We start from the raw sequence: 57,671 nt of genomic DNA on the forward strand, positions 1-57,671 counted from the left end.
CCGCGTACAGCCGGTCGTAGCCTTCGGCGAAGCGCTCGCCGCGGTAGTCGGCTTCCTGCAATTCGTGCTGCTGGATCATCGTGCCCATCGCGCCGTCCATGATCAGGATGCGTTCGTCCAGGCCGCGCAGCAGCGTGCGCGCGCGTTCGGGGTTGAGCCAGGGCAGGGTTTCCATCGGCAGGGCCTCGTTATTTCTTCGCCGGCTTGCGCGCCGGTTCGGCGGCGGGTTTGCGCGCCATCAGGGCGATGACTTCGAAATGCGGCGGGCGGCGTTCGCGGGTCACGGTTTCGCAGCTGACGATGTCGAAGCCGGCCTTGGCGGCGAACTTCTGCAGGTCCTTCTCGGCGAAACCCAGGTTGACGTGGCCGAAGGCCTCGACCGCGCCGCGGTGTTCGTGGCTGGCCAGGCTGGTCAGCAGCAGGCGGCCGCCGGGGCGCAGCACGCGCGCGGCTTCGGCGACGGCCTGGGCCGGGTGTTCGGCATAGGTCAGCGCATGCATCAGCACCACCAGGTCGAAGGTGTCGGCCTCGAACGGCAGCGCGTGCATGTCGCCTTCGCGCACCTCGACGTTGCGCAGCTTGCGCAGGCGTTCGGAGGCGGCGGCGACGACCTTGGTGCTGGCGTCGAGGCAGACGTAGCGGTTGGAGTGCGGCGCCAGCAGTTCGGCCAGCACGCCGTCGCCGGAGGCTATGTCGAGCACGTCGCCGGGTTGCAGCAGGGGCAGGGCCGAGCGTGCCAGGGCTTCCCAGGTGCGGCCCGGCGAGTAGTGGCGTTCCATGTCGCCGGCGACCGAGTCGGCCCAGTTCTGGTCGGAGGCGCGCATCGCCAGCACCGCGGCCACGCGCTCGGCGTCCTGGCGCAGCAAGGGGTCGTCGCTGCCGGTGCTGAGGGTCTGCCACAGCGCGCGCTGGGCCTGGTCGAGGGCGCCATCGTCGAAGCGGTAATAGGCCGACACGCCGGCGCGGCGGTCGCGCACCAGCCCGGCTTCCTTGAGCTTGGACAAATGGGTCGACACGCGCGGCTGGGCCAGGCGGGTGATCGCCGACAGCTCGGCCACGGTCAGCTCCTCGCCCTCGAGCAGAGCGAGCAGACGCACACGGGTGGCGTCGGCGAACACCTTCAAGCGGGACGACCAGCCTTCGAGATCCATAGGGCAACCTTGGGAATAGGGAATCGGGAATGGGGAATCGAAGGTGGGCAACGGGACAGTCACTAGGACGATTCCCGATTCTCCATTCTCGTGTTCTATCAACGTATCGCGATATAGAGATAAGTGTGTTCCCGGAGGGGCTTGCAGGTCAAGTCGGGGCCGGCCCGGCCGTGGCCGCGCAGACGCCTCGCGGCGCAAACCCTGGCGCAGGGGCGGGGCAGGCGCATGGGTGGGGTTATTCGGCGCGCGCGGCTACAATTCGCATTCGCGGCCATCGACCGGCCGCGGACCAGGACGCAGAACCATCGCGCCGGTCGGGGATCGACGACGGCGCCGCCTACGGGCTGCCGCGCGCCCCGGCCGCAGTGCTCAAACCAGCAGAGGTGCCGACGTGGATTTTGGCTTTACCGAAGAGCAGTTGATGATCCAGGACGTGGCGCGACGTATCGCCCAGGAAAAGATTGCTCCCAGCGCCGAGCACCACGACCAGACCGGCGAGTTCCCGCTCGAGAACATCCGCACCCTCGGCGAGAACGGCCTGATGGGCATCGAAGTGCCGGCCGAGTACGGCGGCGCGGGCATGGACCCGATCTCCTACGTGCTGGCCATGGTCGAGATCGCCGCCGGCGACGCCGCCCATTCGACCATCGTGTCGGTCAATAATTCGCTGTTCTGCAACGGCATTCTCAAGTTCGGCACCGAGGCGCAGAAGCAGCTCTACGTGCGCGCGATCGCCGAGGGCCGCGAGATCGGCGCCTTCGCCCTGACCGAGCCGCAGTCGGGCTCGGACGCCACGGCGATGCGCTGCAAGGCGGTCAAGCAGGCCGACGGCAGCTTCGTCATCAACGGCAAGAAGAGCTGGATCACCTCCGGCCCGGTCGCCAAGTACATCGTGCTGTTCGCGATGACCGACCCGGACAAGGGCGCGCGCGGCATCACCGCGTTCATGATCGATACCTCCAAGCCGGGTTTCCACCGCGGCAAGACCGAGCCCAAGCTCGGCATCCGCGCCTCGGCCACCTGCGAGATCGAGTTCGAGGACTACGTCGCCGCGCCGGACGACGTGCTCGGCGAAGAAGGCCACGGTTTCAAGATCGCCATGGGCGTGCTCGACGCCGGCCGCATCGGCATCGCCAGCCAGGCCATCGGCATCGCCCGCGCCGCCTACGAGGCCACCCTGACCTACGTGCGCGAGCGCAAGGCCTTCGGCCAGCCGATCGGCGCCTTCCAGATGACCCAGGCCAAGATCGCCGACATGAAGTGCAAGCTCGACGCGGCCCTGCTGCTGACCTTGCGCGCGGCCTGGAAGAAGGCCGAGACCGACAAGCACGGCGGCCGCTTCAGCAACGAGGCCGCCATCGCCAAGCTCACCGCATCGGAAGCGGCGATGTGGATCGCCCACCAGGCCGTGCAGATCCACGGCGGCATGGGCTATTCCAAGGAAATGCCGTTGGAGCGTTATTTCCGCGACGCCAAGATCACCGAGATCTACGAAGGCACCAGCGAGATCCAGCGCCTGGTCATCGCCCGCAACGAAACCGGTCTGCGCTGAAGCGACAGACGATGAAACGTTTCGGCTCGTCACGGCCCACCGCCTGTCCTGAGGACGGCGGCATGGGCTCGCGCGCTTCGAACGGCCTCGCCGTGCACGGTCCGCGCCCGATGGCGCGTGGCCGCGTGGGCGCGTCGCTCGATTACGGCGCCGCGTCCATTGCCGCCCTGCAAGCCTCGAACCGCAAGCACTAACCACTTCTCTTGGCCCGCGCGAAAGCGTGGGCCTCATTCCATCCGGACCTCAGAGTTCCCATGAGCAACAAACCCAAAGCCGCGTCCAAGCAGGAACCCGCCAAACCAGCCTCGGCCAAGAAAGCGGGCAAGCCCGCCGCCAAGACCGTCGCCGCGAAGCCTGCCGCAAGCAAGCCTGCTACGACCCAGCCCGCGGCCGCGAAGAGCGCCACGGCCAAATCGGTCACCGCCAAGCCCGCCGCCAAGAGCGTTGCGCAGGTCGAGGCGCAGAGCGCCAGCGTCTCGCTTGAGCCGATCGTCGCCGCGATGCGCAAGCGCCTGCCGAAGGCGCGCCACGCGGAGGCCGAGGCGTTCGCCAAGGCGTTCTACAAGCGCATGAGCCTGGACGAGCTGCCGCAGCACCAGGCCGACGGCTGGGCCGCGCTGGCGACCGATTTCCTCGACTACGCACGCGACCGCAAGCCGGGTTCGGCGCTGGTGCGCCTGTTCAACCCGACCCTGAAGACGCACGGCTGGGAATCGGCGCATACGGTGCTGCAGATCGCCAACGACGACATGCCGTTCCTGGTCGATTCGGTGACCATGGCGCTGGCCGACCAGGGCATCGGCGTGCACGTGCTCGGCCATCCGGTGGTGACCTTCCTGCGCGACAAGGCCGGCAAGCTGGTCTCGGTCGGGCAGGGCGTGCCCGAGTCGTTGATGCACCTGGAAATCGACCGCCTGACCAATGAGTCGATGGTCTCGGCCAAGAAGGCGCTGGAAACCGTGCTTGCCGACGTGCGCGCGATCGTCCGCGACTGGTCGCAGATGCGCGACAAGATGAACGAGGTCGCCGACGGCATGATCGGCGAGCGCATGCCGGTCAACGAAGACGGCAAGCGCGAGGCGCAGGCCTTCCTGCACTGGGCCGCCGAGAATCACTTCACCTTCCTAGGCTACCGCGAGTACGAGGTGATCAAGCACGACGGCCAGGACGTGCTCAGCGCGATCAAGGGCAGCGGCCTGGGCCTGCTGCGCGGCAAGGACGCCGGCAAGCCGCGTCCGCTGACCTCGCTGGCCGCGCACTACATCCCGCAGTCGGGTTCGGTCGATGCGCTGATCCTGACCAAGACCAATGCGCGCTCGACCGTGCATCGTCCGGGCTACATGGACTACATCGGCGTGCTGAGCTTCGACGACAAGGGTCGTCCGGTCGCCGAGAAGCGCTTCCTCGGCCTGTACACCTCTAGCGCCTACAACCGCCGTCCCTGGGACATCCCGCTGGTGCGCCAGCGCCATGCCTATGTGATGGAGCAGTCGGGCCTGGCCCCGGACAGCCACAGCGGCAAGGCCCTGCGCCACGTCCTGGAAACCCTGCCGCGCGACGAGCTGTTCCAGTCGAGCGAAGAGGAACTGTTCAAGACCACCTCGGGCATCCTCGGCCTGCAGGAGCGCGTGCGCAGCAAGATGTTCCTGCGCCGCGACCGCTACGGCCGCTTCTTCTCGGGCCTGGTCTACATCCCGCGCGACCGCTTCAACACCGACGTGCGCCTGCGCGTGGAGGCGATGCTCAAGCGCCGCCTGCACGGCGAATACATCGACACCACCGTGCACATCGGCGAATCGCCGCTGGCGCAGATGCACGTGATCGTGCGGCCGAAGTCGGGCGAAGCGATTCAGATCGACCACGTCGCGATCGAGGCCGAACTGACCGAGATCGTGCGCAACCGCCAGGACGAACTGCGCGACGCGCTGGTCCAGCGCCACGGCGAGCAGCAGGGCCTGGCCCTGGCCAACCGCTACGGCCGCGCCTTGCCGGCGGGCTATATCGAGGAAGTCTCGGCCGGCGTCGCCGCCCAGGACATCGCCCACCTGGCCGCGCTGACCGGTCCGGACGATCTGCGCCTGAGCCTGTGCCGCACGCGCCAGGGCGAGGGCGGCCTGCGCTTCAAGTTCTACCGCCAGCTCGACGACATTCCGCTGTCGGACGCGCTGCCGATGATGGAGAACATGGGCCTGCGGGTGATCTCCGAGCACCCCTACCGCCTGCGCGTCGACGAGCAGCCGGTCTACATCCAGGACTTCGAGGTCGAGACCGCCAACAACGACATCGACATCGACAGCCTCGACGAGAACTTCGAGGACGCGTTCGCGCAGATCTGGCGCGGCAACGCCGAGAACGACGGCTTCAACCGCCTGATCCTCACCGCCAACCTGTCCTGGCGCCAGGTCGCGATGCTGCGCGCCTACTGCAAGTACCTGCTGCAGGTCGGCGTGCCGTTCTCGCAGAGCTACGTCGAGGAAACCTTCTCGCGTTATCCGCTGCTCGCGCGCCTGCTGGTGGAATTGTTCGAGGCCCGCTTCGACCCCTGCACCGGCAAGGAGAGCAAGGCCGAGATCAAGGCCGGCCAGGACCTGCTGGTCCAGCAGTTGCACGCCCTGTCGGGCGGCGACGCCGCGGTCATGGCCGCGGTCAAGCCGGTCATCGATGCGCGCAACGGCAAGCGCGACGAGCAGGCCAAGGCCACGGTCGATGCGATCAAGGCGCTGCTCGACCGCGTCTCCAGCCTCGACGAAGACCGCATCCTGCGCAGCTTCATCGGCGTGATCAACGCGACCCTGCGCACCAGCTACTACCAGCGCGCCGCCGACGGCGCCGATCGCGGCTACGTCAGCTACAAGTTCGATTCGGCGCAGGTGCCGGACCTGCCCAAGCCGCGCCCGTACCGCGAAATTTTCGTCTACGGCCCGCGCGTGGAAGGCGTGCACCTGCGCTTCGGCCCGGTCGCCCGCGGCGGCCTGCGCTGGTCGGACCGTCGCGAAGACTTCCGCACCGAGGTGCTGGGCCTGGTCAAGGCGCAGATGGTCAAGAACACCGTGATCGTGCCGGTCGGCTCGAAGGGCGGCTTCTTCGCCAAGCGTCCGCCGGCCGGCGGCGACCGCGACGCCGTGCTCGCCGAAGGCATCGCCTGCTACAAGATGTTCATCAACGGCCTGCTCGACATCACCGACAACATCGTCGACGGCAAGATCGTCGCGCCGCGCGACGTGGTGCGTCACGACCAGGACGATCCCTACCTGGTGGTCGCCGCCGACAAGGGCACCGCGACCTTCTCCGACATCGCCAACGGCATCGCCGCCGAGCACAAGTTCTGGCTCGACGACGCCTTCGCCTCGGGCGGTTCGGTCGGTTACGACCACAAGGGCATGGGCATCACCGCCAAGGGCGCGTGGGAGTCGGTCAAGCGCCACTTCCGCGCGATGGGCCGCGACAGCCAGACCCAGGACTTCACCGCGGTCGGCATCGGCGATATGTCCGGCGACGTGTTCGGCAACGGCATGCTGCTGTCCGAGCACATCCGCCTGATCGCCGCGTTCGACCACCGCCACATCTTCCTCGACCCGAACCCGGACGCGGCGAAGACGTTCAAGGAACGCGAGCGCATGTTCAAGCTGCCGCGCTCGAGCTGGGACGACTACGACAAGAAGCTGATCAGCAAGGGCGGCGGCGTGTACCCGCGTTCGGCCAAGTCGATCCCGCTGTCGCCGGAGATCAAGGCCGCACTCGGCATCGATGCCGGCATCGCCGCGATGAGCCCGGTCGAGCTGATGAGTGCGATCCTGAAGTCGCCGGTCGATCTGCTGTGGAACGGCGGCATCGGCACCTACGTCAAGTTCAGCGGCGAGACCAACAGCGACGTCGGCGACCGCGCCAACAACGGTCTGCGCGTCGACGGCCGCGACCTGCGCTGCAAGGTGGTGGGCGAGGGCGGCAATCTCGGCCTGACCCAGCTCGGCCGCATCGAGGCGGCTCAGCACGGCGTGCTGCTCAACACCGACTTCATCGACAACTCGGCCGGCGTGGACACCTCGGATCACGAGGTCAACATCAAGATCCTGCTCAACGGCCAGGTGCAGGCGAAGAAGCTGAGCCTGCCGGACCGCAACAAGCTGCTCGCCTCGATGACCGACGAGGTCGCCGAGCTGGTGCTCAACGACAACTACCGCCAGAACCAGGCGATCAGCCTGATGGAGCGGATGAGCCAGACCCGCCTGGGCTCGAAGCAGCACTTCATCCGCACCCTCGAAGCGCAGGGCCTGCTCGATCGCCAGATCGAGTTCCTGCCGTCGGACGCCGAGATCTCCGAGCGCAAGGCGCGCGGCCAGGGCCTGACCCGTCCGGAACTGTCGGTGCTGCTGTCGTACTCCAAGCTGGTCGCATTCCAGCAGATGCTCGACTCGGACGTGCCGGAAGACCCGTACCTGTCGAAGGAACTGGTGCGTTACTTCCCGCAGCCGCTGCAGACCAAGTACGCCAAGGCGATGGAGAACCACCGCCTGAAGCGCGAAATCATCGCCACCGCGGTGACCAACTCGACCATCAACCGGATGGGCGCGACCTTCCTGCTGCGCATGCAGGAAGACAGCGGCCGCACCCCGGGCGAGGTCGCCAAGGCCTTCACCATCACCCGCGAGACCCTCGACGCGCGCGATTTGTGGGCGCAGATCGACGCGCTCGACGGCAAGGTGGCCGAGTCGACCCAGATCGACGCCTTGCAGGTGATCTGGAACCTGCAGCGCTCGTTCACGCGTTGGCTGCTGTCGCGTCCGGGTACGATCCCCGACATCACCACCGCGGTCGAGCGCTACCACGACGGCTTCAAGAACATCCGCGCCGGCCACGGCATCCTCGGCGACGGCCAGCGTCCGGCGCACGATGCCGCGTTCGCCGACTGGAAGGCCAAGGGCGTGCCGGAAGCGCTGGCCGCCCAGCTGGCGGCGCTGCCGTACCTGGAACCGAGCTGCGACATCATCGAACTGGCGCGCGAGCGCAAGCTCAAGCCGGTCGAGGTGGCCAAGGTCCACTTCCGCCTCGGCGAAGCGCTGCGCCTGCCGTGGTTGCAGGAACAGATCGACGCACTGACCGTCGATGGCCGCTGGCATGCGGTCGCGCGCGGCGTGCTGCGCGAAGAGCTGGGCGCGCAGCAGCGCATCCTGGTCGGCCAGGTGCTGTCGATGCCGGGCGCCAACGCCGACGCCAAGATCGCCCATTGGCTCGGCCGCGACGACGTCTCGCTGCGTTTCACCCTGGCCATGCTCAACGAGCTGGCCGCGCAGAAGTCGCTGGACTATCCGACCGCGTCGGTCGCGGTGCAGCGCCTGTCGCAGTTGGCTGCGCGCGGCTGATCGAGGGCCGACGCCCATAGCCTGCCGTTGTTCTGAGCCCCTCTCCCGTTGACGGGAGAGGGGTTGGGGTGAGGGCGCACGAGCCGGGCATCGACAGCAGCATCCAAACAAGAGGCCCTCATCCGCCCTTCGGGCACCTTCTCCCGTAAACGGGAGAAGGGAATGCGGTTGCCGTTCTGGTAGCGTCCATCCCCAAAATCCGGCGACACGCAACAGAATTCCGCCACGCCCTCCGGGTTATGCTGACGGCATCCTTCCGGAGCCGCCGATGACCGCGACGCAACGCATCGCCTTCCTCGCCAGTCACACCGACGAGGCCCAGCGGGCGCTCGCCGATCTCGTCGCACGCCATGGCCAGCACGAGCCGGATGCGGCCGATGTCCTGGTCGCGCTCGGCGGCGACGGCTTCATGCTGCAGACCCTGCATCGCCATGGCGGCCTCGGCAAACCGGTGTACGGGATGAAGCTCGGCACCGTCGGTTTCCTGATGAACCAGCACAACGGCGAGGACCTGTTCGCACGCCTGGAGGCGGCCGAGCCGGCGGTGCTGCGTCCGCTGGAAATGGTCGCCCAGACCGAGTCGGGCGCGACCTTCGGTTCGCTGGCCTATAACGAGGTGTCGTTGCTGCGTCAGACCCGCCAGGCCGCGCACATCCGCATCGATCTCAACGGCCAGACCCGGCTCGACGAATTGATCTGCGACGGCGTGCTGGTCGCGACCGCGGCCGGCAGCACCGCCTATAACTTCTCCGCCCACGGCCCGATCCTGCCCTTGGGCTCGGCGGTGATCGCCCTGACCCCGATCGCGGCGTTCCGGCCGCGGCGCTGGCGCGGCGCCTTGCTCAAGGCCGACACCGAGATCCGCTTCCGCGTCCTCGACCCCTACAAGCGTCCGGTCAGCGCCACCGCCGATTCGCACGAGGTGCGCGACGTAGTCGAGGTGATGATCCGCGAGTCGCGCGACCGCACCGTCACTTTGCTGTTCGATCCCGAGCACAACCTCGAAGAGCGCATGCTGATCGAGCAGTTCACCAGCGGCTGAGCGGGCTCAGCCCAGCCGCAGCAGAACCTCGCGCAGGCGCGGATCGGCCAGGTCGGGCAGGGCCGCCGCTTGCGCCGCTGCGAACCACTGCAGGCCTTGATGCTCGTCGCCTCGCGCCTCGGGTTCGCCGTCCCAGGCTTCGACGCGGTAGATGCGCAGTACCAGGCCGTCGCAGGCGAATTCGGCGACCACGCTGGCTGCCGCCGCGGCGTGCTGGTCGGGCCTAGCGAGCACGGGCGGGCCGATGCCGGCTTCCTCCTTCAGCTCCCGCCACAGGGCTTGTTCGGGCGTCTCGCCGGCCTCGACGTGACCGCCGAGCATGTCCCAGCAATTCGGCGCCAACCGCTTGTGCGCGGCGCGCAGGCCCAACAGCACGCGGCCTTGGCGCCACAGCAAGGCGCCGACCAGATCGATGCCGTGTTCGCCTGCGCTCATCGTTTGCGGCGCTCCTTCTTGCTGCGCGCTCCTCCGGTAGGCGAACGATAGTCGACCCTGCTCGAAACCGCTTTAAGTTACAGATAAATAACTCTAAATATCAATTATTTAAATGGCATAATTAACGTCAATTGCCACTAACGGTTTTGCTGCGCATCCGGCGTGCGACTTCGCTGGCCGCGGCGATGAGCAAGGTCAGGGCGATCGTCGACAGCAACTGCAGACGCGGGCCTTCGATCGACAGCGCCAGCACGAACACCAGGCCGAGGATCGCCAGGCCGGCCCAGGTCACGTAAGGGAAGGCCCACATCTTGAACGGCAGCACCGTGCCGGCGCGGTCGGCGCGGCGGCGCAGGATCAGCTGCGAGACCAGCGACAGCGCCCACACCAGCAAACAGGTCGAGCCGACCACGTTCAACAGCGCCGGCAGCACCTTGTCGGGATACAGCAGCTCCAGCGCGGTGGCGACGAAGCCGAAGGCCACGCTGGCCAGCACCGCGACGGTCGGCACGCGGCTGCGGCTGAGGTGGGCGAGCGCGCGCGGCGCTTCGCCGCGTTCGGCCAGCGAATAAATCATGCGCGAGGCGCCGTAGAGATTGGCGTTGAGCGCCGACAGCAAAGCGACCACCGCGACCAGGGTGATCGCGGTCGCCGCGCCGGGGATGCGCGCGACTTCCAGCACCGCGGCGAACGGCGAATTCAACGACTCGCTGGTCCACGGCACCACCGCGATGATCACCGCGAGCGAGCCGATGTAGAACACCAGGATGCGCCAGGCCACGGTGCGGATGGCGTGGGTGATGCTGCGCTCAGGGTCCTGGGTTTCGGCCGCGGCGACCGCGACGATCTCGGTGCCGCCGAAGGCGAATACCACCACCAGCAAGGCCGCGCCGACGCCGGCCCAACCCTTCGGTGCGAAGCCGCCGTGGTCGAAGAAGTTCGACAGCCCCGGCGAGGGCACGTTGGGCAACAGGCCGCAGACCAGCAGTATCCCGATGGCGATGAACGCCAGGATCGCGGCGACCTTGAGGATCGCGAACCAGAACTCGAACTCACCGAAGTTGCGTACGCCGAGCAGGTTGACGCCGGTGAACACCGACATGAACACCAGCGACATCAAGGCCACCGGCAATTGCGGCCAGACCGTGGCGAGCAGGCCGGCGGCGCCGACCGATTCGGCCGCGATCACGATCACCAACTGCGCCCACCACAACCAGCCGAGGGTGGCGCCGGCGGTCGGCCCCATGGCGTCGGCGGCATACACCGAAAACGCGCCGCTGGTCGGCCGCGCCGCGGCCATTTCGCCGAGCGCGCGCATCACGATGATGACCAGCGCACCGGCGATCAGATACGACAGCAACACCGCCGGCCCGGCGCTGCGGATGCCGACCCCCGAACCGAGGAACAGGCCGGCGCCGATCGCGCTGCCCAGGCCCATCATCACCAACTGGCGCGACTTCAAGGCATGGCCGAGCTGGGACGCGGCGGCGCCGTTCATGAGCGTGGCGGTGCGGGCAGGGACTTCGGTTGGGGACATGTCGGGCGTCCGGACGATGAGGCGGTGCGGAACGATACCTTGTCGCCGCGGTCGGCAACGAGGCCTGCGGCGATTCCGGCCCTAAACCGCAGGAATCGGCCGGCCGGCGCCGCTGTCGCGCGGCTAGTCCGAGCGCACGGCTGAGCCTTCCGCCGTCCCCGGCGCGCCCTGGGGCGAACCCGCAGCGCCCGCCACGGCGAGGCTCACCACCATCGCCCCGGCCTCCTCGTCGAGGCGCAGGTCGACCCGGTAGCGTTCGCACAGGCGCTGCACGATCGCCAGGCCCAGGCCGAGGCCGGCGCTGCCTTCGCGTTTGCGGAAGGGCTCGTGCAGGCGTTCGCGCAGTTCGGCCGGGATCGGATGGCCGCGGTTGGCGATGCGCAAGCGTCCGCCGGCGATGCCGATGTCGACCGTGCCGGATTCGGTGTGGGCGAAGGCATTGCCGATCAGATTCGACAACAGGATATGCAGCACCGGCTGCGGCAGATCGATGCGCGTCTCGCCGTGCACGTCGACCTCGACCTCGACCGGCTTGCCGTCGAGCCAGACCGCTTGTTCGATCACCACTTGTTCCAACACCGGCAACAGCGCGATCGGCGCATTTGGCAACACCGACGGCGCCTCGCGCGCCAGGGTCAGCAGGGTCGTTACCGTCTGTTCGAGTTGCCAGGCCGATTGGCGCAGGTGCAGCAGATGCTCGCGGCCGGCCGCGGACAGGGCAGGCTCGGCCAGCAGGCGTTCGCCGGCGCTGCGGATCACCGCCAGCGGCGTGCGCAGTTCGTGGCTGGCATCGCGGGTGAAGGCCTGTTCACGCTCGATGAAGGCCTGGGTGCGTTCGGTCATCGCATCCAGGCCGCGTGCGAGCACGCCGACCTCGTCGTCGGGAAAACCCGCGGCGATGCGTTGCGGCCAGCGGTTCGGCGCCATGCTGTCGACCAGCGCGGCCAGGCGCGACAGCGGTGCGGTGCTGCGCCGCGCCAGCCAGGCGCCGAGCGCCAAGGCCAGGCCGACCACGGCCAACGCCGACCAGCCCAGCCATTGCAGGATGCGGTCGCGCATCGGCCGCACCACCAGTTGCCGGCTGACCTCGGCGACCAGCCAGGCGCCTTGCGCCGGCGCCGGCGGCTGCAGCGCCTTGACGTGGTAATGGCGGCCGTCGCGGCCGGCGAATTCCGAACGCCAGGGCTCGGACTCGCGCGCGGCGAGCAGATCGGCGGGGAAATGTTGCGTGTCCGGGTAGACGCGCATGAAGGCTTGTTGCGGCTCGGCCCAAGCGCCGTCGAGCGCGTGCCGGCGCAACTGCGCCTCGGCTTCCTGTTCGAGCATCGACTCGAAGAAGGCGTCTTCGGTCGCGTACATGAAGGCCACCGCATACAACCCGAACAAGGCCGCGACCGACAGGGCGAAGCCGGCGAAAGCGAGCATCAGGCGATTGCGCAGGCGCCGCTTCGGTCGTTTCGGCGTGGCGCTCACGGCGTCGCGTCCTCGTCGCTTTCGAGCTTGAAGCCGACGCCGTGCACGGTGCGCAGCATCGGCCGCGCGAACGGCTTGTCCAGCGCCTGCCGCAACAGATACAGGTGCGAACGCAGCGGATCCGATTGCGGCGGCACATCGCCCCACAGGCGCTGGATCAGCTCGCTGCGGGTCAGGGTGCGCGGCCAGGCTTCGGCGAGGATGGTCAGGATCCGCAAGGGGGTGTGCTGCAGTTCCAGGGCGCGCCCTTGGCGCCGCACTTCGCCGCTGCGGCGGTCGATGCTCAAGCTGCCGATGCGCAGGTCGTGCGGCTCGCCCGCGCGATGCCGGCGCGACAGGGCCAGACAGCGCGCGAGCAATTCTTCGCCGGCGAAGGGCTTGACCAGATAGTCGTCGGCGCCGGCCTCGAAACCGCGCAATTTGTCGTCGAGGCCGTCGCGTGCGGTCAGCATCAGGATCGGCACGTGGCGGTCGGCGCGTGCGCGCAGTTCCGCGCACACGCGCAAGCCGTCGAGGCCGGGCAGGGTCAGGTCGAGCACCAACACGTCGGGCGGATCGCTCAGGGCCAACTGCAGGCCGGTGCGGCCGTCGGCGGCGAAATCGACGGCGTGGCCGTGCGATTCGAACATCGCCGCCATGGCCGCGCGCAGGGCCAGGTGGTCTTCGATCACGAGGATGCGCAAGCGGTCGTGCATCAGCGCTCAGCCGTCGATCCGTTCGAGAAGGCGCTTAGCATCGGCCATGTCCGGGTGGCTGACCAGCACCTCGCCGACCATGGCCCGTGCCTGGGCTTCGTCACCGAGCCGCCAATGCGCTTCGGCCATGCCCAGGCGCAATTGCGGTTCGGGCATGTACGGCGCCGCCAACTGCATGATCGCCAGGGCGGCGCGGGTGCGGGCCGGCTCGGGATGCGCCTGCAACTGGTAATAACCGATCAACCCGATCAACTGCACGTGGTAGGCGTCCGGCTCGTCGGCGAGCGCTTTGTGCGCGGCCTCGCGCTCGCCGGCGAGCAAACGCTCGACCAGGGCCAGGCTGCGTTCGTCGCGCCAGGGCGTGCGCGCGACCGGCGTGCGCCCGAGCGCGGCGACGATGGCTTCGGCGACGGCCGGAGTGGAGTAGGGGTTCTGCCCGGTGATCAAGCGGCCGTCGACAGCCAGCCCCGGCATCATCAAGGGCGCTTCCTGCCAGCGTGCGCCGCGTTCGCGCAGGGCGTCTTCGAGCTGGAAGCGGAACTGCCTGGCCCAGCGCTTGCCGAAGATCGCTTCTTCCTCGTTGCTGAAACCGGTCAAGGCGCGGCCGGCGACCAGATAGGAACCATCGTCGAGACGCACGTCGACCAAGGCGGCCGGGCCGTGGCAGACCGCGGCGACCACGCCGCCGCGTTCGTACACCTCGGCGAGCAGTTTCTTCAGTGCCGGGTCGTCGGGCAGATCGAACATCGCGCCCTTGCCGCCGACCACGTAGACCGCGGCGTAGTCCTCGGCGCGTGCGGCCGAGGTGGCCAGGGTCGTGTTCAACTGGTTCAGGCCGTGGCCTTCTTCGAGCAGGCGTGCATTGAAGGCGAGCTTCGGGTCGTACTTGTCGGCCTCGGCGGCGCCGCCGCGCGGGCTGGCGACGTCCACCGCCAGGCCGTTGTCGCGGAAGATCAGATAGGCCTGGGCGAACTCGTCCATCTCATAGCCGGGCCGGGTCTTGCCCTGGTCGCGGCCTTCGCTGCTGACCACGATCAGGACCTTGTCGGCGGCTTGGGCGATGCCGGTGCCGGAGCACGCCAGCAGCAGGCCCAGGGTCAACTGGCGCACAGACGGGAATCGGAGGTTCATGGCGAGGACTGCGAATGAAGGAGGGCCAGTCTCGCGAGCGCCTGTGAAGCAAACTTCAAACGGCATCGAAGCGGGCCCGGCCATACGCAGCCGTGAGCGCTCCGCTTGCGCCCACGACGACCGGCGGGGCCCGACATGGGGCAGTCCGTCCTATCTGCGTGGCGCGCGACAGGGCACAATGACGGCATGCCTGACCGTGATGCCGACCCGTTGATCGTCGCGATTTCCTCGCGCACCCTGTTCGACATGGAAGAGAGCCATACGCTGTTCGAGCGTGAGGGCATCGACGCCTACGCCGACTTCCAGCGCGAGCACGAGGACGACTTTCTGCGTCCCGGCGTCGCCTTTCCGCTGGTGCGCAAATTGCTGGCGCTCAACCAAGGCGCGCCGCCGGAGGCGCCGCGGGTCGAGGTGATCCTGATCTCGCGCAACTCCGCCGACAGCGGCCTGCGCATCTTCAATTCGATCGCCCATCACGGCCTGTCGATCAAGCGTGCGGCGTTCAGCAACGGCGCGCCGCCGTTTCCGTACATCCGTCCGTTCGGCGCCGATCTGTTCCTCTCGGCCAATGCCGAAGACGTCAGCGCCGCGCTCGCTGCCGGTGTCGCCGCGGCGACTTTGTTGCCGGCGATTCCGCCGTCGCGGCTGGCGCCGCATCTGCGCCCGGACCAGTTGCGTATCGCCTTCGACGGCGACGCGGTGATCTTCGACGACGAGGGCGAGCGGGTCTCGCGCGAGGGCGGCCTGGCCGCGTTCGCCGAGCACGAGCGCAGCCATGCCGGCGAACCGCTCTCCGGCGGCCCGTTCCGCGGCTTCCTCGATGCCCTGCATCGCTTGCAGAAGGCCTTCCCGGTCGGCCAGGACGCGCCGATCCGCACCGCCCTGGTCACCGCGCGTTCGGTGCCGGCGCACGAGCGGGTGATCCGTACCCTGCGCGAGTGGGGCATCCGTCTCGACGAGGCGCTGTTCCTCGGCGGCCGGCCCAAGGGGCCGTTCCTGGAAGCTTTCGGCGCCGACATCTTCTTCGACGATTCCGAGCACAACATCCTGTCGGCGCGCGACCACGTCGCCGCGGGGCATGTGCCGCACGGGGTTGCTAACCGCTAACCGTTCCTGGTTGGCCCGAGAAGCTCAGCGCAAGCGCCCGGGCTGGAACCGCTCGCTCAATCGTCGTGGCCGTTGTGGCGATGACCCAGTTGGCTGCGCACCTCGCCGCCCGGGAATTTGCTGGTGTGCACGTTCGCATAGGCGTTGCCGCCGCGCAGCGCACGCAACAATTCCTCGAACTCGCCGGCGGCGATGCCCTGGCCGGCCGGGCCGACCACGTCGGCGGCCATGATCACGCCCTGGATGGTCGCCGGTGGCGGCGGACACGGTTGTACGCCCGCGGGCGTCGGCGGGCTGGCCAGGTTCGAGCACAGCCACACGGCGATGCCGCCGTTGACGCTGCGCTGGCCCACGTGGATATGCGCCTGGGTGACGTCGCCTTCGAGACCGGAATACGAGAGCTGGTAGTGGATCGTGCCGCCGTCGCCGATGCGGGCGCGGAACCCGCCGCTGGCGCCGGTGGAGACCAGCGGAACTTCCTGGCTGCCTTCCAGGACTGCGCGGAACTCGCGGTGTTCGGCCTGCGCTGAAACAAGCGGAAGCAACGCGACCATCGCAAACGCAGCGATGCGTTTCATGTCGTCGTCCTCGTGGATCGTTCCCGCATTGCGGGCGGACGCGATACGCGTCCGATCGGACGCTGCTCCCAGCGCCGTTAGCCGCGGGTGAAAATATTCCCGGCATCAAACGTGCCAGAAATACCCGGGTTTCTGGCTCGATTCGTGCAGGCGCCACGCCCCGCGCAAGCCTATGCAGCAATGGCAACGGCACGGCACTGTCAAAACTGCCGTTGCCGTAACGATTTTGCTTCTGCCGTGGCTGTGCGTCGCCTCGCACTAGCGAAGGCCATAGAAGACCCGGAGGGCGGCGCCCAAGGATCCGCGCCGTTTTTCGTCGGGACAGGGATGTCCGGTATGTAGATCCCTGCGTCGGCATCGCGCGTGCGGGCTGGTGATTCAAAACAAAGCAACTTCTTTGGTGACTTTGACCGAAGGGAATCCAGACGGACTTTTGTTGCTTTAGACAAAAGAAAGTTACCCGCCGCTTTAGTGGCGGAAGCTTTTGGCGTTTGATCTTGTTTCTTCAGAAGCCACAGGCAAGAGCAGAGCTTCCGTCCGCTGACGCGGCCGGGTTACTTTCTTTTGCTAAGCCCAAAAGAAAGGTAACCAAAGAAAAGGGCTCTCCTTGCAAGGGCACAGGCCACGAGTGCGGTGCCTGCGCCGGGATTTTCCGATAAGACGTCCCTGTCTTATCGGAAAACGCCGCACGTCCTGTGCGGCGCCCTCCGGGTCTCCACTTGACCGGTAAAGCGGCAAGGCAGATCAAAATCTCGGCAACGGCAACGGCAACGGCAACGGCAACGGCAACGGCGTCACGGTTGAGACATGGGCACCTATCCCGGCCGACGATAGAGGCTGAACGAACGCGGTCGCGACTCGCGCCGCTCCTACCCAAGAGCAGCGTTGCCTGCTGTTGCCGTTGTCGTTAGCTGTTGCTGCTGTTGCTGTGCGTCGTCTGGCACTCGCGAAGGCAATCGAAGACCCGCAGGGCGGCGCGCAGGGATGCGCGCCGTTTTTCATCGGGACAGGGATGTCCCGTATGTAGAGCCCTGCGCATGCACCGCTCGTGCGGGCCTGTGATTCAAAGAGAAGCAACTTCTTTGGTTACCTTTGACCGAAGGGAATCCAGAGGACTTTTGTTGCTTTTGACAAAAGAAAGTAACCCGCCGCTTTAGTGGCGGAAGCTCTTGGCGTTTGATGTTGATCTTGCTTGAAAGAGGCGCCGCAAGACCATCGCAGCGCGGTCGCGGCTTGTGACCGAAGGAAATCCAGTAGGACGCCGCTCCTGCCCTGGGGCTGCCGAAAGCGCCTCGCAACGGGAGGCGCTGTTCAAGCTCGCTGCGGCCCGGCCGTTGAAGGCTGTCGTCGCCGGCGTTTTTGTTTCAGGGCAGCATCTTTTCCAGCGGCAGGCGCACGTCGGTGACCCGCCACTTCAGGCCGTCGCGGGTCAATACGAACACCACCGGGTCGCCGTCGGCGTTGTTGACCGTAGCGGTGAAGCGCGACGGCGATTCGAAGCGATAGCTCGGATGCTTGAGCGGTTCCGCCGGCGGCACTTGCGCATAGGCGTCGCGGCGCGGCGCCGACGGATCCAGGCGTCGCAGCAGATTGCGGCCTTCGAGCACCGCGCCGATGCCGACCGGGGTGGCGATCGCATCGACCGCGGTGCCGGCGACGCCGCTGGCCAGGCTCAGGCCGAGCGCGGCGAGCGGATTCGACTGCAGCTCGGGGCCGGCGCGGCGGACGATATAGTCGTCGACTTGCGCTTTCAGGCTCAGGCGCAGCGCGGCGAAGTCGACATGCTTGCTGAGCTCGCCGGCGTTGCGCTCCTTGACCGCGCTGCGGATGGCGTTGACGGTGAGGAACGGTCCGGCGGCGACATAGCCGAGCAACAGGACCAGGGCCAGGACCAACAGAGCTATCCATTTCTTCATTGCGGCGATCCAGGTGACGGACCGCCAGAGTAACGGCCTTGGCCTTACCTTGGCTTAAGAGACGGGGCGGTGCCGGAACTAACTGCTTCTCCGAGAGGTGGGAGAACGTCATCGGCCCCCGTCCCGACCCTCTGCGTGAACGGGATAAGGGCGCGCGGCTCAGGCGGTCTCGGCCGGGCGCGGATCGCGCGCGTAGCGTTGCGCGGCCAGGTGCAGCGCCAGAGCAGCCACCGAGCAGACCGAGCCGGCCATGAACGCCGCCGTGCCACCGCCGTGCTGCCAGGCCAATGCGGCCATGCCGGCGCCGAGCACGCCGCCGATGCCGCCGCTGAAGCCGGACAGCATGCCCTGCGCCGACGCCATGTCGTGGCGCGCCGGGAACAATTCGGCCATGCGCCGCATGCAGCCGGCGTGGAACGCCGCGAAGCTCAACGAATGGCCGGTCTGCGCCAGCGCCATCCAGGCGAAGGAATCGGCGAACCAGGCCACCAATACCCAGCGCAGCGCGGTCGCGAAGATGCAGGCCGCGATCAGGCGATGCGCACCGAAGCGCTGCACCAGCCGCGGCGCCTGCCAGAACATCAGGATCTCGCACACCACCCCGATCGCCCACAGCAGGCCGACGGTGAAACCGTCGTGGCCGTGAGCCTGCAACTGCAGGGTGTAGAACACGTAGAACGGCCCGAAGCCCAACTGCACGAGCAGCACGGTGCCGAGCAGACGGCGCGTGCCGGGACGGCGCCACAGACGCTCGCGCGGCGTGCCTTCGAGCGGCGCCGGCGAGGGCGGATCGCCGCGATGCAGCCAGGCTGCGGCGACGGTCAGCACCAGCCAGGGCAGGCTCAACCAGACGAAGGCGTCGTTGCCTAGCCGGTCGAGCAACCAGCCGTAGCTCGCCGCGACGATCAGGAAGCCGACCGAGCCCCACATGCGGATCTTGCCGTAGTCGTGATTGCGCGTGCCTAGCGCGTTCAGGGTCATCGCCTCGAACTGCGGCATCACCGCGTTGAAGAACAGCGCGAACGCTCCCATCACCACGAACAACATCACGCCGCCGTCGAAGCGGGCGAAGCCGGCGAACGTCGCCAGCGCCAGCAGGCAGCCGGCGACCAGCCAATGCCCCGGCGCCCGGCTGCGCGCGACCTGCCGCGCCCAGGTCGGCGGCGCCAGGATGCGTCCGCCGTACCACAGCGCGAGCATCGCTCCGACCGCATAACCGCCGTGACCGTTGGCGCTGACCCAGCGCCCGATATAGGGCGTATAGGCACCGAGCATGCCGAAGTAGCCGAGGTAGAACAGGGCGTAGCGGCGGAATTCGGCGGTGGACAAGTGAGGCTCGGCGAGGCGCGGCGGATGCCGCTCACGATACCGGAAGCGGTGTGGGATTCGGTTGCCGTGGGGCGCGGTTTCGGGAGGTTTTTTTCGGTCGGTCAGGCCGGGCTATGAGGTGTCGGATCGATAGGCCGGACCTGAGGGGCGGTGAGCGTTCGAGGCATCGCAGTTTCTTCGATCGGGGCTTGCGCCGCTCCTACCCAAGAGCAGCGACGCTAGGGGGGTTGCTGTTGCCGTTGCCGTTGCTGTGCGTAGCTTCGCACTAGCGAAGGCAATCGAAGACCCGGAGGGCGGCCCGCATGGATGCGGGCCGTTTTTCATCGGGACAGGGATGTCCCGTATGAAAAATCCCTGCGGAGGCATCGCTCGTGCGGGCCTGTGATTCAAAGCAAAAGCATTTTTCTTTGGTTACTTTCTTTTGTTGCTTTAGACAAAAGAAAGTTACCCGCCGCTTTAGTGGCGGAAGCTTTTATCGTTTGGTCTTGCTTCCATTAAAGCCACAGGCAAGTGCGAAGTACCCCTGTAGGAGCGACGTAAGTTGCGACCACGCTCTGCCGGCCTCCGGCACAACCCTTCAAGAAAGAGCAGAGCTTCCGTCCGCTACGCGGTCGGGTTACTTTCTTTTGCTAAGCCCAAAAGAAATGTAACCAAAGAAAAGGGCTCTCCTTGCAAGGGCACAGGCCACGAGTGCGATGCCCGCGCCGGGATTTTCCGATAAGACGTCCCTGTCTTATCGGAAAACGCCGCACGTCCTGTGCGGCGCCCTCCGGGTCTCCACTTGACCGGCAAAGCAGCAAAGCAGATCAAAATCACGGCAACGGCAACGGCAACGGCAACGGCCGTCACAGATGCAACCGCAACCCCTGTTGAGTAGGAGCGGCGTCCTACTGGATTTCCTTCGGTCACAAGCCGCGACCGCGCCGCCTCACTTGTCGGCGCCGCCACGAACTACGATCAAAACCCGAAAATCAGAACTCCAGATCCAACGCCGCGCACAGGTAATCGGTGAACGGCGCCAGCCCGGCCAGATCCTTCTCCAGGGTCTTCAGCAAGCGCGGCCCGGTCATGGTCTCGTCGTCGATGGCCCGCAAGGCGACGAAATTCTTGCGCCTCAGGTCGTCGGCGAACTCGAAGTCGGCGGGAAAACCGCGCGGGGCGCGGGTCAGCATTTCGCTGTCGTCGAGGTCGTAGCGCTTGCGGAACTTCGGGTCGTGCGCAGCGGCCTTCCAACTGCCCGGGTTGTCGAGCACGAAGTGACGGATCTTGCGCAAAGAGTCGGGCTGCGGGTGCCACACGCCGGAGGCGATGAAACAGTTGCCGCCTTCCAGGTGGATGTAGAACGACGGCGCTTCGATCTGGCGGCCGCGCTCGTGGAACAGCCGCGCGCCCTGGTGGGTCTTGTACGGCGCCTTGTCGTTGGCGAAACGGGTGTCGCGCTGGATGCGGAACAATGAACCGCCGACGTTCTTGGGCTCGGAGCGGTAATGCGGGCTGACTTCGGCCAGGACCGGTTGCAGGTCGGTCAACAGGCGCAGGAAGGGTTCGCGCACATGGCTCTCGAAATCGGGCTTGTGGGCATGGAACCATTCGCGGTTGTTGTGACGCGCCAGCGAACGCAGGAACTTGAAGCTGGCTTCGGAAAAATAGCGGCTCATGCGGCGGGCTCTTGGGCTTGCTCGTAACGGGGGACGGTCAGTATCACAGGGCCGGCTTGAGGCCGGCGTCGATGTCGCGGGCCCAGGCTTCGAGGCGGTCGAGCAAGGCCTGTTTGCCGCCCTCGGCGCCGGCGAGTGCGCGGGTCTGGGCGAGTTCGGCGTGGAAACGCGCGAAGCTGTACTCCGACAGGCCGGCCTCGTCGTACAGGCGGTGGCGGCGGTAGTCGTCCCAGCGTTCGCGCTCTTGCGCGTCCAGAGTCTGCGGCCAGTTGCGGGCGCGATAACGGAACAACAGCTCGGGCAAGCGCGCGTCGCGGAAATCGAAAGCCGCCTGGGCCAGCGCCGGCGGCGGGGTGGTGCGAACCTGGCGGAACAGGCGCTTGTCGCCGTCGCCGATGAAGGCGTCGTACAACGAGGCGTCGACGTCGGACGGCTCGCGGGCACGGTCGTTGGCGTAGACGCGGCGGACCTTCTCGACCAGTTCCGGACCGGCTTCGCGGATCTGCGCGGCGCGGTACTCGACCTGGGCCGGGTCGATGCTCAGACGCTCGAAATCGGCCGGGCGCAGGTGGTTCCAGGCGATCAGCGCCGGGCAGCGGTTCAGATGCACTTCCTTGAGCGCGACGCGTTCCTCGCCTTCAGGCAGGTCGGCGGTCGGCGTGTACAAGCGGTCGGCGATCTCGTCCGGCGCCAGCCGCAACAGCGCCGCCGGGTCCTGTATCAGGTCGAACACCAGCACGCGGTTGTCGATGCGCGGATGCCGCGCCAGTGGGATCACCGGCGCCGCGCACAGGCGGCTGGCCGGATAGCGCTGCGAGACGTGCAGGGCCGGGGTCATCGCGATGGTGTCGAGCAAGGTCGCGGCGAAGCGCTTGTCGCGCAGGCGCAGGGCGTACTCCCACAGCTTCGGCTGCGCGGTCTTGAACTTGCGCGCGATGCCGATCAGGGCGCGTACGTCCGATAAGGCTTCGTGGGCATCGCCTTCGCGCACGCCATTGGCCTCGGCGAGGTGTTCGAGCTTGAACGAGGTGGTGCCGTCTTCGCGCTGCGGCCAGACCACGCCGTCGGGGCGCAGGGCGTGGGCGAGACGCATCACGTCGAGCAGGTCCCAGCGCGAATTGCCGCCGCGCCATTCGCGTTCGTAAGGATCGTAGAAATTGCGGAACAGGCCGTAGCGGACGAACTCGTCGTCGAAGCGCAGCGAGTTGTAGCCGGCGCTGCAGGTCTCCGGTCGCGACATTTCGTCGGAGATCAGGGCGAAGATCTCGGCCTCGCTGACGCCATCGCGCAGGGCGTCCTGCGGCGCGATCCCGGTGATCAGGGTCGCCACCGGCGAGGGCAACAGGTCGTCGGCGGGCTTGACGAAGACGCTGATCGGCTCTTCGACCGGATTCAGGTCGGCGTCGGTGCGGATCGCCGCGAACTGGGCGATGCGGGTCGTGCGCGGGTCGGCGCCGAAGGTTTCGAGGTCGTAGAACAGAAAACTGGCGGGCATGGGATCAATCGTCCGCGGGCAGGGGCGACAGACGCTCGCGCACCAGCGCGTCGACCGCCGGCCAGTCGAGAGTGGCCAGGCTGTCGTGGCCGCGGGTCAGTTCCACCAGCAGCTCGCGTTGCTGCAGGCCGCGGGCATAGGCCACTTCGTAAGGCATGCGGTGGAAGGTCACCATGGCGTAGCGCGGCATGAAGCGCTCGGGATGGCGTTCGGCGAGTTCGTGCTCGAGAGCACGTTGCAGCAGGTAGTCGTCGTTGTCGACGCGGTCGCGCATCTCCAGGTAGTTTTCCAGCGCCATAGCCTGGATCGCGCGCGCGCTCGGCAGGCGCTCGGCCTGGAACGCGGCGAAGGCGGCGGCGCGGTCGTCGTCGGCGAGCAGGCGCTCGGCCAGGGCGACGCAGTCCTCGAAGGCGCAGTTCATGCCCTGGCCGTGGAAGGGCACCATCGCGTGAGCGGCGTCGCCGAGCAGCACGGCGCGGTCGTCCAGGTGCCAGCGGTCCAGGTACAAGGTGGCGAGCAGGCCGGCCGGGTTGCGCTCGAAGTCTTGTTCGAGTTGCGGGATCAAGGGCACCGCGTCGGCGAAGTCGCGCTCGAACAAGGCGCGCGCATCGGCGCCGTTGCGCACGGTCTCGAAGCTCGGGTCGCCTTCGTTGGGCAGGAACAGGGTGACGGTGAAGGTGCGTTCGTCGTTCGGCAGGGCAATGCACATGTAGCGGCCGCGCGGCCAGATGTGCAGGGCGTTCGGCTCGATGCTGAAACCGCCGTCGGGCGACGGCGGGATCTCCAGCTCCTTGTAGGAATGGCCGAGGAACTCGGTGCGTTCGCCCAATTCGACCGCGTGCTTCATCGCACCGCGCAAGGCCGAGCCGGCGCCGTCGGCGCCGACCAGGCTGTCGAACACGATCTCGTGTGCGCTGTCGTCGCGGTCGTCATGGAACACCGCCAGGCGGCGCTCGAAATCGACCGATTGCAGGCCGCGATGGAAGTGCAACTGGGCGCCGGCGTCCTCGGCGATCTGCAGCAGGATCAGATTCAACTCGCCGCGGTGCACCGACCAGATCACTTCGCTGTCGTCGCGCCCGTAGCGCTGCAGGTCGCTGCGGCCGTCGAGGAAATGCACCATGCGCCCGCGCATCATCACCGCCTGCGCCATGACCGCATCGTCGGCCCCGGCCAGGCGCAGCGCATGGCGGCCGCGTTCGGCCAGGGCGAGATTGATCGAGCGCCCGCCCTGATAGCCCTTGAGGCGCGGATCGCCGCGCTTCTCGTAGACATCGACCTCCCAGCCGCGCCGCGCCAGCAAGGTGGCGAGCAGCGCGCCGGCGAGGCCGGCGCCGATGATGGTGATGTGCTTGGGGTATATGTTTGCGTTCAAGCGGCGAGTCCTATGGCGAGTCGCGCGAGGAGGGGCAGGGAGCCGTGGATCTTCATACCGTCATTCCCGCGAAGGCGGGAATCCAGAGGCTTCAGCCGGTACTCGCGATGTCCTGCCATAAGTCGCGCTATTCCGGATTGTTCTCTTCGATCAGTTGGATCTTCCATTCGCGGTTCCATTTCTTTATTTTCTTCTCGCGTTGAATGGCGCTTTCCATGGTCTCGTGCTGTTCGTACCAAACCAGTCGATCGACGCCATAGCGTTCGGTGAAGCCTTGTGCCAGGTGCTCGCGATGTTGCCATACGCGTTGGATCAGGTCGCTCGTAACGCCGGTATACAAGGTGCCGCGTTTCGCGCTTGCAAGGAGGTACACGGCGGGCGACCTGGACACTTCAACCTCACTTTGGATTCCCGCCTTCGCGGGAATGACGGTAGGAGGGTTCGCCGGACCTGAGCGGATCCAGGTGGGACGAAGCCAGAATCAATCGCCCCTCCAGGCTTCCACCGCCCGGGCAAAGCGCAGCACGTCGGCGTGGGTGTTGTACAAGGGCGCCGGCGAGATCCGGATCACGTCGGGCTCGCGCCAATCGCCGAGCACGCCGTTGGCGGCGAGATAGTCGAACAGGTCGCGGCCGGCGGCGCGGCCGCTGAGGCCGCGGCCGCCGATCACTCGCAACGACAGCTGACAACCGCGTTGCGCCGGGTCGGCGGGAGTGACGATATCGAGCGTATCGGCGAGGCGTTCGCGGATCAGCGCTTCCAGATAGCCGGTCAGGCGCTGCGACTTTTCGCGCAGAGCGGGCATACCGACCCGGTCGAACAGGTCCAACGATGCGCGCAAGGGAGCGAGGCCCAGGATCGGCGGGTTGCTGAGCTGCCATCCTTCGGCGCCCGCGGTCGGGACGAAGTCCGGCCCCATGCGGAAACGGGTCGAGGTTTCGTGACCCCACCAGCCGGCGAAGCGCGGTCGGTCGGTGCGGGCGTGGTGTGCGTGGACGAAACAGCCGGCGACCGCACCGGGGCCGGAGTTCAGGTACTTGTAGTGGCACCACACCGCGAAATCCACGCCGCTGTCGTGCAACTGCAGTTCGAGGTTGCCGACGCCGTGGGCGAGGTCGAAGCCGCACAGCGCGCCCTGCGCATGCGCCAGGCGCACGATCGCCGGCAGGTCGAAGGCCTGGCCGCTGCGGTATTGCACGCCGGGCCACAGCACCAGGGCCAGGCGCGGGCCGTGCTCGGCGATGGCGCGTTCGATCGTCGCCATCGAGATCAGCCCGCCGGGTTCGTCGGGCTCGACCTCGATGAGGTCGGTGGCCGGGTCGAAACCGTGGAAGGCGATCTGCGAAGCCACGGCATAGCGGTCGGACGGAAACGAACCGGCTTCGATCAGGATCGCCGGGCGCTCGCGGGTCGGCCGGTAGAAGCTGACCATCATCAGGTGCAGGTTGGCGGTCAGCGAATTCATCGCGATCACTTCGCCCGGGTGGGCGCCGACCAGGCGTGCGAGCGGGTCGCGCACCAGTTCGTGATACGGCATCCACTGCGCCTGGCCGGTGAAGTGGCCTTCGACCGCTTCCATCGCCCACTTGTCCAGCACCTCTTCGACGTGCGCGCGTGCGCCGCGCGGCTGCAGGCCGAGCGAATTGCCGACGAAGTAGGCCTGCTCCTCGTCGCCGTGGCGGGGAATCAGGAATTCGCCGCGCAGGGTCGGCAGCGGGTCGGCGGCGTCGAGCGCGGCGGCATGGGCGGGGGACGACAGATCGGTCACGGGAAAGGCCTGGCAACGTGGAGCGGTGATGAGAGATGAGTGACGAGGGGGCAAGGGCGGGCTTCGCCCGGCACTCACTCGAAGCGCGATTTCGACAGCCCCAGCCATTCCAGCGCGGTGCCGTGATACAGCCGCGCCTGGTCGGCCGGCGGCAGGTCGAGCGAGGCGATGCCGGCACCGGGCGTCTGTTCGCCGAGCGGGAACGGGTAGTCGGTGCCGAGCATCACCCGCGACACGCCGCAGGTGTCGAGCAAGTATTCGAGCGCGCGCGGGTCGGCGACCCAGGAATCGAAGTAGAACTGGTTCAGATAGTCGCGCGGGTTGCGCGGGTTGTCGGTCGCGACCAGGTCGGGGCGCATGTTGAAGCCGTGTTCGATCCGGCCGATGGTGTAGGGGAAACTGCCGCCGCCGTGGGCCAGGCAGATCTTCAGCTTCGGCAGGCGTTCGAGCACGCCGCCGAACACCAGGCAGCAGGCCGCGCGCGATTGCTCGGCCGGCATGCCGACCAGCCACGGCAGCCAGTACTTCGGCATGCTCGGCGTGCCCATCATGTCCCAGGGATGCACCAGGATCGCCGCACCGAGGTCACTGGCCGCCTGGAAGAATTCGAACAACTCCGGCGCGTCGAGGTTCCAGTCGTTGACGTGGCTGCCGATCTGGCAGCCCTGCAGGCCGAGCTGGTCCATGCAGCGTTCCAGTTCCTGCACCGCCAGGCGCGGCGACTGCAGCGGCACCGTGCCGATGCCGGCGTAGTGGCGCGGGTAGTCGCGGCAGGCCTGCGCCATGTGATCGTTGAGCGCCTGGTGCAGGTCGAGCGCCTGGTTGGCCTTGGCCCAGTAGCTGAACATCACCGGCACGGTGCTGATGACCTGCACCTGCACGCCGAAGCGCGCGTAGTCGTCGATGCGCTCCTGCGGGTCCCAGGTCTTCGACCAGATCTCGCGGAAGAACTTGCCGTCCTTGTAGATGCGATGGCGGCCGTCGTCGGTGTGGTGGATCACCGGGAAGCGCTCGTCGCCGTACTTGCGCGCCAGGTCGGGCCAGTCGCGCGGCAGATAGTGAGCGTGGGTGTCGATCTTGAGCATCGTCGCCTCAGGTGTCGGGCATCACGTAGCGGCCCGGCGCCGGGTTCAGATGGCCGCAGTCCATGCAGGTCCGATGTTCGCGCGAGGAATAGAAACGCTCGAACACCGGCGGAAAGTCGGCCTCGATGTCGTGCAGGTGGAAGAATTCTTCATAGAGCTTGTGGTTGCAGCGCTCGCAGTACCACATCAGGCCGTCGTCTTCGTGGGCCAGGCGCTTGCGCTCGATGACCAGGCCGACCGAATCGGGCATGCGCTGCGGCGAATGCGGCACGCGCGGCGGCAGCAGGAAGGTCTCGCCGGCGCGGATCGGGATGTCGCGCACCGCACCGTCCTCCTGGATGCGCAGGACCATCTCGCCTTCGAGCTGGTAGAACCACTCCGGGCCTTCGTCCCAGTGATAGTCGGTGCGCTGGTTAGGGCCGCCGACCACCATGACGATGAAATCGCCGAGGTGGATCACCTTGTTGCCGACCGGCGGCTTCAGCAGGTGCCGGTGTTCGTCGATCCATTGGTTGAGGTTGATCGGTCCAGGAAGCATTCACGTGCCCTCGGGCGGTGCGCCGTTTCGCTGCGGGGCGAAGGCGGCGATGCATTTGAGTTCGATGGCGATCGGCGTCGGCAGCGCGGTGATGCCGAGGGTGGTCCGGCACGGCGCCCGTTCGAGGTCGGGGAAATACTCGGCCCAGACCGCGTTATAGGCGGTGAAATCGCGGGCCATGTCGGTCAGGTACACGGTCACGTCGACCAGGTCGTCCCAGCCGGCGCCGCTGGCTTCGAGCACGGCGCGGACGTTGGCGAACACCGAGCGGCACTGCAACTCGATGTCGTAAGCGATCAGGCGGCCTTCGGCGTCGTGGACGTTGCCGGGGATGGCGTTGCTGGCGGCGTCGCGCGGGCCGATCCCGGACAGGAACAGCAAGTCGCCGACCCGGCGCGCATGCGGGTACAGGCCGACCGGCCGCGGCGCCTTGGCGGCGCTGATGCCGCCGCCGCTCATCGCGGCGAACCGCCGTGGGTCGAATGCACCGTGGCGACGGCGCGTTCGTAGGTGTCCTGCAGGGCCTCGAAGCTGTCGATGTTCATGCCGGTGTCGTGGACGCGGCCGTTGCGCAGGCTGTAGACCCAGCCGTGCACGGCGAGCGGCTGCTGGCGCGCCCAGGCATCGCGGACGATGGTGGTCAGGCTGACGTTCTGCACCTGTTCGATCACGTTGAGCTCGCACAGACGGTCGTGACGCTCGTCGGCATGGGCATGCGAGATGCAGGCCACGTGCTTGTCGGCGACGTCGCCGACATGGCGGATCCAGTTGTCGGCCAGGCCCAGGCGCTGGCCGTGCAGGGCCGCATGCACGCCGCCGCAGCCGTAGTGGCCGACCACGAGGATGTGCTTGACCTTGAGCACGTCGACCGCGAACTGGATCACCGACAGGCAGTTGAGGTCGGTATGCACCACGACGTTAGCGATGTTGCGATGGACGAAGACCTCGCCCGGGGCCATGTCGATGATCTGGTTGGCCGGCACGCGCGAATCCGAGCAGCCGATCCAGAGGTACTCCGGCGCCTGTTGGCGCGAGAGGCGGGCGAAGAATTCAGGGTCCTCGGCATTGATGCGCTCGGACCATTCGCGGTTTCGTTCAAGCAGGTCGTGCAACGGACTCATACTACGGTCATCCCAGGTGAAGGCCGACGTTCTTGGCGTCGGTGAAGAAACGCATGGCCTCGGCGCCGCCTTCGCGGCCGAGGCCGGACGCGCCGACGCCGCCGAACGGCGTGCGCAGGTCGCGTTGCAGCCAGGTGTTGACCCAGACCATGCCGACGCGCAATTGCGCGGCGAGGCGGTGGGCGCGGGCGAGGTCGCGGGTCCAGACCGACGCCGACAGGCCGTAGTCGCCGGCATTGGCCAGCGCCAGCGCCTGCGCGTCGTCGTCGAAAGCCTGAAGCGTCACGACCGGGCCGAAGATCTCTTCGCGGTTGCTGGCGCAGTCCGGGCCGAGGCCTTCGATCACGGTCGGCGCCACGTACCAGCCGGGCCGGTCCAAGGCATGGCCGCCGCACAGCACGCGGCCGCCTTCGCCGCGCGCGCGTTCGAGCGCGGCCAGGACCTTGTCGTAGTGCGCCTGCGACACCAGCGGGCCGAGCGCGGTGCTCTCGTCTGCAGGCTCGCCGATCTTCAGCGCCTGGGCGCGTTCGACCAGGGCGTCGCGGACTTCGTCGTAGATCGAGCGCTCGATCAGCACACGCGAGCCGCACAGGCAGATCTGCCCCGAATTCTGGAACGCCGAGCGCACCAGGGTGTCGAGGTTCGCGCGCCAGTCGCTGTCGGCGAACACCAGGTTCGGGTTCTTGCCGCCTAGCTCCAGCGAGACCTTGCGCAACAGCGGCGCGGCGATGCCGGCGATGCGCTGGCCGACCGCGGTGCTGCCGGTGAACGAGATCGCGCGCACCGCCGGGTGCCGGACCAGGCTTTCGCCGACCTCGGGGCCGAGGCCATGGACGATGTTGAGCACACCATGCGGGAAGCCGATTTCGGCGGCCAGCTCGCCGAGCATGCTGGCCGTGGCCGGGGTCACTTCGGAAGGCTTGGCGACCACGGTGTTGCCGGCCGCGAGCGCCGGGGCGATCTTCCAGGTGAACAGGTACAGCGGCAGGTTCCACGGCGAGATCGTCGCGACCACGCCGAGCGGCGCGCGCAAGGTGTAGTTGAGCCCGGCCTGGCCGTGGTGGGATTCGCTGGCGAACTGGGTCGCGGCGTGGGCGAAGAAGCGCAGGTTGGAAACCGCACGCGGGATCTCGGCTTCGCGGGCGAGCCGGATCGGCTTGCCGGCGTCCCGCGATTCGGCTTGGGCGAAGTCCTCCAGGCGCGTTTCCAACGCGCCGGCCAAGGCTTCGAGCCAGCGCGCGCGTTCGCTGTGGGGCAGGGCCGACCAGGCCGGGAACGCGGCCTGCGCCGCGGCGACCGCGAGCTCGACGTCGGCGGCGTCGCCGGCCGCGACCTGCGCATACGCTTGCGCATTGGCGGGGTCGTGGACATCGAGCCAACGACCGCCGGCCGCATCGCGCGCCTGGCCGTCGATCCAGTGCCGGAATCTGTGCATGCGCCAAGCTTAACGCGTGGGCGCGGCAGCGCCCATAGCGCGGGGCGGCGGCAGGTCGCGGTTCCGTGAAGGCGGGTCCGAATGGCGTGTGCTTTGGGGTGGGAGCGGCGCAAGCCGCGACCGCGACATCCGGCCGGCGACGGCCTTTGGAGGACGAGGTCGCGGCTTGCGCCGCGCCTACCCTGAAGGCCTTCGCGAACAAATGACGCTGCCTCCGACTTTGCCGATCCGGTCCATGGCACGCGCACATGACCAAAGTCATGCATGACTGTTGGCCCAGGTGCGCCGCAGCAAAGTCGCCTCGCGCAGTTGCGAGGACACGCAGGGGGCGGTCGGGAACGGAGGCGAAATACCGCGAAATAAGATGAATCGCTGCGCCTGGCGTCTCGTATCGGCAACCCCGATCGGCGCAACGACGGCATCGCGAGTCACTGTCTCCCGGCACTTGACTGCCCGCGCAAGCACTGCGCACATTCCGAGAGGTGACTTTCATCCATGCCTTGCGGCGGCAACCAGCACTGCCGATCGGGCCCACAACGGCGGAACAATCTCGTGGATAGACGCAACTTCCTGACCATGTCGGGGCTCGGCATCGCCGGGCTGATGATTCCCTACGGCAGCGCGATCGCCGCCGAAGCCCTGTTGACGCCGCTGGATGTGGCCAAGAAAAAAGTGCTTGCCGACACCGCGCTGACCGCGGCGAAAGGCGCCGGCGCAACTTACTGCGATGTACGCATCGGCCGTTATCTGCGCCAGTTCGTCATCACCCGCGAGGACAAGGTCCAGAACGTGGTCAACACCGAGTCGACCGGCATCGGCATCCGCGTGCTGGTCAACGGCGCCTGGGGCTTCGCCGCGACCAATCAGTTGAACGCCAAGAGCGTGGCCGAGGCGGCGCAGCAGGCCGCTGCCATCGCGCGTGCGAACTCCAAGACCCAGACCCAGCCGGTGGTGTTGGCCAAGACCCCGGGCGTCGGCGAGGTGGCGTGGAAGACGCCGATCCGCAAGAACGCCATGGAAGTGCCGATCAAGGACAAGGTCGACCTGTTGCTCGGCGTCAACGCCGCCGCGGTCAAGGCCGGCGCCGACTTCGTCAACTCGATGCTGTTCCTGGTCAACGAACAGAAATACTTCGCTTCGACCGACGGCTCCTACATCGACCAGGACGTGCACCGCATCTGGGCGCCGATGACGATCACCGCGATCGACAAGGCCAGCGGCAAGTTCCGCACCCGCGAAGGCCTGTCCTCGCCGATGGGCATGGGCTTCGAATACCTCGACGGCGCCGCCTCGGGCAAGAGCGTCTCGCCGAACGGCGTGGTGAACTACAGCAACTCCTACGACATGCTCGAAGACGCGGTCGCGGCCGCCAAGCAGGCCCGGCAGAAGCTCACCGCGCCCTCGGTCAAGCCGGGCAAGTACGACCTGGTGCTGGACCCCTCGCACACCTGGCTGACCATCCACGAATCGATCGGCCATCCGCTCGAACTCGACCGCGTGCTCGGCTACGAGGCCAATTTCGCCGGCACCAGTTTCGCCACCGTCGACAAGGTCAAGAGCGGTTTCAAGTACGGCAGCGACCAGGTCACCGTGTTCGCCGACAAGACCCAGCAGGGCAGCCTCGGCGCGGTCGGCTTCGACGACGAGGGCGTCAAGACCAAGCGCTGGAACCTGATCAAGGACGGCATCCTGGTCGACTACCAGACCATCCGCGACCAGGCCCACATCCTGGGCAAGAGCGAGTCCGACGGCTGCTGCTACGCCGACTCCTGGTCGAGCGTGCAGTTCCAGCGCATGGCCAACGTGTCGCTGGCGCCGGGCAAGAACAAGCTCAGCGTCGCCGACATGATCAAGGACGTCGAGAACGGCATCTACATCGTCGGCGACGGCTCGTTCTCGATCGACCAGCAGCGCTACAACGCCCAGTTCGGCGGCCAGCTGTTCTACGAGATCAAGAACGGCAAGATCACCGGCATGCTCGAAGACGTGGCCTACCAGATCCGCACCCCGGAATTCTGGAACTCCTGCGTCGCGGTCTGCGACGAAAGCGACTACCGCCTCGGCGGCTCGTTCTTCGACGGCAAGGGCCAGCCGGGCCAGGTCTCGGCGGTCTCGCACGGTTCCAGCACGGCGCGCTTCAACGGCGTCAACGTCATCAACACCGCCCGCAAGCTCGGCTGACCGGCGCAGGAGAATCCACCCATGAGCATCTTCACCGAAGCCGAAGCCAAGGCCATCCTCGACAAAGTCCTGGCGCTGTCCAAGGCCGACGAGTGCACCGCGACCCTGACCGGTTCGATCGCCGGCAACATCCGTTTCGCCCTCAACAACGTGTCGACCAGCGGCATCGTCAGCAACAGCAACCTGGCCGTGCAGTCGGCCTTCGGCAACCGCGTCGGCACCGCCAGCATCAACGAGTTCGACGATGCCGCGCTGGAACGCGTGGTCCGCCGCGCCGAAGACCTGGCCAGGCTGGCGCCGGAAAACCCGGAGTTCATGCCGGCGATCGACAAGCAGAGCTATAAGCCGAGCCCGACCTTCAGCGCTTCGACTGCGGCGATCACGCCCGAGTTCCGCGCCCAGGTCGCGGCCGACTCGATCGCGCCCTGCCGCGAAGGCAAGCTCACCGCCGCCGGCTTCCTCGAAGACGGCCAGAGCTTCGTCGCGGTGGCCAACAGCAAGGGCAACTTCGGCTACCAGCAGGCCACCAATTTCGACTACACCTGCACCGTGCGCACCGACGATGGCCGCGGTTCCGGCTGGGTCGGGCGCAACCTCAAGGACGCCAGCGAGTTCAAGGCCGACAACGAAGTGCGCATCGCCATGCGCAAGGCCACCGAGTCGGCCGAGGCCAAGGCGCTGGAGCCGGGCAAGTACACGGTGATCCTGGAGCCGGCCGCGGCCGCCGGGCTGATCTCGTTCATGATGAATTTCTTCGATGCGCGCCAGGCCGACGAGGGTCGCAGCTTCCTGTCGAAGAAGGGCGGCGGCAACAAACTCGGCGAGCAGGTCTACGACCCGCGCGTCAACATCAGCGCCGATCCCTGGGACCCGCGCGCCCCGGTGTTGCCGTGGGATGCGCAGGGCCTGGCCCGCGAGAAGATGTCGGTGGTCGAGAACGGCAAGGTCGCCGCCCTGGATTACTCGCGCTACTGGGCCAAGAAGCAGGGCAAGCGCGCGGTCGGCACGCCCGGCAACCTGCTGATGGCCGGTGGCGACAAATCCACCGCCGAGCTGATCAAAGGCACCCAGAAGGGCATCCTGGTCACTCGCACTTGGTACATACGGATGGTCGATCCGCAGACCGTGCTGCTGACTGGCCTGACCCGCGACGGCACCTTCTACATCGAGAATGGCGTGATCAAGCACCCGGTGAAGAATTTCCGCTTCAACGAATCGCCGGTGATCATGCTCAACAACATCGAGGAACTCGGGCGGCCGGTGCGCGTGGCCGGCGACGAGTCTTCGTTCGTGATGATGATCCCGCCGATGAAACTGCGCGATTTCACCTTCACCTCGTTGTCGGACGCCGTCTGATTCATCTTTGAAACGCGGCGCGGCCGGCGATCCGGCGCGCCGTCTGCATCGGTTCGCTGTACCAGCGTTCCGTCGATCCGCCGAACCCGAGCCGCCCGATGCAACGACGCGATTTCCTCAGTTTCACCGGCCTGGGCCTGGCCGGCCTCGCGCTTCCCTACGGCCGCGCGATCGCCGCCGAGGCCTTGCTGGAGCCGGCCGATCTCGCGCGTCGGCGGCGCCTGGCCGACACCGCGCTGAACGCCGCGCGCGAGGGCGGGGCGGACTACTGCGACGTGCGCATAGGCCGTTATTTGCGCCAATCGGTGGTGACCCGCGAAGCGCAGGTCCGCAACATCGTCAACGGCGAATCCGCCGGTGTCGGCATTCGCGTGCTGAGCCAGGGGGCGTGGGGCTTCGCCGCCACCGCCGCCTCGACCACGGACGCGGTCGCTGCCGCCACACGCCAGGCGCTGGCCATCGCTCGCGCCAATGCGCGCATACAGACGCGCAAGGTCGAGTTGGCGCCAGTCGCCGGCGTCGGCGAAACGCGCTGGGCCACGCCACTGCGCAAGAACGCGATGGCGGTGCCGATCAAGGAGAAGGTTGAGCTGTTGCTCGGGGTCAACGCCGCCGCGCTCAAGGCCGGCGCCGACTACGTCAACTCGACCCTGTTCGTGATCAACGAGCAGAAGTATTTCGCGTCCAGCGACGGCAGCTACATCGACCAGGACATCCACCGCATCTGGCTGCCGTTCACCGCGACCGCGGTCGACAAGGCCAGCGGCAAGTTCCGCACCCGCGACGGCCTGTCGGCGCCGATGGGCATGGGCTACGAATACCTAGACGCCGATCCGGCCGGCAAGGTCGCGCTGCCCGGCGGTCTGACCGGCTACGGCCGTTCCTACGACGTGATGGAGGACGCGGTCGCCGCCGCGAAGCACGCCCGCGCCAAGCTCAAGGCGCCGTCGGTCAAGCCGGGCAAGTACGACCTGGTGCTGGACCCGTCCAACCTGTTCCTGACCATCCACGAGAATGTCGGCCACCCGCTCGAACTCGACCGCGTGCTCGGTTACGAGGCCAACTACGCCGGCACCAGTTTCGCCACCCTCGACAAGCGCGAACAGGGCTATCGTTACGGCAGCGAACGGGTCAACTTCGTTGCCGATAAAACCCGTCCCGGCAGCCTCGGCGCGGTCGGCTACGACGACGAAGGCGTCAAGACCCGCGAGTGGGACCTGATCCGCGACGGCATCCTGGTCGACTACCAGGCCACCCGCGACGAGGCGCATCTGCTCGGCCATAAACAATCGCACGGTTGCAGCTATGCCGATTCCTGGTCGAGCGTGCAGTTCCAGCGCATGGCCAACGTCTCGCTGAAGCCCGGCAAGCAGCCATTGAGCGTGGCCGAGATGATCAAGGGCGTCGAGCGCGGCCTGTACGTGCACGGCCGCGGTTCTTACTCGATCGACCAGCAACGCTACAACGCCCAGTTCGGCGGCCAGTTGTTCTACGAGATCAGGAACGGCCAGGTCGCCGGCATGGTCGAGGATGCCGCCTACCAGATCCGCACCCCGGAGTTCTGGAACGCCTGCGTGGCGGTCTGCGACGAACGCGATTTCCGCCTCGGCGGCTCGTTCTTCGACGGCAAGGGCCAGCCGAGCCAGGTCTCGGCGGTCTCGCACGGGTCGAGCACGACGCGCTTCAACGGCGTCAACATCATCAACACCGCGCGTGCGCTGTAGCCGGTGGGGTTGAGGCAAGGCATGGTCGTTCCAGGCTGCATCGCGGCAACACAGACCGACGCAGGCAGGGCCCGGTGAACCGGGCGCAATTCCTGCGGCTGATGCTCGGCGGCGCTGCCGGCGCCTGGTTGGCGCGTTCGCCGCTGGCGCAGGCCGCCCGCGCCGACTACGACTTCTGGTTCACCCGGCTCAAGTACGACTCCGGCGACTGGGACGTCGACCAGCGCATGCCGGCCAACCTGATCACCTCCTTGATCGACTACACCAACCTGAGGGTCGACCCGAAAGAGCACGTGCTGGCCTTGGCCGACCCGAAGATGCTCGGCGCGCCGTTCTGTTACCTGGCCGGGCACAAGCTGGTCGAGTTCAACCCCGACGAGCGCCGCAACTTCGAGCGCTACGTGCGCAACGGCGGCTTCGTCTTCGTCGACGACTGCAACCACGACATCGACGGCCTGTTTGCAAAATCCTTCGAGGAACAGATGGCGAAGATTTTCGGCACCAAGGCCTTGCGCCGGTTGCCGAAGAACCACCCCATCTACCGCAGCTTCTTCGTTTTCGATGGTCCACCGGCGACCGGCTTCGAACTCAACGGCTGGGGCGACGACCTGGTCCACGATTACCTGCAAGGCATCGAGATCGACGGTCGCCTGGGCGTGCTGTACAGCAACAAAGATTACGGCTGCGAGTGGGACTACGACTGGCGCAACAAACGCTTCCTGGCCGAGGACAACACCAAGTTCGCGGTCAATATCGTCATGTATGCGTTGGGGGCTTGAGATTCGGGAATAGGGAATAGGGAATCGAGGGTAGGGAGTAGCGACGTCAGCACGATGAAGCGCGTGCTTGCTGTTGCCCCCTTTGCAAAGGGGGCGGCGACCGCGCAGCGGACGCGGGGGATTTGCTGTTGCTGTTGCTTGCTTGAACGAATGCTGGCTTTCGGGATGACGAAATGAACACGAACGTGGCGACCGGCGGCAACGAAGCCGAACTGAAAATGCAGCTCGATCGCTTGGGCGCCCTGCGCGAAGCGATCGCCCAGGCGATCGTCGGCCAGCACGAGGTGGTCGAGCAATTGCTGATCGGCCTGCTGGCCGGCGGCCACTGCCTGCTCGAAGGCGTGCCCGGCCTCGGCAAGACCCTGCTGGTGCGCTCGCTGGGGCAGGCGCTGGAGCTGCAGTTCCGGCGCGTGCAGTTCACCCCCGACCTGATGCCCAGCGACATCCTCGGCACCGAGCTGCTCGAAGAAGACCACGGCACCGGCCATCGCCATTTCCGCTTCCAGCCCGGGCCGATCTTCACGAATCTGCTGCTGGCCGACGAACTCAACCGCACGCCGCCGAAGACCCAGGCCGCGCTGCTCGAAGCGATGCAGGAGCGCACGGTCAGCTATGCCGGCGTGACCCACGCTCTGCCGGCGCCGTTCTTCGTCCTGGCGACCCAGAACCCGCTCGAACAGGCCGGCACCTATCCCTTGCCGGAAGCGCAGCTCGACCGCTTCCTGCTGCATATCCGCGTCGGCTATCCGAGCGAGCGCGAAGAGCACGACATTCTGTTGCAGACCACCGGCACGCGCAGTGCCGAGGTGCCGCGGGTGATGGGCGGCGAAGAGATGATCGCCTTGCAGGCCCGGGTACGCGAGGTACATTTGGGCGACGACCTGCTGGTCTGGATCACGCGCCTGGTGCGCGCCAGCCGTCCCGACGAAAGCGCCTTGCCGGAAGTGCGGCAATGGGTGAAGTGGGGCGCCGGCCCGCGTGCGGGCCAGTCGCTGGTGTTGGCGGCGAAAGCCAGGGCGTTGCTGCACGGGCGCTATGCGGCGACCCGCGAGGATATCGTCGCCCTGGCCGCGCCGGTGATGCGTCACCGCCTGCTGCTGTCGTTCGCCGCCGAGGCCGAGCTCAAGAGCGCCGACGACGTCATCGCCGCGCTGCTGCGCGGCGTGCCGTTCCCGGGCGCCTGAGCACAGGCGCCGGAGCCTCGTGAAGGATTTCATTCCACCGTCGGTACGGGCGCGGCTGCGCAGCCTGCGCCTGCTGTCGCGGCGCGCAGTCGGCACCCATGGCATCGGCCTGCACAACAGCCGCAGCCGCGGCGCCGGGCTCGAATTCGCCCAGTATCGCGCCTACGAGCCCGGCGACGAATTGCGCCAGGTCGATTGGAAGTTGTATGCGCGCTCGGACCGGTTCTTCGTGCGCGAAGCCGAGCGCGAAAGTCCGCTCGCGGTCTGGCTGCTGGTCGACGCCACCGCGTCGATGAACCAGTGCGATGCGGCGCGCCCGGATTGGTCGCGGCTCGACGCAGCCAAGGCCTTGGCCGCGTGCGTGGCCGAGCTGGCATTGCGCCAGGGCGACCGTTTCGGTTTGATCGCGCTGCGCGAGGACGGTGTGCGCCTGGTCGCGCCTGCGACCGGTGCGCGCCAACGCGACCGCTTGTGGCTGGAGCTGCATGCCTTGTCGGCGCAGGGCGCCTGGCCGGCCGCGCAACGGCTGCGGCCGCTGTGGGAACGCATCGCCGCCGGCGACCTGGTGCTGATGATCGGCGACGGTTTCGACGATGGCAGCGATGAAGGCGCTGTCGCGATCGCCGAACGGCTCGCATCGGCGCGACGCGAAGTGCTGAGCATTCGCATCCTGACCGCGGAGGAACGCGACTTCCCGTTCCGCGGTGGCTACCGCTTCCGCGACCCGGAAACCGGCGAAGAATTGCTCGGCGACGGCGCGGCCTTGCGCGACGAGTTCCTCGTGCGGTTCGCCGCCGCGCGCAAAGCGCTCGATGCGCGCCTGGACGCCAGCGGCATCCGCCACACCGAGTACGTGCTCGACGAGGCGCTCGATCTGCCGCTGCGACGCTTGTTCGGCGCCCGCGACATGGCGGAGCAGACGTGAACCTGAGCCTGCTGCTGCCCGCCGCGCTGGCCGCCCTGGCGGCCTTGCTTCTGCCGCTGTTGATTCATCTCGCGCGGCGCAGCGAGCAGCGCCCGACCGATTTCGCCGCCCTGCGTTGGCTGCGGCAGCGGCCGAAGCCGCGTCACCGCATCCGCTTCGACGAATGGCCGCTGTTGCTGCTGCGCCTGTTGCTGCTGGCCTTGCTCGCAATATGGCTGGCGCGGCCAGTGTTGTTCGGCGCCGAAAGCGCGCGGCCGTGGATCGTGGTCGCACCCGGCGCCGACGCACAGGCCGCAAGCGCCCAGGCTGCCGCATCCGATGCGCGCCTGCACTGGCTCGCGCCGGGTTTTCCGCGTATCGATGCTGCCGCGCCGCAGCGGTCCGCGCCGCTGTCGAGCCTGCTGCGCGAGCTCGACGCGGACCTGCCGGCTGCTGCGGCGCTGACCGTGTTCGTGCCCGAGCGCATGGGCGGTGCCGACGGACAACGGCCGCAGTTGTCGCGGCCGGTCGAATGGCGGGTCGTGCCCGGCACGACGCCGGCTGCGACCCCGGCCAGCGCGATGGCCGCGCCGTCGCCGGCGATCCGTTATGCCGCCGATCGTGCAGCGGCGCTGCCGTATCTGCGCGCAGCGATCGCCGCCTGGCGCGATCCTGCAGCGGGCAGTCGCGCAACGGAATCGGTCGCGCCGAGTACCGAGGCTTGGCCGGCCGACAGCCGCGAGTTGATCTGGTTGGCGCCCGGCGCTGTGCCGACGCAGGTGCGCGAGTTCGCCCGCAACGGCGGACGCGTGCTGCTCGATGCCGGCAGCGAATGGCCGCGCGATGCTTCATCGCTGCGTGCGCCGTTGTGGCGCGACGCATCCGGTGCGGTCCTGGTCGAGGGCATCGCGTTCGGTCGCGGCCGGCTCATGCGCTTGACCCGTGCGCTGGCGCCGCAGGTGGTGCCCGAGTTGCTCGAACCGGGCTTCCCGCAACGTTTGCGCGGCTTGTTCGAGCCGACCGCTCCCGTGCCTTCCTGGGTCTCGGCTAAAGACCATGCACCGGCGACTGGAGGCGCGTCTTATGCCTTGCCGCCGCGCGAGCTGCGCCTGTGGTTGGCGCTGTTGATCGCACTGGTGTTCGTGCTCGAACGCTGGCTGGCGACGCGCGCACGACGCGGAGCGACGCCATGACCGCGGCGACGATCCTCGCAGGCCGGCTGCGTTCGGCGCGCACCCGCCGCGCCCTCGATCTGGCCCTGCGCCTGCTGCCGTGGGCGCTGGTTGCGGCGGCATTGACGTGGCGTATGCACGGCGTCGCCCTTGCACTGGCGGTTGCGGCCGCGGCCGCCAGCGCGGTGACCGTCGTCGCCTGGCGTCGCGCCCGGCGCCTCGACCACGCTTGGCTCGCGCGACGCCTCAACGCCACCCGCAGCGACATGGACGACAGTGCCGATCTGTTGTTCGCGTCGGGCGAGGGCTTGAACGGCTTGCAGCGCTTGCAGCAGGCGCGGCTGCGCGAGCGTATCGAAACCGCAAACGGTCCCGAGCTGGGCCCGGGGTGGTCGGCACGGCGCCTGCTCGTGTCGGCGCTCGCTGCCATGCTGGCCTTGGTTGCGATCGGCCTGTGGCCACGCGCGCAGAGTGGCGCGCGCGATCTCGAAGCCTTGTCGCCGGCGCCGCAGGTCGCCGCCTTGCCCGGACAACCGCGCCTGATCGAACAAGGCCTGCGCATCGATCCGCCGGCGTATACGCGCTTGCCGCCGCGCAGCGAACCCACCCTCGAAGGGCGTGTGCCCGAGAATGCGCGCTTGCGCTGGAACCTGCGTTTCGAGCCGCAGCCGAGCGCGGCCGAGCTGGTCTTCCACGACGGCCAGCGCTTGGCGCTCGCACGCCAGGGCGACGGGCGCTGGAGCGCCGAGCGCGTGCTGGCCAAGCCGGCCTTGTATCGGATCGTCGCCGCAGGCGCGCCGGACGCCCAGACGCGCCGTCTGTACCGGCTCGACGTCACCGTCGACCGCGCACCGCAGTTGCGCGTGCTCGAACCCGATCGCGGCCTGAGCCTGATGAGCGCGGGCCAACGCAACTGGCCGCTGGAGTTCGAAGCCAGCGACGATTACGGACTGGCCGCGAATGCGCAGCTGCGCATCACCCTGGCCCAGGGCAGCGGCGAGAACATCACCTTCCGCGAGCAGCGCCTCAGTCTGCGCGGCACCGGCACGGCGACCGCCAAGCGTTATGCGCAGCGTCTCGACCTGGCCAGTCTGGGCTTCGCCAGCGGCGACGATCTGATCGTCCAGCTCAGCGTCGACGACAACCGCTCGCCCAAGCCGCAGACGGCGCTAAGCCCGAGCCTCATCCTGCGCTGGCCGGCCGACCTGGGCAGCGAGGCGACCGGCCTGGACGGCATGGTCAAGACCACTTTGCCGGCGTATTTCCGCAGCCAGCGCCAGATCATCATCGACGCCGAGGCCTTGATCGCGCAGCGGCGCAAACTCGACGAAGCGCGGTTTATCGAACGCTCCGACGCGATCGGTGTCGATCAGCGCCTGTTGCGCCTGCGCTACGGCCAGTTCCTCGGCGAAGAATCCGAGGGCGCACCGCAGTTGCCGACCAACGACCGCGACGAACCCGAACCGCACGACGAACATACGGCTGCGGATAAGGGCCAGGGGCAAAGCGCGAATGCCTCCGCGCCGGACGAACATGATGAGCATGCGCACACGCCGAAGCCGGCGGCGCCTGCCTTCGGCGAGGAAGGCTCGGTGCTGGAGCAGTTCGGCCATACCCACGATCACGCCGAAGCCGCGACCTTGCTCGATCCGGACACGCGCAAGCTGCTCAAAGCCGCGCTCGACGAGATGTGGCAGTCGGAACTGCATCTGCGTCAGGGCCATCCGCAGCAGGCGCTGCCGTATGCGTACAAGGCATTGGGCTTCATCAAGAAAGTGCAGCAGGCCACGCGCATCTATCTGGCGCGGGTCGGCCCCGAGTTGCCGCCGATCGACGAAAGCCGCCGTTTGAGCGGCGATCGCGTCGGGCTGGCGCGACGCGGCGAGATGCTGGCCTCGGTGAAGACGGCCGATCCCTTGCTCGAATCGCTGTGGCGCGAGCTGGAGCGAAGCACGCGCGCGAGCAAGCCGGCCCCGATCGACTACGCCGGTCTGCAGCGTTGGTTGCGCGAGCACGAGTCGCGAGTGGCCGACCCCTTGGCCTTCGTCGCCGCCTTCGATGCCCTGCGCAACGAACCCGAATGCCTGCGTTGCCGCGCCGAGCTGCGGCGACTGCTGTGGCCGCTGCTGACGCGGCCGCCGGCGAGCGTGCAACGGCGAGAGCAGGGCGACGCGGTCGACCGGCGCTACTTCGAAGCCTTGCAACAGGAGGCCCGGCGATGATCGGCGCCATGGATTTCGACAGCGGCCTGCAAGGCAGCCTCGAAACCGCGATCGCCGGATTGCTCGGCCTCGCCGCCGTGCTGGCGGTGGCGAGCCTGATCCTGCGGCACTACCGAGCCGAGGCCGGGACGCGTGCGCGCGGTTGGCGGCTTGCGTCGTTGCTGATCGCGCAACCGCTGATGGCGGCCTTGCTGTATCTCGCGCTGTTCCCGCCGCTCGTATACAGCGAAGCCGGCAGCATGGTGGTGGCGACGGCCGGTGCGAGCGCGAGCGACGCCACGATCGCCGGCGAGACCCGCATCGCCTTGCCCGAGGCCTCGGCCTCGACCGACAGCGAACGCGTACCCGACCTGGCCACTGCGTTGCGTCGCCATCCCGGCACGCAGCGGCTGCGCCTACTCGGCGCCGGCCTGGAGCCGCGCGATCGCTATGCCGCGCGCGGGCTGACGATCCAATGGCAGCCGACGCCGTTGCCGCGCGGACTGAGCGGCCTGTGGGCGCCGCGCGAAGTCGCGGCCGGTGGCGAGTTCAGCGTGACCGGAAGCGTCGCAGCGATGCCCGGTGCGGTGGTGGAATTGCTCGACCCGGGCCTGCAGCGCGTCGACCGCGCCACCTTGGCGGCGGATGGCGGCTTCCGCGTCGGTGCCGTCGCACGCATTCCGGGCTTGACGAATTTCAGGCTGCGTTTACGCGATGCGCTCCAGAACGTCGTCGAAGAGATCGAGCTGCCTTTGTCGGTGGTCGCCGATACGCCGCCGCGAGTGCTGCTACTGGCCGGCGCACCGAGTCCGGAGTTGAAGTACCTGCGACGCTGGGCCTCGGATGCCGGGATCAAGCTGCATACCCAGATCGATGTCGGCGCTGGGCTGCAGCTCGGCGATGCGCCGCTGAACGTGAACGCCTCGACCTTGGCCGGTTTCGATCTGGTCGTCCTCGACGAACGCGTCTGGGAGGGCCTGGGCGAATCGCAGCGTAACGCCTTGCTCGGCGCCATGCGCGACGGCCTCGGCGTGCTGCTGCGCATCGGCGGTCCCTTGTCGCCACGCATGCGTAAGCAGCTGCGGGCGCTGGGCTTCGAACTCGGGGCCGGCGCAGACTCGGTGGAAGTGCGCTTGCCGCCATCGAACGCGGATGAAGAAGCGACCCGCGCCCGCATCGGCCCGGGCACGACCGACGCGCCCCGCAGCCGCGATGAAGCGGTGGCAGAGTTGCCGGTCTTGAACCGACGTGCGCTGACGATCGATGGCGCGGGTGCGCACAGTCTGTTGCGCGGTGCGGACGGCAAGGCTTTCGCCAGTTGGCGCAGCGCCGGCCGTGGCCGGCTCGGCGTGTGGACCCTGAGCGACAGTTTCCGCCTGACCCTGGTCGGTCGCGACGATCTGCATGGGCAGTGGTGGAGTGCCGCTTTTGGCGCATTGGCGCGGGCCCAGCCGAAGCCGATGCTGCGGATCGATGGCGAGGCGCGTCAGGACCGGCGGGTCTCGCTGTGCGGCTTGAGCGATGGGGCGCAGGTGCGTACGCCGCAAGGCCATGACATCGATGTGCTGATCGATCCGGCCAGCGGTAGCGAACGCTGCGCCGCCTTCTGGCCGACCGACGCGGGCTGGCATGTGTTGCGCCAAGGCGAGCGCTTGCAGCCCTTCGCGGTGCGCGGCCGCGATGAGGCGCCGGGCTTGCGTGCTGGCGAGCTGCGTGAGGCGACTTTGCTGTTGATGGCTCAGGCGCAGGTCGCGAGTGGTTCGGCCCCGCTGTCTGCCGCGTCGTCGACGCAGGCTCAACGGGGTTCGTCCTGGCCGTGGTTTCTGGCTTGGTTGTTCGTAAGTGCGGGAGTGTGGTGGTTAGAGCGCTCGCGGCGCGGACGAACCACTGATGTGGAAATACCCACGAAGCCTAACGAATCCATAGGGCAGTAGCGGCGTCCTGCTGGATTTTCTTCGATCACAAGCTGCGACCGCGGGACGTGCAGAAGCAACGCCGGTGCTCTGCATCGAATCGACGTACTTTCGCGAGGGTAGGAGCGGCGCAAGCCGCGACCGCGTTGCTTGTCGTTACGGTGCTTCTTACCGCAGAGCGGTGAAGCCAAGGCTACAGTTAGGGCTAGAGCTAGAGCTAGAGCTAGAGCTAGAGCAAAGCTTCCGTCCGCTGACGCGGCCGGGTTACTTTCTTTTGCTAAGCGCAAAAGTCCGTCTGGATTCCCTTCGGTCAAAGGTAACCAAAGAAAAGGGCTCTCCTTGCAAGGGCACAGGCCACGAGTGCGATGCCGGCGCCGGGATTTTCCGATAAGACGTCCCTGTCTTATCGAAAAACGGCGCACGTCCTGTGCGTCGCCCTCCGGGTCTTCAGGTGTTCTCGCGAGCTCGGTGCTGCGCCAAACTCATCACGGCAACGGCAACGGCAACGGCAACGGCAACGGCAACGGTGATCGGCCTCTGTAGGAGCGGCGTGAGCCGCGACCACGAACTATGGATGGCGACGATATTTCGCAGGCGGCGTCAAATCCGGCTCTCGGCCAAGGTTTGAGCTTGGTTGTTGCTGTGCGCCGTCTCGCACTAGCGAAGGCAATTGAAGACCCGGAGGGCGGCGCGCAGGGATGCGCGCCGTTTTTCATCGGGACAGGGATGTCCCGTATGAAAAATCCCTGCGTATGCACCGAACGTGCGGGCCCTTGATTCAAAGAAAAGCATTTTTCTTTGGTTATCTTTCTTTTGTTGCTTATGACAAAAGAAAGTGACCCGCCGCTTTAGTGGCGGAAGCTTTTGGCGTTTGATCTAGATCTCGGTCTTGCTTGAGAGTTGCGCCGCAAGACCATTACAGCGCGGTCGCGGCTTGTGACCGAAGGAAATTCAGTAGGACGCCGCTCCTACCCTCGCGGAAACACGCCGCTTCGATGCGCGGCACCGGCGTTGTTGCTTCTGCGCATCCCGCGGTCGCGGCTCACGCCGCTACAGTGGGACAACGCCGGATTCGGCACGAGATCGTTCCCGGAGGGCGAAGGCATTCGCCCAACCATCAAATCAAATCGACTGCATCCGCCCACCATCCACCGCCAGGCTCACGCCGTTGACGTAAGCCGCGGCCGGCGAACACAGGAAGGCGATGCAGGCGGCGATCTCGCCAGGGGCGGCGAAGCGGTTCGCCGGTACGGTCTTGCGCATGGCTTCGATCACGGCCTCCTGGGTTTGGCCGCTGTTGCGGGCGCGGTCGCCGATGATCTGTTCGATGCGCGCGGTCTGGGTGTAGCCGGGCAGGACGTTGTTGACGGTGATGCCGTCAGCACCGAGTTCGCGCGACAAGGTCTTGGCCCAGCTCGCAACGGCGCCGCGGATGGTGTTGGACACGCCGAGGCCGACGATCGGTTCCTTGACCGAGGTCGAGATCACGTTGACCACGCGGCCCCATTGCGCCGAACGCATGCCGGGCAGCACCGCGCGCACCAGGGTTTGGTTGGCGAGCAGGTGGCGCTGGAAGGCGTCCAGGTAGGCGCTGTCGAGCGCGGTATGCGCCGGGCCGCCGGGCGGGCCGCCGGTGTTGTTGACCAGGATCTGCACCGGCTTGCCGGCTGTGAGCGCTTCGACCTGGGCGGCGAGGGCGGTCGCGTCGGCGACGTCGGCGGCGATCCAGCCGTGCGCCTGCGCGCCGCTGCACGGCAAAGCCTGGGCGACCGCGGCCAGGGCGTCGGCGCGGCGCGCCAGCACGGTCACGTCGCAGCCCAACAGGGCCAGCTCGTGCGCGGCGGCGCGGCCGATGCCTTCGGAGGCGCCGCAGACCAGGGCGTGCTTGCCGCTCAAGTTCAGATCCATATCAGTCTCCGCTGCTCGGTAGGGCCATGCGCTCGCGCATCAGGGCGGCGACCGCGCGGCTGTCGTCGCGGTCCTGCGCCTGCAACTGGGTGGCGACGTTTTCGCGATTGGCCAGGGGATGGTTCTGGCTGAGCTTGAACTTCAGGGTGATGCGTTCGACTCTGAGACGAAAACCGACGATGCCGCGCAATTGCCGGCGCAGTTCCTCGCGTTCGACTTCGAAGCGCCAGTCGCTGCCGATGCGGCCTTCGTGGCGGGCGCTGAGGTCGTCGACGAGTTGGGCCAGGCCGGCCTCGTCTTCGAAAGTCTGCAATTCGCCGTGCAGGTGGGCGATGGCGTAGTTCCAGGTCGGCACCCGCGCCGCGCTTTCCTTGTCCGTGTACCAGCCTGGGGACACGTAGGCGTGCGGGCCTTGCAGGATCGCCAGGGCCGGGCCGGCGTGGCGCGCCTGCGGGTTCGGGCGCGCCCAATGGCCGCGCAGTTCGACTTGCTCGCCGTCGCGTCGGTACAGCAGGGGCAAGTGGCTGATCGTCGGCGCGTCGTCGCGCACGGTGATCAGGGTGGCGAAGTCGTAGGCGTCGGCCAGGCGGTCGAGCGCGCCCAGGTCGGTTTCGGCGAAGGCGCGCGGCAGGTACATGGCGTCGGGCTCAGTGGCGTTGCGGCAGTTTCTGGATCATCAGCGTGCCCAGCGTCTCGTCGTCCTGGGCCTGCGGGGGTACCAGCTCGTCGAGCGCGAAGCCGCGTGCCTGCGCGTCCTCTTCGTCCAGGCCTTCGAGCTCGACGAACTCGGCGTCCATCAGCGCGGCGCGGGCGGTGTCTTCGCTGTCGTAGGACAAGGTGTTGGCGTCGCTGTCGAAGACTTCGGCGGTGCCGGCCTCGCGTATGCGCAAGCGCGCCCAGACCACGGTGCGGCCGAGCGTGGCCAGCCACCATTGGCCTTCGCCGGAAGCCGGGGTGGAATGGGTGTCGTATTCGTTTTCGGTCATCAGGGCACCATCATGGAAAGCAGCCAGAGCAGGCCCGCGCAGGCCAGCGAAGCGAACACGATCAGCAACGAAACCCGCGCCGGCGTGGCCAGGCCGTCGAGGTTGCGGTCGCTCGCGGCGCGATAGCGCTGGCGCAGCAGCCAGCCCCATGCGGACGGATTGGCGAAGGCGGCCTCGCCGAGTTCGCCGCGCAAGGCCGGATGGCGGTCGCGCAGGTGGACCAGGGCCAGCGGCCAGAAGATCGCGAACGCGCAGAACGCGGAGATCGCGATGCCGACGAAGGTCAGGGCCAGGAACAGGATCACGTACGTCTTACCTCTGTGGCCCAAGGGCCTGAATCGATGCCGGAAGCCATCATGTGCCGCGGCCGTGACGGGGTAAAGCGGCGGGGAGTCGCGGGCGCTAGCGCCCGATCATGCCGAACTTCCGGGCCGTCATCCCCGCGCAGGCGGGGATCCAGGGCCCTTCGTGCGAGAGCCTGCAAGGTCGTTGGATCCGCGCCTGCGCGGGGATCACGGGCACGGATCGAACCGAGCGATGTCGTCACGAACACGGCCGCAGCACGCCGGCACGGGCGGATCAGAACTCGGCGCTGCCCGGTGCGCGCGGGTAGGCGATCGCGTCGCGGATGTTGCTCAGGCCGCACACGTAGACCACCAGGCGCTCGAAGCCGAGGCCGAAACCGGCGTGCGGCACGGTGCCGTAGCGGCGGAAATCGCGGTACCAGTCGTAATGCGCCGGGTCCAGGCCGAACTGCGCCATGCGCGTGTCGAGCACGTCGAGGCGTTCTTCGCGCTGGCTGCCGCCGATGATTTCGCCGATGCCGGGCGCCAGCACGTCCATCGCCGCGACGGTCTTGCCGTCGTCGTTGAGGCGCATGTAGAAGGCCTTGAAGTGCTCGGGGTAGTTCAGCACCACCACCGGGCGGCCGACGTGCTGCTCGGTCAGCCAGCGCTCGTGCTCCGTCTGCAGGTCCAGGCCCCATTCGACCGGGAACTCGAACTTCTGCCCCGACTTCTGCAGCAGCGAGATCGCATCGGTGTAGTCGATGCGTTCGAAGGGCGAGTTGACGAAGGTCTCCAGGCGGGTGATCGCATCGGGCTGGACGCGTTCGGCGATGAAGGCCATGTCGTCGCCGCGCTCATCGAGCACCGCGCGGAACAGGTACTTGAGGAAGTCCTCGGCGACCCGCGCGTTCTCCATCAGGTCGGCGAAGGCGATCTCCGGCTCGATCATCCAGAACTCGGCCAGATGGCGGGTGGTGTTGCTGTTCTCGGCGCGGAAGGTCGGGCCGAAGGTGTAGACCTTGCTCAGCGCCAGGCAGTAGGCCTCGACATTGAGCTGGCCGGACACGGTCAGGAAGGTTTCCTTGCCGAAGAAGTCGCGCGAGAAATCGATCGCACCGTCCTTCTCGCGCGGCAGGTTGGCCAGGTCCAGGGTCGAGACCCGGAACATCTGGCCGGCGCCCTCGGCGTCGGAAGTGGTGATGATCGGCGTGCTGATCCAGTAGTAGCCGTTCTCGTGGAAATAGCGGTGCACGGCCTGCGACAGGCAGTGGCGGATGCGGGTGACCGCGCCGAACAGGTTGGTGCGCGGGCGCAGATGGGCGAACTCGCGCAGGTACTCCAGCGTGTGCGCCTTGGGCTGCATGGGGTAGGTGAGCGGGTTCTCGACCCAGCCGACCACCTGCAGGCTGGAGGCCTGGATCTCGTAGTTCTGGCCCTGACCCTGCGAGGCGACCAGGATGCCGGTGGCGATCACCGAGCAACCGGCGGTGAGGTGTTTGACCTCCTCGTCGTAGTTGGACAGCGTATTCGGCGCCACGACCTGGATCGGTGCGAAGCAGGAGCCGTCGCTGACGTTGACGAAGCTCAGTCCGGCCTTGGAATCGCGACGGGTACGCACCCAGCCGCGTACCGTGACTTCGCCGCCCGCCGGAATCTTGCCCGCGAGTGCCTGTTCGACGCTAACCACCGTCATGTGATGCCGCCCCAGCGCGTTGAAAAGTAAAGGACGGCGATGATAACGGATGCTGCCGGCACAGGGCGTGCCGGTCGCCGCGGCCTTAGACTGCGCTTTGGATCACGGGGGGCGGGGCGCGGCATGAATCGGGTTTGGCGATGGGGCGGGCGATGGGGACGCGGGTGGGCCGGCTGGATGCTCGCCATGGCGGCGGCCGCGACATGCGCGCAGGCGGCCGCAGCGGCGCCTGCGCCTGAGCCCCTGCCGGTGGTCGTGCTCGACGAGGCCCGTGCCGGCCATTTCGCCGGCTTGGCGCTGAGCTGCGTCGGCCGCGAATACCCGAACAAGATCAGCCATCGCCTTGAAGGCGCCAAGGACGTGGCCGCGCCGAGCAAGCTGTATCCGGCCTTCTACGGCTGCTACGACTGGCATTCCTCGGTGCACGGGCATTGGCTGCTGGCGCGGCTGGTCGAGCGTTTCCCGCAGGCGCCGTTCGCCGCGCCGGCGCGGGCCGCGCTGGCGCGCAACCTGACCGGCGAGAACATCGCCGGCGAACTGGCGTATCTGCGCCGCAGCAGCGACGAGACCTTCGAACGCCCCTACGGCCTGGCCTGGCTGCTGCAATTGGGCTCGCAGCTGCGCGGCTGGGACGACCCGCAGGCGCGGCAATGGGCGGCGGCGCTGGAGCCCCTGGAGCGCGAAGCCGCGGCGCGGCTGCTGCGCTGGCTGCCGAAACTGACCCGCCCGATCCGCGTCGGCGAACACAGCCAGACCGCGTTCGCCTTCGGCCTGGCCCTGGACTGGACCCGCCGCAGCGGCGACCAGGCGCTGCGCGATGCGCTGATCGCCCGCTCGCGCTTCTTCTACCAGGGCGACCGCGACTGCCCCTTGGCCTACGAGCCGTCCGGACAGGACTTCCTTTCGCCTTGCCTGGCCGAAGCCGATCTGATGCGGCGGGTGCTGACACCGGACGAATACGCCCGCTGGCTGCGCGAATTCCTGCCGCAGGTGCCGCGCCGCGCTCGCGCCGATTGGCTGGTTCCGGCGCTGGTGCTCGACCCCGAGGACGGCAAGCTCGCCCATCTCGACGGCCTCAACCTGAGCCGGGCCTGGATGCTGGAAGGCATCGCCGCCGGATTGCCGCCGCGCGATCGGCGTATCCGCGCCTTGCGTGCGGCCGCCGCCGTGCACCGCGAACTCGGCCTGATCGCGGTCGGCGACAGCCATTACGCCGGCGCCCATTGGCTCGGCAGTTTCGCCACCTATCTGATGGCGCCGCCGGATGCGGCCCCGGCTCCGGCCGCGGCGTCCGGGGCAGGGCGCAGCGACTGAGGCGTTCAGGCCCGAAGCAGCGTCTTTGCCAGCGCTGCGACAGGCTGACCGGGCTGGCGGCGACAGGCCGCCTGCTTGAACGCCATCCCAATGCCGCCATATCGGGTACAGCCCGCCGATGCCAGGCTGCTACCATTCCGGTAGCGCCGATCCGGCCGCCGCCTTCCCGGTCGCAGCCGGCATCGAGTCAACATTCTTACGAGTACCGCCATGTCCGTGACCCTCGCCCCCGCCGCGCTCGCCCGTGTCCAGCATTTCCTGACCGAGACGCCGACCGCGCTGGGCCTGCGTTTCGGCGTCACCCGCACCGGTTGCTCGGGCTGGCAGCACATCGCCGACCTGGCCCGCGACGAGCGCGAAGGCGACACCGTGTTCGAGCAGGACGGCGTGCGCATCTATGTTGACCCGATCAGCCTGCCGCTGGTCGACGGCACCCGCATCGATTTCCTCAAGCAGGGCCTCGGCGAGATGTTCGTGTTCCAGAACCCGAACGCGGCCGCCGAATGCGGTTGCGGCGAAAGCTTTACCACCCAGGCCGACGCTGCCTGAGGCTGCGCGGCCCGAAACCGGGCCGGCGGATTGCTAATTATCGCTCCGGTTGGCTGGAAGGCGCGCCGTCGGCGTTAGGCTGACAGCCGACGGCGAGACGGCCGCAGACGCGCACGGGCTGGCTGTTCTTCGGGCCCATGCTCATCCGGGACAGGGAGATGCCTAGCGAGCGTGGATCCTCGCCGATTCCGAGTTGCTGCGGCGAGGTCGGCTGCGGCACGCGGATCACCAGGCTTCGCGCATCGACCACATCGGGAAAGTCCAGCGTGTGGACCTGCGCCGTGGCCCCCAACTGCAACGGCCGCTCCACTTCGCCGAGCGCAATGGCGAAGCGGCGACCGACGTTGGGCCCGAACGCGCTGGCTTCGATAGTCACCTGTAGGTCGCCGGAGATCGGCTCATTGAGAACGAGCACGACTTCCTTGTCCTGCGACCAGCGTCCGAACGATTCCGGCTCCGCCAGGCCTTGCGCCGATTTCACCGAGGCCGGTAGCGGCTTGCTGAAATCCAGCGCATCGGGCTTGCGCAACCAGTAGACTGTGAAGCCCTCGTACGCATGCTTGCGGCGGTAAGTGCCGGGCGGGAGTTCCCAGCCGTCGAAAAACACCGCGCTGTCGCGCGTCCAGTCCAGACCTTTTTCGAAGCCGCCGCTGGAATTGGTGACGTCGATTGCGAGTGTGCTTGAGTCGGCATAGAACTGCGCCTTGAGCATTCCGGCGTATTGATCGCCGATCAACTGCCCATTCCGGGCGACATCGGGATGCTGGGTCCGGAGCAACTGCCCGGCCTGCGCGTACACGTCGGCATAGGTGCGCGACCGCGTCGTTACCGTCGCCGCGGTCGTACCCGCGGCGACGATCAGCACGTAGTAGCCCAGGGCGGCCAGACGGGCCTTGCGCAGGTCGTCGAAAAGGAAACTCAAGCAGGCGATCGCGCCGATGCCGCCGATCAGCGCCGGCAACAGACGCCGGCCCTGGACCCAGCTCAGTTCGGGCGAATCGACGAAATAGGGAGTGTAGGTCTGCAGCCCGCTGGTGGCTGCATACAGCATCAGCAGCGCAATGATCACGGTCGCGGCGCGGGTGAGCGTCTTCTTCCACGCCGCCGGATGGGCCTCCAGTCCGCGCCAGGCGAGTGGACCGAGCAACAGCAGCGGCAAGCAGAAATCGTAATAGCGCTGGTGCAGGCGGCCGAGGTTCTCGCTATAGCTCATGCTGGCGGTGAAGTACGCGGTGATCGTCACCAACGCCGCCAACATGGTCAAACCGAACAGGACCGCGCTGCGCGCGCGTTGCGACTGCGCGTCGTTGCCGCGCACCAGGTTGAACGCAGCGGCGACCAGCAACGGTCCAAACAGCATGCACAGCCCGAGCACATGGCCCCAGCCGGACCAGATCGTGTTCCGGATCAGCTCATTCAGCGGAAGTCGTCCCTTGCTGAAGCTCGCCTGGGTCGAATAGAACTCGCCCATCAAGCTCAGCGCGCCCTTTCCGCCGAGCGCATAGCCCAGGCCGAAGCGCACCGCGAAGAACACCGCGACGGTTGCGGCCACTACGATCAATGCCGGCTTGAGCCGGCCGCGTACTCCGGGCCAAAGCGCGTCGATCAGCACAAAAGCGCATAGGCCGCCCAGCAAGAACAAAGCATGCAGCTTGACCAGGCACATCAGGCCCAGCACCACGCCGCATTGGACCGCGTAGCGCCAAGGTCGGGCGGCATACGGACGCAGCGCCACGAAGCTCAGCACCCAGAACATGAAGAAGTACAGCGATTCGGGCATGAACAGGGTGGCGAACGAATTGGCCGGCGCGGCGATCGCCACCAGCGTCAGCGCCACGGCTTTTCCCGGGCTGGTGTAAGGCTTTAACACCGCATAGATGAAAGGAGCCGCGGCGACGAAGAAGATCGCGTTCAACCAGCGGGCGCAGCTGAGAAAGTCGGCGCCGCATTGATTGGTAAGCCGGTATATCCACAAATACAGATAGGACGGGATTTTCGCATCCGCGATCGGTGCCAGGCGCGAGTTGGAGCTGTAAGTCCATTCATCGCCGAATACCGATGCGTACAGGCCGGTATCGCGCACGACGATCGCCGCCAACACCGCGACGGCGCCCAGCGCGAGAACTGCATTCCAGTGATTGAAACGGGGCGGATGATCGAGCTTCAACAGAGCTTGTCCTTGCGAGGAAGATGAGGCGCACGGCTCGGTGCGCGCCGCCGATCGACTGTCGGGCCGACGCGAGCGCGGTTACGGGGCCTATCTATTGCGAAGCGTGTCCGGCAGCAGGGGAGCGATGCTGCGGGTCGGAACATTGGCCACGTCGAATGAAACGAAGGCGAGCACGAACTGCAAGCCCACGATCAACGGCAGCGCTGCGAATGTGCTTGCCGAGGAACTCGCCGAAGATCTTGCGGATGTGCAGGTTGCTTTCCTCGTCGGCGTAGACCGCGTCCATCGGAATGTCCAGCACGGTCGCGCGGGCGATGTTGAGCCGGAACAGCAGATCGGTCTCGAAGAAATAGCGGCGACTGATGCGGTCGAAGGGCAGGTGCGCGGCGACCCGGGTGCGGATGGCGGTGTAGCCGTTGGTGGGGTCGAAGGTGTTCCAGTAGCCGGTCGACAGCTTGCTCAGGAACGACAGGCCGGCGTTGCCGATCAGGCGGATCTTGGGCATGCGCTGGATCTGCGACAGGTCGTAGAAGCGGTTGCCCTTGGCGTAATCGGCGCGGCCTTCGAGGATGGGCTGAACGAAGATGGGCAGCAGACGCGGGTCCATCTGGCCGTCGCCGTCGATCTTGACCGCGATGGTGAAGCCGTCCGCCGCCGCAGCCGAGTAGCCGGTCATGACCGCGCCGCCGACGTCCTGGTTGACCTCATGGCGCAGCACCACCACACGCGGGGCGCGGCAGTTCTCCGCGACATAGCGTCCACTTTCTTCCAGGCACTGGCCATCGACCACGTAGACGCGCTCGACCTCCGGCCCGATCGCGTCGATGACGGCCAGGATGTGCCGGCGCACTTTGTAATTGGGGATGATTACGGCGATCCGATCGGGCGCGGCGTGGGCAGGCATCTGTATGGCGAACCCGAATGAGCGGACGTGCGCTGCCGCGACGTGGGCAGGGCATTGATATGACTTGGATTTTCTACATGGTAGCGAATGGAGCGCCGCGGATGTGAGCGGGTTCGTGGCCGGTTACGAAAAAACGCATCTCGCCCGTTTGGTTCATGTCGCACACTGCTATGGCAACCCCCCATCTTTCGTCACGCGGCCGCGCCGGGGTGCGGCGGCTAAACTGCAGCGCTCACCACGCTGGAAATCCCACATGCTCCGTTCCGTGCTGCTCGCCTCGGCCCTGGCCTGCGCGTGCGCGACTTCCGTCGCCGCCGCGCCGGCGGCGTCCGCCGCCGCCACTGCCGCCCCCGTCCGCAACGCCGCCACCGAGGCGCTGCATCGTTTGTTCGACGAGGAGTGGGAGCGCGGTCTGCGCGAGAACCCCGAAGGCGCCAGTTTCAACGGCGACAAGCGCTATAACGACCGCTGGACCGACGCCAGCCTGAGTGCGATCCAGGCGCGCCAGGAAAGCGACCGCCAGGCGCTGGCCAAGCTCAAGGCCATCGACCGCAGCCAGCTGTCGGAAGCCGACCAGCTCAACTACGACGTGTTCGGCTGGAACCTCGGCAAGAGCATCGAGCGGCAGAAGTACCGCGAGTACCTGGCGCCGGTCGGGCAGAGCGGCGGCGTGCAGACCGCCGACGGTCTGGTCGAAGCCTTGTCGTTCGAGCAGGTCAAGGACTACCGGGACTGGCTCGCGCGCATGCGCGCCTTGCCGGTGCTGATCGAACAGAACCAGGCCCTGCTGCGCGAGGGCGCCAAGGCCGGGATCACCCCGCCGCGCGTGCTGATGCAGCGCGTGCCGGGCCAGATCGCCAAGCAGATCGTCGACGACCCCAGCAAGAGCCCGTTCTACAAGCCCTTCAACCGCTTCCCCGACAGTGTGCCAGCGGCCGAGCGCAAGGCGCTGCAGGCCGAGGCGAAGAAGGTCATCGCCGAGACCATCGTGCCGGCCTACCGCGAGTTCGGCAGCTTCTTCGAGAAGGAGTACCTGGCCGCGGCGCGCACCAGCATCGCCGCCAGCGACTTGCCCGACGGTAAGGCCTATTACGATTTCCTCGCCGCCGATTTCACCACCACCAATCTGAGCGCCGATGCGATCCACAAGATCGGCCTCAAGGAGGTCGCGCGCATCCGCGCCGAGATGGAAAAGGTCAAGGCCGAGGTCGGCTTCAAGGGCACCCTGGCGGAGTTCTTCACCTACCTGCGCAGCGACCCGAAGTTCTTCCACAAGACCCCGGCAGCGCTGCTCGAGGCCTACCAGGCGATCTCCAAGCGGATCGACCCGGAGCTGGTCAAGATTTCCAAGCTGATCCCGCGCCAGCCCTACGGCGTGCGCCCGATCCCCGACAACGTCGCCCCGGACACGACCACGGCGTATTACCTGCCGGGCGCGGTTGACGGCACCCGGGCCGGCTATTACTACGTCAACCTGTACAAGCCCGAGGTCCGCCCGACCTGGGAAATGATGCCGCTGTCGCTGCACGAAGCGGTGCCGGGCCATCATTTCCAGTTCGCCCGCGGCCTGGAGCTGCCGGACGCGCCGATGTTCCGCCGCACCGGCTACTTCGTCGCCTACGGCGAGGGCTGGGGCCTGTACGCCGAGCGCCTGGGCTACGACATGGGCCTGTACGACGACCCTTACGACCGCATGGGCCAGCTGTCCTACGACATGTGGCGCGCGGTCCGGCTGGTGGTCGACACCGGCATGCACAGCAAGGGCTGGAGCCGCGACAGGGCGATCAAGTTCTTCATGGACAACGCCCCCAAGACCGAGCAGGACGTGGTCAACGAGATCGACCGTTACATCGGTTGGCCGGGCCAGGCGCTGGCCTACAAGATCGGCCAGCTGAAGATCTCCGAGCTGCGCGAGCGCTCGCGCAAGGCGCTCGGGCCGGCCTTCGACCTGCGCGATTTCAACGACGAAGTGCTGTCGACCGGCTCGGTGCCGCTGCAGGTGCTGGAGAAGCACATCGATACTTGGATCGCGGCGAAGAAGCCGGCACCGGCAAAGGCGCCCGCCAGATCGAAGAAGCGCTGATCTCTTAGAGTGCTGAGATCGGGGCCGGAGCCCGGCCCCCAAGGGGTAGGAGCGGCGCGAGCCGCGACCGCCATGGCCCAGGCGCCGTATTGCCGCCGCCGCCCGCGTTGGCGCGGTCGCGGCTTGCGCCGCTCCTACCCAAAGCGGGGCCGCTGCGGCTCGACCACTCCGCATTGCACCTAAGCCCTTGTCCTGCCATACTTTCCGGCTCTCGAACGGCCCAAGGCCGGTCGGGCCCTTGCTCCACCGCGTCCGCATCCGGACCCCGGGGGGCTGAACCGGGTCGCCATCGGCGATCCATCATCCACAAGGAAACACACCCATGCGTCATTACGAAGTCGTGTTCCTGGTCCATCCGGACCAGAGCGAGCAGGTGCCGGCCATGATCGAGCGCTACAAGTCGCTGATCGAAGGCGGCGAAGGCAAGATCCACCGTCTCGAAGATTGGGGCCGCCGTCAGCTGGCCTATCCGATCGAGAACCTGGTCAAGGCCCACTACGTCCTGCTGAACATCGAAGTCACCCAGACCGTGCTCAACGAGCTCGTCGACGGTTTCCGTTTCAACGACGCCGTGCTGCGTCACCTGGTCATGAAGCGCGACGACGCCGACACCGAGCAGTCGCTGATCATGAAGTTCAAGGACGAGAAGGGCGACAAGCCCGAGCGCGGCGAGCGCGGTGAGCGTCGTCGTCGTGACGACGATAGCGAGACCGCCGTCGGCACCGCCGACAACGCCGACGACAACGCCGAAGCCGCCTGAGGATTGCCCCCATGTCCAAGTTTTTCCGCCGCCGCAAGTTCTGCAAGTTCACCGCCGAAGGCGTCAAAGAGATCGACTACAAGGATCTCAACACCCTGCGCCAGTACCTGACCGAGACCGGCAAGATCGTGCCGAGCCGCGTCACCGGCACCAAGTCGAAGTACCAGCGCCAGCTGGCCACGGCGGTCAAGCGCGCTCGTTTCCTCGCGCTGATCCCGTACACCGACAACCACAACGCCTGAGTAAAGCCGTTCGCTTCCACAGGAGGCGAACACTTATTCCCCCTCTCCCGTTGACGGGAGAGGGCAGGGGTGAGGGCAGCCAGCAGCGAAGTTCTTCTCGAACCCCGCTTCCGGCGCCGCCAAACTCGAAACCGATTCCAGCTCTTCGGACAGCGAATCCCGCTGCGGACCTACAGGCCCGCTAACGAACACGGAGCAAGACCATGCAACTGATCCTCCTGCAGAAAGTCACCAACCTCGGTAACCTCGGCGACAAGGTCAACGTCAAGCCGGGCTACGGCCGCAACTACCTCGTGCCGCAGGGCAAGGCCGTTCCGGCCACCGCCAGCAACCTGGCCGACTTCGAAACCCGCCGTGCGGAGTACGAAGCCAAGGCCAAGTCGCTGCTGGAAGGCGCCGAAGGCCGCAAGGCCCGTCTGGAAGGCGCTTCGGTGACCGTCCACGCCAACGCCGCGACCGAAGGCAAGCTGTACGGCTCGGTGACCCCGCGCGACATCGCCGAGGCGCTGACCAAGGCCGGCTTCGAAGTCGGCAAGTCGGAAGTGATCATGGGCGAAGGCCCGATCCGTCGCACCGGCGAATACGACGTGCTGATCCACCTGCACGCCGACGTCGAAGTCACGGTCAAGGTCATCGTCGCCGGCGAAGCCGCTTAATCGCGACCGCCCGATCGTAAGACTGCGAAGGGCGCCGAAAGGCGCCCTTCGTTTTTTCCGCGGGTGTCGGATCTCCGGGCAGGACCCTGGCCGTCGCAGTCTGTGCGACGCGCTCGTGACATAGAAAGGGCAAGTTGTCCCCTTCTTATCCACAGGGTTATCTGCAACGGGCACGACCCGATCGCGACTACGATGCGTGTCCGGCCTCCTTCCTGCGACGTCGACCGACACCCATCGACGCCGATCCCCGGATCGCCGGCGCCCTCACCAGCCCCTGAGCCTTGATCGGCTCGATTGGCCGCACACGCGGCCGAACGACGAGGATCGTCTTTCCCGATGAGCGCACGTGGCGGATTCCGTAGCGAAAAACGTTTCGAGACCCGCGCCGAACAGCGCGTGGACCAGCTTCGGGTGCCGCCGCAATCGATCGAGGCCGAACAGGCCGTGCTCGGCGGCCTCATGCTCGCGCCCGACGCCTACGACCGCGTCGCCGACCAGATCGTCGAGGAAGATTTCTACCGCCGCGATCACCAGCTGATCTACCGCGCGATCCGCGACCTGGCCGAGAAGAGCCGGCCGTTCGACGCGGTGACCCTGGGCGAGTGGTTCGACTCGCAAGGCCTGTCCGAACAGGTCGCCGGCGGCGCCTACCTGATCGAGCTGGCCAGCACCACGCCGTCGGCCGCCAACATCACCGCTTACGCCGAGATCGTTCGCGACAAGGCGGTGATGCGCAAGCTGATCGAAGTCGGCACCGAGATCGTCAACGACGGCTTCCAGCCCGATGGCCGCGACAGCGGCGAGATCCTGGCCAAGGCCGAGCAGCAGGTGTTCGCGATCGCCGAAGCCGGCGCCCGCGGCCGCACCGACTTCACCCCGGTCACCAAGGCGCTGTCGGAAGCCTTCGACGTGCTGCAGACGCGC

General features: G+C 67.2%; 47 protein-coding genes and 1 pseudogene (2 of these 48 only partly in view). 21 read left to right on the forward strand and 27 right to left on the reverse strand.

What is annotated here, in order from left to right:
* Together ACKN61_RS12030 and ACKN61_RS12035 are read right to left on the reverse strand one after the other, a co-directional pair.
* Positions 1-175, reverse strand: partial view of a homocysteine S-methyltransferase family protein gene (locus tag ACKN61_RS12030; RefSeq protein ID WP_408953636.1) — the beginning only. It extends 938 nt beyond the left edge of the window; the window shows 175 of its 1,113 coding nt (coding positions 1-175); its start codon is at positions 173-175; its stop codon lies beyond the left edge, outside the window.
* A 49-nt stretch (positions 176-224) separates the two neighbouring features.
* Positions 225-1,151 (reverse strand): annotated as a pseudogene (locus tag ACKN61_RS12035) (ArsR/SmtB family transcription factor); the annotation flags it as partial.
* A gap of 421 nt (positions 1,152-1,572) precedes the next feature.
* On the opposite strand from ACKN61_RS12035, the gene ACKN61_RS12040 reads away from it, so the two are divergent.
* From ACKN61_RS12040 to ACKN61_RS12055, 4 genes are all read left to right on the forward strand, one after another.
* A complete protein-coding gene (locus ACKN61_RS12040) occupies positions 1,573-2,703 on the forward strand; it encodes an acyl-CoA dehydrogenase family protein (protein ID WP_408953813.1) in 1,131 nt (376 codons plus the stop codon).
* 11 nt (positions 2,704-2,714) lie between these two features.
* A complete protein-coding gene (locus tag ACKN61_RS12045; protein ID WP_408953637.1) occupies positions 2,715-2,897 on the forward strand; it encodes a hypothetical protein in 183 nt (60 codons plus the stop codon).
* A 60-nt stretch (positions 2,898-2,957) separates the two neighbouring features.
* On the forward strand, positions 2,958-8,063 hold the full coding sequence (locus ACKN61_RS12050; protein ID WP_408953638.1) for an NAD-glutamate dehydrogenase: 5,106 nt from the start codon (positions 2,958-2,960) through the stop codon (positions 8,061-8,063).
* A gap of 268 nt (positions 8,064-8,331) precedes the next feature.
* Positions 8,332-9,105, forward strand: coding sequence for an NAD kinase (locus ACKN61_RS12055; protein WP_031372354.1), 774 nt, complete (start codon positions 8,332-8,334; stop codon positions 9,103-9,105).
* Positions 9,106-9,111: 6 nt separating this feature from the next.
* Here the strand turns inward: ACKN61_RS12055 and ACKN61_RS12060 are convergent, their stop codons facing one another.
* From ACKN61_RS12060 to ACKN61_RS12080, 5 genes are all read right to left on the reverse strand, one after another.
* Positions 9,112-9,540 carry an NUDIX domain-containing protein gene (locus ACKN61_RS12060; protein ID WP_408953639.1) on the reverse strand — a complete coding sequence of 143 codons (429 nt, stop codon included), beginning with the start codon at positions 9,538-9,540 and terminating at the stop codon, positions 9,112-9,114.
* A 127-nt stretch (positions 9,541-9,667) separates the two neighbouring features.
* On the reverse strand, positions 9,668-11,077 hold the full coding sequence (locus ACKN61_RS12065; RefSeq protein WP_408953640.1) for an amino acid permease: 1,410 nt from the start codon (positions 11,075-11,077) through the stop codon (positions 9,668-9,670).
* Between the two features lie 123 nt (positions 11,078-11,200).
* Complete coding sequence (locus ACKN61_RS12070) at positions 11,201-12,550, reverse strand: sensor histidine kinase (protein WP_408953641.1); 1,350 nt, start codon at positions 12,548-12,550, stop codon at positions 11,201-11,203.
* Entirely contained in the window at positions 12,547-13,233 is a 687-nt protein-coding gene (locus ACKN61_RS12075) for a response regulator transcription factor (protein ID WP_408953814.1), read from the reverse strand. Before ACKN61_RS12075 ends, ACKN61_RS12070 begins: the two co-directional genes overlap by 4 nt.
* Before the next feature lie 18 nt (positions 13,234-13,251).
* Complete coding sequence (locus ACKN61_RS12080) at positions 13,252-14,376, reverse strand: type 1 glutamine amidotransferase domain-containing protein (protein WP_408953642.1); 1,125 nt, start codon at positions 14,374-14,376, stop codon at positions 13,252-13,254.
* A gap of 186 nt (positions 14,377-14,562) precedes the next feature.
* Here ACKN61_RS12080 and ACKN61_RS12085 point away from each other — a divergent pair, with 186 nt between their 5' ends.
* Positions 14,563-15,483 carry a 5'-nucleotidase gene (locus tag ACKN61_RS12085; RefSeq protein WP_031372348.1) on the forward strand — a complete coding sequence of 307 codons (921 nt, stop codon included), beginning with the start codon at positions 14,563-14,565 and terminating at the stop codon, positions 15,481-15,483.
* Between the two features lie 56 nt (positions 15,484-15,539).
* Here the strand turns inward: ACKN61_RS12085 and ACKN61_RS12090 are convergent, their stop codons facing one another.
* The 13 genes from ACKN61_RS12090 to ACKN61_RS12150 form a co-directional block, all read right to left on the reverse strand.
* A complete protein-coding gene (locus ACKN61_RS12090) occupies positions 15,540-16,061 on the reverse strand; it encodes a CHRD domain-containing protein (RefSeq protein WP_408953643.1) in 522 nt (173 codons plus the stop codon).
* Positions 16,062-17,425: 1,364 nt separating this feature from the next.
* Positions 17,426-17,977 carry a DUF2939 domain-containing protein gene (locus ACKN61_RS12095; protein ID WP_408953644.1) on the reverse strand — a complete coding sequence of 184 codons (552 nt, stop codon included), beginning with the start codon at positions 17,975-17,977 and terminating at the stop codon, positions 17,426-17,428.
* A 159-nt stretch (positions 17,978-18,136) separates the two neighbouring features.
* Positions 18,137-19,306: an MFS transporter gene (locus ACKN61_RS12100; protein WP_408953645.1), complete on the reverse strand. Its 1,170-nt coding sequence runs from the start codon at positions 19,304-19,306 to the stop codon at positions 18,137-18,139.
* A gap of 971 nt (positions 19,307-20,277) precedes the next feature.
* Positions 20,278-20,964 carry a DUF2461 domain-containing protein gene (locus ACKN61_RS12105; protein ID WP_408953646.1) on the reverse strand — a complete coding sequence of 229 codons (687 nt, stop codon included), beginning with the start codon at positions 20,962-20,964 and terminating at the stop codon, positions 20,278-20,280.
* A gap of 43 nt (positions 20,965-21,007) precedes the next feature.
* Positions 21,008-22,459 (reverse strand): exodeoxyribonuclease I, encoded by a 1,452-nt coding sequence (gene sbcB / locus ACKN61_RS12110; protein WP_408953647.1) that lies wholly within the window; start codon positions 22,457-22,459, stop codon positions 21,008-21,010.
* A 4-nt stretch (positions 22,460-22,463) separates the two neighbouring features.
* The gene (locus ACKN61_RS12115; RefSeq protein WP_408953648.1) at positions 22,464-23,834 is read right to left on the reverse strand and encodes an FAD-dependent oxidoreductase; all 1,371 of its coding nucleotides are present in this window, start codon (positions 23,832-23,834) and stop codon (positions 22,464-22,466) included.
* 127 nt (positions 23,835-23,961) lie between these two features.
* Positions 23,962-24,207: a GIY-YIG nuclease family protein gene (locus ACKN61_RS12120; RefSeq protein WP_408953649.1), complete on the reverse strand. Its 246-nt coding sequence runs from the start codon at positions 24,205-24,207 to the stop codon at positions 23,962-23,964.
* Between the two features lie 108 nt (positions 24,208-24,315).
* Positions 24,316-25,602, reverse strand: coding sequence for a kynureninase (gene kynU / locus ACKN61_RS12125; RefSeq protein WP_408953650.1), 1,287 nt, complete (start codon positions 25,600-25,602; stop codon positions 24,316-24,318).
* 74 nt (positions 25,603-25,676) lie between these two features.
* Complete coding sequence (locus tag ACKN61_RS12130; RefSeq protein ID WP_057917911.1) at positions 25,677-26,687, reverse strand: amidohydrolase family protein; 1,011 nt, start codon at positions 26,685-26,687, stop codon at positions 25,677-25,679.
* A 7-nt stretch (positions 26,688-26,694) separates the two neighbouring features.
* Positions 26,695-27,225, reverse strand: coding sequence for a 3-hydroxyanthranilate 3,4-dioxygenase (locus ACKN61_RS12135; protein ID WP_408953651.1), 531 nt, complete (start codon positions 27,223-27,225; stop codon positions 26,695-26,697).
* Positions 27,226-27,684 (reverse strand): RidA family protein, encoded by a 459-nt coding sequence (locus tag ACKN61_RS12140; protein ID WP_408953652.1) that lies wholly within the window; start codon positions 27,682-27,684, stop codon positions 27,226-27,228.
* Positions 27,681-28,346 (reverse strand): carbonate dehydratase, encoded by a 666-nt coding sequence (gene can / locus ACKN61_RS12145; protein ID WP_408953653.1) that lies wholly within the window; start codon positions 28,344-28,346, stop codon positions 27,681-27,683. The genes ACKN61_RS12140 and can overlap by 4 nt, the downstream gene beginning before the upstream one ends.
* 7 nt (positions 28,347-28,353) lie before the next feature.
* Positions 28,354-29,781, reverse strand: coding sequence for an aldehyde dehydrogenase (locus tag ACKN61_RS12150; protein WP_408953654.1), 1,428 nt, complete (start codon positions 29,779-29,781; stop codon positions 28,354-28,356).
* 552 nt (positions 29,782-30,333) lie between these two features.
* Between ACKN61_RS12150 and ACKN61_RS12155 the strand changes: the two genes are divergently transcribed.
* From ACKN61_RS12155 to ACKN61_RS12195, 9 genes are all read left to right on the forward strand, one after another.
* Positions 30,334-31,962, forward strand: a complete 1,629-nt coding sequence (locus ACKN61_RS12155; RefSeq protein ID WP_408953655.1) for a TldD/PmbA family protein — start codon at positions 30,334-30,336, stop codon at positions 31,960-31,962.
* A gap of 21 nt (positions 31,963-31,983) precedes the next feature.
* The gene (locus tag ACKN61_RS12160; RefSeq protein WP_408953656.1) at positions 31,984-33,318 is read left to right on the forward strand and encodes a TldD/PmbA family protein; all 1,335 of its coding nucleotides are present in this window, start codon (positions 31,984-31,986) and stop codon (positions 33,316-33,318) included.
* Between the two features lie 98 nt (positions 33,319-33,416).
* Positions 33,417-35,042 (forward strand): TldD/PmbA family protein, encoded by a 1,626-nt coding sequence (locus ACKN61_RS12165; protein WP_408953657.1) that lies wholly within the window; start codon positions 33,417-33,419, stop codon positions 35,040-35,042.
* Positions 35,043-35,143: 101 nt separating this feature from the next.
* Positions 35,144-35,821: a DUF4159 domain-containing protein gene (locus ACKN61_RS12170; RefSeq protein ID WP_408953815.1), complete on the forward strand. Its 678-nt coding sequence runs from the start codon at positions 35,144-35,146 to the stop codon at positions 35,819-35,821.
* Between the two features lie 173 nt (positions 35,822-35,994).
* Positions 35,995-37,005, forward strand: a complete 1,011-nt coding sequence (locus ACKN61_RS12175; protein ID WP_408953658.1) for an AAA family ATPase — start codon at positions 35,995-35,997, stop codon at positions 37,003-37,005.
* Between the two features lie 19 nt (positions 37,006-37,024).
* Positions 37,025-37,930, forward strand: a complete 906-nt coding sequence (locus tag ACKN61_RS12180) for a DUF58 domain-containing protein (protein WP_408953659.1) — start codon at positions 37,025-37,027, stop codon at positions 37,928-37,930.
* Entirely contained in the window at positions 37,927-39,102 is a 1,176-nt protein-coding gene (locus tag ACKN61_RS12185; RefSeq protein ID WP_408953660.1) for a BatA domain-containing protein, read from the forward strand. Before ACKN61_RS12180 ends, ACKN61_RS12185 begins: the two co-directional genes overlap by 4 nt.
* Entirely contained in the window at positions 39,099-41,303 is a 2,205-nt protein-coding gene (locus tag ACKN61_RS12190; protein ID WP_408953661.1) for a hypothetical protein, read from the forward strand. The genes ACKN61_RS12185 and ACKN61_RS12190 overlap by 4 nt, the downstream gene beginning before the upstream one ends.
* Positions 41,300-43,216 (forward strand): carboxypeptidase regulatory-like domain-containing protein, encoded by a 1,917-nt coding sequence (locus ACKN61_RS12195; RefSeq protein ID WP_408953662.1) that lies wholly within the window; start codon positions 41,300-41,302, stop codon positions 43,214-43,216. The genes ACKN61_RS12190 and ACKN61_RS12195 overlap by 4 nt, the downstream gene beginning before the upstream one ends.
* A gap of 1,101 nt (positions 43,217-44,317) precedes the next feature.
* Here ACKN61_RS12195 and ACKN61_RS12200 read toward each other — a convergent pair.
* From ACKN61_RS12200 to asnS, 5 genes are all read right to left on the reverse strand, one after another.
* A complete protein-coding gene (locus tag ACKN61_RS12200) occupies positions 44,318-45,103 on the reverse strand; it encodes an SDR family NAD(P)-dependent oxidoreductase (protein WP_408953663.1) in 786 nt (261 codons plus the stop codon).
* Between the two features lies 1 nt (position 45,104).
* On the reverse strand, positions 45,105-45,740 hold the full coding sequence (locus ACKN61_RS12205; protein WP_408953664.1) for an FMN-binding negative transcriptional regulator: 636 nt from the start codon (positions 45,738-45,740) through the stop codon (positions 45,105-45,107).
* A gap of 10 nt (positions 45,741-45,750) precedes the next feature.
* Entirely contained in the window at positions 45,751-46,089 is a 339-nt protein-coding gene (locus ACKN61_RS12210; protein WP_408953665.1) for a hypothetical protein, read from the reverse strand.
* Complete coding sequence (locus ACKN61_RS12215; RefSeq protein ID WP_031372476.1) at positions 46,089-46,394, reverse strand: hypothetical protein; 306 nt, start codon at positions 46,392-46,394, stop codon at positions 46,089-46,091. Before ACKN61_RS12215 ends, ACKN61_RS12210 begins: the two co-directional genes overlap by 1 nt.
* A 274-nt stretch (positions 46,395-46,668) precedes the next feature.
* Positions 46,669-48,069, reverse strand: coding sequence for an asparagine--tRNA ligase (gene asnS / locus ACKN61_RS12220; RefSeq protein WP_031372475.1), 1,401 nt, complete (start codon positions 48,067-48,069; stop codon positions 46,669-46,671).
* Positions 48,070-48,255: 186 nt separating this feature from the next.
* Here asnS and ACKN61_RS12225 point away from each other — a divergent pair, with 186 nt between their 5' ends.
* Complete coding sequence (locus ACKN61_RS12225) at positions 48,256-49,383, forward strand: DUF2891 domain-containing protein (RefSeq protein WP_408953666.1); 1,128 nt, start codon at positions 48,256-48,258, stop codon at positions 49,381-49,383.
* 210 nt (positions 49,384-49,593) lie between these two features.
* On the forward strand, positions 49,594-49,932 hold the full coding sequence (locus ACKN61_RS12230; protein ID WP_031372473.1) for an iron-sulfur cluster assembly accessory protein: 339 nt from the start codon (positions 49,594-49,596) through the stop codon (positions 49,930-49,932).
* A 37-nt stretch (positions 49,933-49,969) separates the two neighbouring features.
* On the opposite strand, the gene ACKN61_RS12235 is transcribed toward ACKN61_RS12230, so the two are convergent.
* Together ACKN61_RS12235 and ACKN61_RS12240 are read right to left on the reverse strand one after the other, a co-directional pair.
* Positions 49,970-52,099: a DUF7024 domain-containing protein gene (locus ACKN61_RS12235; RefSeq protein ID WP_408953667.1), complete on the reverse strand. Its 2,130-nt coding sequence runs from the start codon at positions 52,097-52,099 to the stop codon at positions 49,970-49,972.
* Positions 52,100-52,193: 94 nt separating this feature from the next.
* Positions 52,194-52,952, reverse strand: a complete 759-nt coding sequence (locus ACKN61_RS12240) for a glycosyltransferase family 2 protein (protein ID WP_408953668.1) — start codon at positions 52,950-52,952, stop codon at positions 52,194-52,196.
* A 307-nt stretch (positions 52,953-53,259) separates the two neighbouring features.
* On the opposite strand from ACKN61_RS12240, the gene ACKN61_RS12245 reads away from it, so the two are divergent.
* The 5 genes from ACKN61_RS12245 to ACKN61_RS12265 all read left to right on the forward strand — a co-directional run.
* On the forward strand, positions 53,260-55,089 hold the full coding sequence (locus tag ACKN61_RS12245) for a DUF885 domain-containing protein (protein WP_408953669.1): 1,830 nt from the start codon (positions 53,260-53,262) through the stop codon (positions 55,087-55,089).
* A gap of 322 nt (positions 55,090-55,411) precedes the next feature.
* Positions 55,412-55,849, forward strand: coding sequence for a 30S ribosomal protein S6 (gene rpsF, locus ACKN61_RS12250; RefSeq protein WP_031372471.1), 438 nt, complete (start codon positions 55,412-55,414; stop codon positions 55,847-55,849).
* An 11-nt stretch (positions 55,850-55,860) separates the two neighbouring features.
* Positions 55,861-56,091 carry a 30S ribosomal protein S18 gene (gene rpsR / locus ACKN61_RS12255; protein WP_031372470.1) on the forward strand — a complete coding sequence of 77 codons (231 nt, stop codon included), beginning with the start codon at positions 55,861-55,863 and terminating at the stop codon, positions 56,089-56,091.
* A 203-nt stretch (positions 56,092-56,294) separates the two neighbouring features.
* On the forward strand, positions 56,295-56,747 hold the full coding sequence (rplI, locus tag ACKN61_RS12260) for a 50S ribosomal protein L9 (protein WP_031372469.1): 453 nt from the start codon (positions 56,295-56,297) through the stop codon (positions 56,745-56,747).
* A gap of 336 nt (positions 56,748-57,083) precedes the next feature.
* Positions 57,084-57,671: the start of a replicative DNA helicase gene (locus ACKN61_RS12265; RefSeq protein ID WP_031372468.1), read on the forward strand. The gene runs 825 nt beyond the window's last position; 588 of the gene's 1,413 nt are visible here — the first part of the coding sequence; its start codon is at positions 57,084-57,086; the stop codon falls past the right edge of the window.

The sequence above is a fragment of the Lysobacter sp. Hz25 genome (genome assembly GCF_046097045.1).
Lineage (GTDB): Bacteria > Pseudomonadota > Gammaproteobacteria > Xanthomonadales > Xanthomonadaceae > Lysobacter > Lysobacter antibioticus_B.

What these genes read in the sequence shown, in the direction of transcription:
- ACKN61_RS12040 (WP_408953813.1), top strand. Translation starts at nt 1,573, where the DNA reads ATGATCCAGGACGTGGCGCGACGTATCGCCCAGGAAAAGATTGCTCCC.
- ACKN61_RS12045 (WP_408953637.1), top strand. Translation starts at nt 2,715, where the DNA reads ATGAAACGTTTCGGCTCGTCACGGCCCACCGCCTGTCCTGAGGACGGC.
- ACKN61_RS12050 (WP_408953638.1), top strand. Translation starts at nt 2,958, where the DNA reads ATGAGCAACAAACCCAAAGCCGCGTCCAAGCAGGAACCCGCCAAACCA.
- ACKN61_RS12055 (WP_031372354.1), top strand. Translation starts at nt 8,332, where the DNA reads ATGACCGCGACGCAACGCATCGCCTTCCTCGCCAGTCACACCGACGAG.
- ACKN61_RS12060 (WP_408953639.1), bottom strand. Translation starts at nt 9,540, where the DNA reads ATGAGCGCAGGCGAACACGGCATCGATCTGGTCGGCGCCTTGCTGTGG.
- ACKN61_RS12065 (WP_408953640.1), bottom strand. Translation starts at nt 11,077, where the DNA reads ATGTCCCCAACCGAAGTCCCTGCCCGCACCGCCACGCTCATGAACGGC.
- ACKN61_RS12080 (WP_408953642.1), bottom strand. Translation starts at nt 14,376, where the DNA reads ATGAACCTCCGATTCCCGTCTGTGCGCCAGTTGACCCTGGGCCTGCTG.
- ACKN61_RS12085 (WP_031372348.1), top strand. Translation starts at nt 14,563, where the DNA reads ATGCCTGACCGTGATGCCGACCCGTTGATCGTCGCGATTTCCTCGCGC.
- ACKN61_RS12090 (WP_408953643.1), bottom strand. Translation starts at nt 16,061, where the DNA reads ATGAAACGCATCGCTGCGTTTGCGATGGTCGCGTTGCTTCCGCTTGTT.
- ACKN61_RS12095 (WP_408953644.1), bottom strand. Translation starts at nt 17,977, where the DNA reads ATGAAGAAATGGATAGCTCTGTTGGTCCTGGCCCTGGTCCTGTTGCTC.
- ACKN61_RS12105 (WP_408953646.1), bottom strand. Translation starts at nt 20,964, where the DNA reads ATGAGCCGCTATTTTTCCGAAGCCAGCTTCAAGTTCCTGCGTTCGCTG.
- sbcB (WP_408953647.1), bottom strand. Translation starts at nt 22,459, where the DNA reads ATGCCCGCCAGTTTTCTGTTCTACGACCTCGAAACCTTCGGCGCCGAC.
- ACKN61_RS12130 (WP_057917911.1), bottom strand. Translation starts at nt 26,687, where the DNA reads ATGCTCAAGATCGACACCCACGCTCACTATCTGCCGCGCGACTGGCCC.
- ACKN61_RS12135 (WP_408953651.1), bottom strand. Translation starts at nt 27,225, where the DNA reads ATGCTTCCTGGACCGATCAACCTCAACCAATGGATCGACGAACACCGG.
- ACKN61_RS12140 (WP_408953652.1), bottom strand. Translation starts at nt 27,684, where the DNA reads ATGAGCGGCGGCGGCATCAGCGCCGCCAAGGCGCCGCGGCCGGTCGGC.
- can (WP_408953653.1), bottom strand. Translation starts at nt 28,346, where the DNA reads ATGAGTCCGTTGCACGACCTGCTTGAACGAAACCGCGAATGGTCCGAG.
- ACKN61_RS12150 (WP_408953654.1), bottom strand. Translation starts at nt 29,781, where the DNA reads ATGCACAGATTCCGGCACTGGATCGACGGCCAGGCGCGCGATGCGGCC.
- ACKN61_RS12160 (WP_408953656.1), top strand. Translation starts at nt 31,984, where the DNA reads ATGAGCATCTTCACCGAAGCCGAAGCCAAGGCCATCCTCGACAAAGTC.
- ACKN61_RS12165 (WP_408953657.1), top strand. Translation starts at nt 33,417, where the DNA reads ATGCAACGACGCGATTTCCTCAGTTTCACCGGCCTGGGCCTGGCCGGC.
- ACKN61_RS12170 (WP_408953815.1), top strand. Translation starts at nt 35,144, where the DNA reads ATGCTCGGCGGCGCTGCCGGCGCCTGGTTGGCGCGTTCGCCGCTGGCG.
- ACKN61_RS12175 (WP_408953658.1), top strand. Translation starts at nt 35,995, where the DNA reads ATGAACACGAACGTGGCGACCGGCGGCAACGAAGCCGAACTGAAAATG.
- ACKN61_RS12190 (WP_408953661.1), top strand. Translation starts at nt 39,099, where the DNA reads ATGACCGCGGCGACGATCCTCGCAGGCCGGCTGCGTTCGGCGCGCACC.
- ACKN61_RS12195 (WP_408953662.1), top strand. Translation starts at nt 41,300, where the DNA reads ATGATCGGCGCCATGGATTTCGACAGCGGCCTGCAAGGCAGCCTCGAA.
- ACKN61_RS12200 (WP_408953663.1), bottom strand. Translation starts at nt 45,103, where the DNA reads ATGGATCTGAACTTGAGCGGCAAGCACGCCCTGGTCTGCGGCGCCTCC.
- ACKN61_RS12205 (WP_408953664.1), bottom strand. Translation starts at nt 45,740, where the DNA reads ATGTACCTGCCGCGCGCCTTCGCCGAAACCGACCTGGGCGCGCTCGAC.
- ACKN61_RS12210 (WP_408953665.1), bottom strand. Translation starts at nt 46,089, where the DNA reads ATGACCGAAAACGAATACGACACCCATTCCACCCCGGCTTCCGGCGAA.
- asnS (WP_031372475.1), bottom strand. Translation starts at nt 48,069, where the DNA reads ATGACGGTGGTTAGCGTCGAACAGGCACTCGCGGGCAAGATTCCGGCG.
- ACKN61_RS12225 (WP_408953666.1), top strand. Translation starts at nt 48,256, where the DNA reads ATGGCGGCGGCCGCGACATGCGCGCAGGCGGCCGCAGCGGCGCCTGCG.
- ACKN61_RS12230 (WP_031372473.1), top strand. Translation starts at nt 49,594, where the DNA reads ATGTCCGTGACCCTCGCCCCCGCCGCGCTCGCCCGTGTCCAGCATTTC.
- ACKN61_RS12245 (WP_408953669.1), top strand. Translation starts at nt 53,260, where the DNA reads ATGCTCCGTTCCGTGCTGCTCGCCTCGGCCCTGGCCTGCGCGTGCGCG.
- rpsF (WP_031372471.1), top strand. Translation starts at nt 55,412, where the DNA reads ATGCGTCATTACGAAGTCGTGTTCCTGGTCCATCCGGACCAGAGCGAG.
- rpsR (WP_031372470.1), top strand. Translation starts at nt 55,861, where the DNA reads ATGTCCAAGTTTTTCCGCCGCCGCAAGTTCTGCAAGTTCACCGCCGAA.
- rplI (WP_031372469.1), top strand. Translation starts at nt 56,295, where the DNA reads ATGCAACTGATCCTCCTGCAGAAAGTCACCAACCTCGGTAACCTCGGC.